Annotated in this window: 60 protein-coding genes and 8 pseudogenes (2 of these 68 cut by a window edge); 29 read left to right on the forward strand and 39 right to left on the reverse strand. The window is 68.7% G+C overall.

Annotated elements, in window-relative coordinates; genetic code table 11:
* Positions 1-118: pseudogene (locus OG509_RS33155) on the forward strand (pirin family protein) (its annotated part extends 47 nt beyond the left edge of the window); the annotation flags it as partial.
* Positions 119-320: 202 nt separating this feature from the next.
* Here OG509_RS33155 and OG509_RS33160 read toward each other — a convergent pair.
* The 3 genes from OG509_RS33160 to OG509_RS33170 all read right to left on the reverse strand — a co-directional run bounded on the left by OG509_RS33160 (position 321) and on the right by OG509_RS33170 (position 3,241).
* Positions 321-1,175, reverse strand: a complete 855-nt coding sequence (locus OG509_RS33160) for a hypothetical protein (RefSeq protein ID WP_406186296.1) — start codon at positions 1,173-1,175, stop codon at positions 321-323.
* A complete protein-coding gene (locus OG509_RS33165) occupies positions 1,169-1,672 on the reverse strand; it encodes a hypothetical protein (RefSeq protein ID WP_406186297.1) in 504 nt (167 codons plus the stop codon). Before OG509_RS33165 ends, OG509_RS33160 begins: the two co-directional genes overlap by 7 nt.
* A 1,206-nt stretch (positions 1,673-2,878) precedes the next feature.
* Positions 2,879-3,241, reverse strand: coding sequence for a hypothetical protein (locus OG509_RS33170; protein ID WP_266847453.1), 363 nt, complete (start codon positions 3,239-3,241; stop codon positions 2,879-2,881).
* Between the two features lie 374 nt (positions 3,242-3,615).
* On the opposite strand from OG509_RS33170, the gene OG509_RS33175 reads away from it, so the two are divergent.
* From OG509_RS33175 to OG509_RS33205, 7 genes are all read left to right on the forward strand, one after another.
* Positions 3,616-3,957, forward strand: a complete 342-nt coding sequence (locus OG509_RS33175) for an ArsR/SmtB family transcription factor (RefSeq protein WP_406186298.1) — start codon at positions 3,616-3,618, stop codon at positions 3,955-3,957.
* 74 nt (positions 3,958-4,031) lie between these two features.
* Positions 4,032-5,687, forward strand: a complete 1,656-nt coding sequence (locus tag OG509_RS33180) for a SulP family inorganic anion transporter (RefSeq protein ID WP_406187750.1) — start codon at positions 4,032-4,034, stop codon at positions 5,685-5,687.
* Complete coding sequence (locus tag OG509_RS33185) at positions 5,684-6,106, forward strand: pyridoxamine 5'-phosphate oxidase family protein (RefSeq protein ID WP_266847436.1); 423 nt, start codon at positions 5,684-5,686, stop codon at positions 6,104-6,106. Before OG509_RS33180 ends, OG509_RS33185 begins: the two co-directional genes overlap by 4 nt.
* A gap of 17 nt (positions 6,107-6,123) precedes the next feature.
* A complete protein-coding gene (locus OG509_RS33190; protein WP_405759336.1) occupies positions 6,124-6,528 on the forward strand; it encodes an ATP-binding protein in 405 nt (134 codons plus the stop codon).
* Positions 6,529-6,544: 16 nt separating this feature from the next.
* Positions 6,545-6,955 carry an STAS domain-containing protein gene (locus OG509_RS33195; protein ID WP_266847432.1) on the forward strand — a complete coding sequence of 137 codons (411 nt, stop codon included), beginning with the start codon at positions 6,545-6,547 and terminating at the stop codon, positions 6,953-6,955.
* A 46-nt stretch (positions 6,956-7,001) separates the two neighbouring features.
* Positions 7,002-7,223, forward strand: coding sequence for an alkylphosphonate utilization protein (locus tag OG509_RS33200; RefSeq protein WP_053788096.1), 222 nt, complete (start codon positions 7,002-7,004; stop codon positions 7,221-7,223).
* A 175-nt stretch (positions 7,224-7,398) separates the two neighbouring features.
* Positions 7,399-7,734: an ArsR/SmtB family transcription factor gene (locus tag OG509_RS33205; RefSeq protein ID WP_406186299.1), complete on the forward strand. Its 336-nt coding sequence runs from the start codon at positions 7,399-7,401 to the stop codon at positions 7,732-7,734.
* A gap of 160 nt (positions 7,735-7,894) precedes the next feature.
* On the opposite strand, the gene OG509_RS33210 is transcribed toward OG509_RS33205, so the two are convergent.
* The 5 genes and pseudogenes from OG509_RS33210 to OG509_RS33230 all read right to left on the reverse strand — a co-directional run.
* Positions 7,895-8,053 carry a DUF6126 family protein gene (locus OG509_RS33210; RefSeq protein ID WP_168714664.1) on the reverse strand — a complete coding sequence of 53 codons (159 nt, stop codon included), beginning with the start codon at positions 8,051-8,053 and terminating at the stop codon, positions 7,895-7,897.
* Positions 8,050-8,253, reverse strand: a complete 204-nt coding sequence (locus tag OG509_RS33215; protein WP_266847427.1) for a hypothetical protein — start codon at positions 8,251-8,253, stop codon at positions 8,050-8,052. Before OG509_RS33215 ends, OG509_RS33210 begins: the two co-directional genes overlap by 4 nt.
* Entirely contained in the window at positions 8,250-8,714 is a 465-nt protein-coding gene (locus OG509_RS33220) for an ATP-binding protein (RefSeq protein ID WP_406186300.1), read from the reverse strand. Before OG509_RS33220 ends, OG509_RS33215 begins: the two co-directional genes overlap by 4 nt.
* A gap of 19 nt (positions 8,715-8,733) precedes the next feature.
* The gene (locus tag OG509_RS33225) at positions 8,734-8,910 is read right to left on the reverse strand and encodes a hypothetical protein (RefSeq protein ID WP_266847425.1); all 177 of its coding nucleotides are present in this window, start codon (positions 8,908-8,910) and stop codon (positions 8,734-8,736) included.
* 98 nt (positions 8,911-9,008) lie between these two features.
* Positions 9,009-9,125 (reverse strand): annotated as a pseudogene (locus tag OG509_RS33230) (carbonic anhydrase); the annotation flags it as partial.
* A gap of 233 nt (positions 9,126-9,358) precedes the next feature.
* On the opposite strand from OG509_RS33230, the gene OG509_RS33235 reads away from it, so the two are divergent.
* The 3 genes and pseudogenes from OG509_RS33235 to OG509_RS33245 all read left to right on the forward strand — a co-directional run.
* Complete coding sequence (locus tag OG509_RS33235) at positions 9,359-9,667, forward strand: transposase (protein ID WP_331741676.1); 309 nt, start codon at positions 9,359-9,361, stop codon at positions 9,665-9,667.
* Complete coding sequence (locus OG509_RS33240; RefSeq protein ID WP_406186301.1) at positions 9,664-10,536, forward strand: IS3 family transposase; 873 nt, start codon at positions 9,664-9,666, stop codon at positions 10,534-10,536. Before OG509_RS33235 ends, OG509_RS33240 begins: the two co-directional genes overlap by 4 nt.
* 1,036 nt (positions 10,537-11,572) lie before the next feature.
* Positions 11,573-11,908: pseudogene (locus OG509_RS33245) on the forward strand (helix-turn-helix domain-containing protein); the annotation flags it as partial.
* Positions 11,909-12,152: 244 nt separating this feature from the next.
* Here OG509_RS33245 and OG509_RS33250 read toward each other — a convergent pair.
* Positions 12,153-12,302 (reverse strand): hypothetical protein, encoded by a 150-nt coding sequence (locus OG509_RS33250; protein WP_406187855.1) that lies wholly within the window; start codon positions 12,300-12,302, stop codon positions 12,153-12,155.
* Here OG509_RS33250 and OG509_RS33255 point away from each other — a divergent pair.
* Positions 12,246-12,380: pseudogene (locus OG509_RS33255) on the forward strand (IS5/IS1182 family transposase); the annotation flags it as partial. The gene OG509_RS33250 and the pseudogene OG509_RS33255 overlap by 57 nt on opposite strands.
* A 264-nt stretch (positions 12,381-12,644) precedes the next feature.
* On the opposite strand, the gene OG509_RS33260 reads toward OG509_RS33255, so the two are convergent.
* Complete coding sequence (locus tag OG509_RS33260; RefSeq protein WP_406186302.1) at positions 12,645-12,941, reverse strand: hypothetical protein; 297 nt, start codon at positions 12,939-12,941, stop codon at positions 12,645-12,647.
* Between the two features lie 407 nt (positions 12,942-13,348).
* Here OG509_RS33260 and OG509_RS33265 point away from each other — a divergent pair.
* From OG509_RS33265 to OG509_RS33275, 3 genes and pseudogenes are all read left to right on the forward strand, one after another.
* Positions 13,349-13,893 (forward strand): annotated as a pseudogene (locus OG509_RS33265) (winged helix-turn-helix domain-containing protein); the annotation flags it as partial.
* A gap of 5 nt (positions 13,894-13,898) precedes the next feature.
* Complete coding sequence (locus OG509_RS33270) at positions 13,899-16,451, forward strand: DUF4118 domain-containing protein (protein ID WP_406186303.1); 2,553 nt, start codon at positions 13,899-13,901, stop codon at positions 16,449-16,451.
* A gap of 169 nt (positions 16,452-16,620) precedes the next feature.
* Positions 16,621-16,755, forward strand: coding sequence for a TrkA C-terminal domain-containing protein (locus OG509_RS33275; RefSeq protein ID WP_406186304.1), 135 nt, complete (start codon positions 16,621-16,623; stop codon positions 16,753-16,755).
* A 66-nt stretch (positions 16,756-16,821) separates the two neighbouring features.
* Here OG509_RS33275 and OG509_RS33280 read toward each other — a convergent pair whose 3' ends face one another.
* The 6 genes from OG509_RS33280 to OG509_RS33305 form a co-directional block, all read right to left on the reverse strand.
* Positions 16,822-17,409 carry a TetR/AcrR family transcriptional regulator gene (locus tag OG509_RS33280; RefSeq protein ID WP_406186305.1) on the reverse strand — a complete coding sequence of 196 codons (588 nt, stop codon included), beginning with the start codon at positions 17,407-17,409 and terminating at the stop codon, positions 16,822-16,824.
* Between the two features lie 30 nt (positions 17,410-17,439).
* Positions 17,440-18,942 (reverse strand): FAD-dependent monooxygenase, encoded by a 1,503-nt coding sequence (locus tag OG509_RS33285; protein ID WP_406186306.1) that lies wholly within the window; start codon positions 18,940-18,942, stop codon positions 17,440-17,442.
* Positions 18,943-20,087: 1,145 nt separating this feature from the next.
* Positions 20,088-22,004: an NAD-binding protein gene (locus OG509_RS33290; RefSeq protein ID WP_406187752.1), complete on the reverse strand. Its 1,917-nt coding sequence runs from the start codon at positions 22,002-22,004 to the stop codon at positions 20,088-20,090.
* A gap of 135 nt (positions 22,005-22,139) precedes the next feature.
* Complete coding sequence (locus OG509_RS33295; RefSeq protein ID WP_406186307.1) at positions 22,140-22,430, reverse strand: hypothetical protein; 291 nt, start codon at positions 22,428-22,430, stop codon at positions 22,140-22,142.
* A gap of 94 nt (positions 22,431-22,524) precedes the next feature.
* Complete coding sequence (locus tag OG509_RS33300) at positions 22,525-24,048, reverse strand: flotillin family protein (protein ID WP_406186308.1); 1,524 nt, start codon at positions 24,046-24,048, stop codon at positions 22,525-22,527.
* Between the two features lie 75 nt (positions 24,049-24,123).
* A complete protein-coding gene (locus OG509_RS33305) occupies positions 24,124-24,633 on the reverse strand; it encodes a hypothetical protein (RefSeq protein ID WP_406186309.1) in 510 nt (169 codons plus the stop codon).
* A gap of 619 nt (positions 24,634-25,252) precedes the next feature.
* On the opposite strand from OG509_RS33305, the gene OG509_RS33310 reads away from it, so the two are divergent.
* Both OG509_RS33310 and OG509_RS33315 read left to right on the forward strand, forming a co-directional pair.
* On the forward strand, positions 25,253-26,032 hold the full coding sequence (locus OG509_RS33310; protein ID WP_406186310.1) for an STAS/SEC14 domain-containing protein: 780 nt from the start codon (positions 25,253-25,255) through the stop codon (positions 26,030-26,032).
* A 453-nt stretch (positions 26,033-26,485) separates the two neighbouring features.
* Entirely contained in the window at positions 26,486-26,758 is a 273-nt protein-coding gene (locus OG509_RS33315; RefSeq protein WP_406186311.1) for a PRC-barrel domain-containing protein, read from the forward strand.
* A gap of 272 nt (positions 26,759-27,030) precedes the next feature.
* Here the strand turns inward: OG509_RS33315 and OG509_RS33320 are convergent, their stop codons facing one another.
* Positions 27,031-27,231: a hypothetical protein gene (locus tag OG509_RS33320; protein WP_406187856.1), complete on the reverse strand. Its 201-nt coding sequence runs from the start codon at positions 27,229-27,231 to the stop codon at positions 27,031-27,033.
* Here OG509_RS33320 and OG509_RS33325 point away from each other — a divergent pair.
* Positions 27,181-27,647 (forward strand): annotated as a pseudogene (locus OG509_RS33325) (hypothetical protein). The gene OG509_RS33320 and the pseudogene OG509_RS33325 overlap by 51 nt on opposite strands.
* A gap of 227 nt (positions 27,648-27,874) precedes the next feature.
* Here the strand turns inward: OG509_RS33325 and OG509_RS33330 are convergent.
* The gene (locus tag OG509_RS33330) at positions 27,875-28,078 is read right to left on the reverse strand and encodes a hypothetical protein (protein WP_406186312.1); all 204 of its coding nucleotides are present in this window, start codon (positions 28,076-28,078) and stop codon (positions 27,875-27,877) included.
* A gap of 30 nt (positions 28,079-28,108) precedes the next feature.
* The gene (locus tag OG509_RS33335) at positions 28,109-28,429 is read right to left on the reverse strand and encodes a hypothetical protein (protein WP_363127194.1); all 321 of its coding nucleotides are present in this window, start codon (positions 28,427-28,429) and stop codon (positions 28,109-28,111) included.
* A 203-nt stretch (positions 28,430-28,632) separates the two neighbouring features.
* Here OG509_RS33335 and OG509_RS33340 point away from each other — a divergent pair, with 203 nt between their 5' ends.
* The 4 genes from OG509_RS33340 to OG509_RS33355 are packed head-to-tail and all read left to right on the forward strand — an operon-like array spanning position 28,633 to position 31,926.
* On the forward strand, positions 28,633-29,910 hold the full coding sequence (locus OG509_RS33340) for a cation:proton antiporter (RefSeq protein ID WP_406186313.1): 1,278 nt from the start codon (positions 28,633-28,635) through the stop codon (positions 29,908-29,910).
* Entirely contained in the window at positions 29,897-30,364 is a 468-nt protein-coding gene (locus OG509_RS33345; protein ID WP_406186314.1) for a CBS domain-containing protein, read from the forward strand. The genes OG509_RS33340 and OG509_RS33345 overlap by 14 nt, the downstream gene beginning before the upstream one ends.
* Positions 30,361-31,659 carry an SLC13 family permease gene (locus OG509_RS33350; protein ID WP_406186315.1) on the forward strand — a complete coding sequence of 433 codons (1,299 nt, stop codon included), beginning with the start codon at positions 30,361-30,363 and terminating at the stop codon, positions 31,657-31,659. Before OG509_RS33345 ends, OG509_RS33350 begins: the two co-directional genes overlap by 4 nt.
* Positions 31,660-31,707: 48 nt before the next feature.
* Positions 31,708-31,926 carry a hypothetical protein gene (locus tag OG509_RS33355; RefSeq protein ID WP_406186316.1) on the forward strand — a complete coding sequence of 73 codons (219 nt, stop codon included), beginning with the start codon at positions 31,708-31,710 and terminating at the stop codon, positions 31,924-31,926.
* Between the two features lie 133 nt (positions 31,927-32,059).
* Here OG509_RS33355 and OG509_RS33360 read toward each other — a convergent pair whose 3' ends face one another.
* Complete coding sequence (locus OG509_RS33360) at positions 32,060-33,568, reverse strand: SulP family inorganic anion transporter (protein ID WP_406186317.1); 1,509 nt, start codon at positions 33,566-33,568, stop codon at positions 32,060-32,062.
* Between the two features lie 395 nt (positions 33,569-33,963).
* Between OG509_RS33360 and OG509_RS33365 the strand changes: the two genes are divergently transcribed.
* Positions 33,964-34,377, forward strand: coding sequence for a MerR family transcriptional regulator (locus OG509_RS33365; protein WP_406186318.1), 414 nt, complete (start codon positions 33,964-33,966; stop codon positions 34,375-34,377).
* Positions 34,378-34,770: 393 nt separating this feature from the next.
* On the opposite strand, the gene OG509_RS33370 is transcribed toward OG509_RS33365, so the two are convergent.
* Complete coding sequence (locus OG509_RS33370) at positions 34,771-35,265, reverse strand: hypothetical protein (RefSeq protein WP_406186319.1); 495 nt, start codon at positions 35,263-35,265, stop codon at positions 34,771-34,773.
* 289 nt (positions 35,266-35,554) lie between these two features.
* Here OG509_RS33370 and OG509_RS33375 point away from each other — a divergent pair, with 289 nt between their 5' ends.
* The gene (locus OG509_RS33375; RefSeq protein WP_406186320.1) at positions 35,555-36,226 is read left to right on the forward strand and encodes a hypothetical protein; all 672 of its coding nucleotides are present in this window, start codon (positions 35,555-35,557) and stop codon (positions 36,224-36,226) included.
* Between the two features lie 75 nt (positions 36,227-36,301).
* Here the strand turns inward: OG509_RS33375 and ehuA are convergent, their stop codons facing one another.
* The 8 genes from ehuA to ectA form a co-directional block, all read right to left on the reverse strand.
* A complete protein-coding gene (ehuA, locus tag OG509_RS33380; protein ID WP_123075415.1) occupies positions 36,302-37,063 on the reverse strand; it encodes an ectoine/hydroxyectoine ABC transporter ATP-binding protein EhuA in 762 nt (253 codons plus the stop codon).
* A 22-nt stretch (positions 37,064-37,085) separates the two neighbouring features.
* The gene (gene ehuD / locus OG509_RS33385; protein ID WP_406186321.1) at positions 37,086-37,721 is read right to left on the reverse strand and encodes an ectoine/hydroxyectoine ABC transporter permease subunit EhuD; all 636 of its coding nucleotides are present in this window, start codon (positions 37,719-37,721) and stop codon (positions 37,086-37,088) included.
* A complete protein-coding gene (gene ehuC, locus OG509_RS33390; RefSeq protein ID WP_406186322.1) occupies positions 37,721-38,398 on the reverse strand; it encodes an ectoine/hydroxyectoine ABC transporter permease subunit EhuC in 678 nt (225 codons plus the stop codon). Before ehuC ends, ehuD begins: the two co-directional genes overlap by 1 nt.
* 12 nt (positions 38,399-38,410) lie before the next feature.
* Positions 38,411-39,328, reverse strand: a complete 918-nt coding sequence (ehuB, locus tag OG509_RS33395; RefSeq protein WP_406186323.1) for an ectoine/hydroxyectoine ABC transporter substrate-binding protein EhuB — start codon at positions 39,326-39,328, stop codon at positions 38,411-38,413.
* A 60-nt stretch (positions 39,329-39,388) separates the two neighbouring features.
* A complete protein-coding gene (gene thpD / locus OG509_RS33400; RefSeq protein ID WP_406186324.1) occupies positions 39,389-40,291 on the reverse strand; it encodes an ectoine hydroxylase in 903 nt (300 codons plus the stop codon).
* 34 nt (positions 40,292-40,325) lie between these two features.
* Complete coding sequence (locus OG509_RS33405; RefSeq protein ID WP_123075405.1) at positions 40,326-40,730, reverse strand: ectoine synthase; 405 nt, start codon at positions 40,728-40,730, stop codon at positions 40,326-40,328.
* 35 nt (positions 40,731-40,765) lie between these two features.
* Positions 40,766-42,034: a diaminobutyrate--2-oxoglutarate transaminase gene (gene ectB, locus OG509_RS33410; protein ID WP_406186325.1), complete on the reverse strand. Its 1,269-nt coding sequence runs from the start codon at positions 42,032-42,034 to the stop codon at positions 40,766-40,768.
* An 88-nt stretch (positions 42,035-42,122) separates the two neighbouring features.
* Positions 42,123-42,608: a diaminobutyrate acetyltransferase gene (gene ectA, locus OG509_RS33415; RefSeq protein ID WP_406187754.1), complete on the reverse strand. Its 486-nt coding sequence runs from the start codon at positions 42,606-42,608 to the stop codon at positions 42,123-42,125.
* Positions 42,609-43,009: 401 nt separating this feature from the next.
* Here ectA and OG509_RS33420 point away from each other — a divergent pair, with 401 nt between their 5' ends.
* Complete coding sequence (locus tag OG509_RS33420) at positions 43,010-44,875, forward strand: chloride channel protein (RefSeq protein WP_406186326.1); 1,866 nt, start codon at positions 43,010-43,012, stop codon at positions 44,873-44,875.
* Between the two features lie 8 nt (positions 44,876-44,883).
* Entirely contained in the window at positions 44,884-45,435 is a 552-nt protein-coding gene (locus OG509_RS33425; protein ID WP_406186327.1) for a MarR family winged helix-turn-helix transcriptional regulator, read from the forward strand.
* 32 nt (positions 45,436-45,467) lie between these two features.
* Here the strand turns inward: OG509_RS33425 and OG509_RS33430 are convergent, their stop codons facing one another.
* Positions 45,468-45,731 carry a hypothetical protein gene (locus OG509_RS33430; RefSeq protein WP_363127208.1) on the reverse strand — a complete coding sequence of 88 codons (264 nt, stop codon included), beginning with the start codon at positions 45,729-45,731 and terminating at the stop codon, positions 45,468-45,470.
* Between the two features lie 235 nt (positions 45,732-45,966).
* Here OG509_RS33430 and OG509_RS33435 point away from each other — a divergent pair, with 235 nt between their 5' ends.
* Positions 45,967-46,089, forward strand: coding sequence for a hypothetical protein (locus OG509_RS33435; RefSeq protein WP_406186328.1), 123 nt, complete (start codon positions 45,967-45,969; stop codon positions 46,087-46,089).
* Here the strand turns inward: OG509_RS33435 and OG509_RS33440 are convergent.
* A pseudogene (locus tag OG509_RS33440) lies at positions 46,072-47,124 on the reverse strand (PP2C family protein-serine/threonine phosphatase). The gene OG509_RS33435 and the pseudogene OG509_RS33440 sit on opposite strands and share 18 nt — an antisense overlap.
* A 264-nt stretch (positions 47,125-47,388) precedes the next feature.
* Here OG509_RS33440 and OG509_RS33445 point away from each other — a divergent pair.
* The gene (locus tag OG509_RS33445; RefSeq protein WP_406186329.1) at positions 47,389-47,892 is read left to right on the forward strand and encodes a nitroreductase family deazaflavin-dependent oxidoreductase; all 504 of its coding nucleotides are present in this window, start codon (positions 47,389-47,391) and stop codon (positions 47,890-47,892) included.
* Positions 47,893-47,896: 4 nt separating this feature from the next.
* On the opposite strand, the gene OG509_RS33450 is transcribed toward OG509_RS33445, so the two are convergent.
* Both OG509_RS33450 and OG509_RS33455 read right to left on the reverse strand, forming a co-directional pair.
* Positions 47,897-48,106 (reverse strand): hypothetical protein, encoded by a 210-nt coding sequence (locus OG509_RS33450; RefSeq protein WP_406186330.1) that lies wholly within the window; start codon positions 48,104-48,106, stop codon positions 47,897-47,899.
* 484 nt (positions 48,107-48,590) lie between these two features.
* Positions 48,591-49,673: a PucR family transcriptional regulator gene (locus tag OG509_RS33455; RefSeq protein WP_406186331.1), complete on the reverse strand. Its 1,083-nt coding sequence runs from the start codon at positions 49,671-49,673 to the stop codon at positions 48,591-48,593.
* A 375-nt stretch (positions 49,674-50,048) separates the two neighbouring features.
* Between OG509_RS33455 and OG509_RS33460 the strand changes: the two genes are divergently transcribed.
* A complete protein-coding gene (locus OG509_RS33460; RefSeq protein ID WP_406187756.1) occupies positions 50,049-50,459 on the forward strand; it encodes an ATP-binding protein in 411 nt (136 codons plus the stop codon).
* Positions 50,460-50,662: 203 nt separating this feature from the next.
* Here OG509_RS33460 and OG509_RS33465 read toward each other — a convergent pair whose 3' ends face one another.
* The 6 genes and pseudogenes from OG509_RS33465 to OG509_RS33490 form a co-directional block, all read right to left on the reverse strand.
* Positions 50,663-50,842 carry a hypothetical protein gene (locus OG509_RS33465; protein ID WP_406186332.1) on the reverse strand — a complete coding sequence of 60 codons (180 nt, stop codon included), beginning with the start codon at positions 50,840-50,842 and terminating at the stop codon, positions 50,663-50,665.
* Positions 50,843-50,932: 90 nt separating this feature from the next.
* On the reverse strand, positions 50,933-52,381 hold the full coding sequence (locus tag OG509_RS33470; RefSeq protein ID WP_406186333.1) for a vanadium-dependent haloperoxidase: 1,449 nt from the start codon (positions 52,379-52,381) through the stop codon (positions 50,933-50,935).
* 166 nt (positions 52,382-52,547) lie between these two features.
* A complete protein-coding gene (locus OG509_RS33475) occupies positions 52,548-52,907 on the reverse strand; it encodes an MBL fold metallo-hydrolase (protein WP_406187758.1) in 360 nt (119 codons plus the stop codon).
* The gene (locus OG509_RS33480; RefSeq protein ID WP_406186334.1) at positions 52,904-53,260 is read right to left on the reverse strand and encodes an MBL fold metallo-hydrolase; all 357 of its coding nucleotides are present in this window, start codon (positions 53,258-53,260) and stop codon (positions 52,904-52,906) included. Before OG509_RS33480 ends, OG509_RS33475 begins: the two co-directional genes overlap by 4 nt.
* A gap of 115 nt (positions 53,261-53,375) precedes the next feature.
* Positions 53,376-53,576: pseudogene (locus OG509_RS33485) on the reverse strand (AraC family transcriptional regulator); the annotation flags it as partial.
* Positions 53,577-53,889: 313 nt separating this feature from the next.
* Positions 53,890-54,334, reverse strand: partial view of a DUF4142 domain-containing protein gene (locus OG509_RS33490; protein WP_406186335.1) — the 3' portion only. It continues 305 nt past the right edge of the window; the window shows 445 of its 750 coding nt (coding positions 306-750); its start codon lies beyond the right edge, outside the window — the gene reads right to left on this strand; its stop codon occupies positions 53,890-53,892.

Consider the following 54,334-nt stretch of genomic DNA (forward strand, 5'->3'; position numbering starts at 1 on the left):
CCGCGAAGACTGGATGAACGGGACGAGGTTCGGTGAAGTGAAGGGCTACGACGGCCCTCCGATTCCGGCTCCTGAACTCCCGCCGACGCACCTGAAAGCCAGAGGAAGGGTGCGTTGACCTGCCATTTCATTCCGCCCCCGGCCGGGCGCAGCGCGCGCGGCACCCTTTCCGCTTCTTGTTGCCGAAGGGGGGTCGTCGGACATTGTCCGACGGCCTTCGGGGTGCGCGATCGAGTCTCAGGTGTTGCAGGCTGTAGTCAGCTCTGGTTGGACGAATGCTGACCTTTTGCTGACTTTACTGACTAGTAGTTAGATCGGCTCTAGGTTTGCGCCGGATTGCCTTGCCTGCAAAGGACGGCGGCTGCTGCCCTTGCCTCGTCGGCTCCGACGGCCTTGTCGGCGGAGCTGGCCAAGGTGTTCGATCTGTCGCCGGAGTGGGCGCGTGGGCATGTGGTGGACCTTGTGGTCAAGTGACAACAGCCTCGCTGCTCCGGTCCCGCCCGCCAGCCACTGGCGGGAGACTGTGCGGGTGCTGGAGGTTGCGCCTCCGGGCAGACCACGCGAATCATCGTCAGCAGGACAATCGCATGCCCCGAGCTGAGACTGGAAAAGATCTCCAAAGCAGTGTCACGGTCGCTCGTACGGCCGAACACGCCTCGGTCCAGGAGAGCCTGCGCGAAGGAGCGGACCGGAGATTCGAAGAAGTACGGGTCGCTACCCAACGCCTCTAGCGCCTTGATCCAACTGTGGACTCGGCCGGCGGCGACAACCTCCTCCACGCTCTTGGCGAACTCCTTGCTTAGGTCAAGGCGCGTCTTGCGCTCCCGAGTCGGGCGCCCCAGCTCATCCACCTTGGCAAGGCCCACATACCTGTAGGAGACACCCGCAACGTTGTCCTCGGCCGCGGGAGGTGGTTGGCCGTCGGCAACGTCCAGCGCACCGTCCCAGCCTTCCAGCTCACCCTGTTCAGCAGCGCCCTGTTCCGACTCGAACTGCTCCTGAGCCGGGTCGAAGGCGCTGAAGGTCACGCAGACCACGTTAACGAAGGAGCCGGGTCCATCCTCGCTCCAGATGAGACGCCCGACGGCATCGCTGTCCTCTTCCGGATGTACGACGGCCCTGGTGATGTCGCCGAGCACCGTGGTCTTTCCGACCCCGTTCCGACCGATCAGCACGTGAATGTTAGTGGGGGCTGTGCATGCGGCTCGACTGAAAAGGAGAGGTGCCAGGGTTTCGTGGTACTGCCGTCCAAGCTGCCGTGCCCCGCGGGGCCCAGGTAGTCGAAGCGGTACTCCGTGAGCCGGGGGCCGCCCTGCGCGATGCGCCGGAACTGGGCTGCCACCGTCCGTGACTCGAGGCTGCGCAGCAGCGATGTGTGTGTGACGTCCCATTGCATGGCGGTCGCGAAGAGCGAGGGGTCGAGCGCCATATCGCACAGACCGCTCAAGACCGCGTGCCGCGTCTCACTACCAAGCTTGCGGATGTTCTCGTAATAAAGGTCGCTCTGCCCCACGGAAAACCAGTACAGGCGCTGATCAAGTCCTGTGAGCGTGGAGAACGATCCTGCCTCGAGAGGTCTCTCGCCCCGAATGAGGTCGGCATACCCGATTTTTACCGCACCCAACTCGATGAGCGATCCGTGGTTACGGAACCACAGTTGGTAGAGGGTCATGTACTCATCGTCCGCTGCATAGCTGTCAGGCCCTGGATCGCCGCGTGGCGCCAGCAAGCAGGCGCGAGGACCGTCGTCCGTGGGACCGTCTCGATCGAGCACGATGAAGCGCAGTTTGTCCTCCTGGGCAACGTAAACGTGGAGCGGGTCACCGGCCCAGGCCGTGGTCCGTTGTCTCGCCTGAACCAAGCAGTCACCGGGACTCACGGCACAACTCGGCGGTCAGAACTTGGGACCGTCTCATCGCCAGCGACTCATGGTAGGCCGCACAACACTGCTGCCTCTTGCGATTCAAAAACTCTTACACCTTCGCAGTTGGCGATGTGCGCGTTGCTGTACCTCCATGAGATGGAGCTGGCTGGCACCCTCAGCCTGCGACTACACGCGACCACCATGGCCTGGCGGACAGTGACCGGCGGCTTTCCCTTGTCAGCGCGCCAAGGGCGGCGCCTCGGACAAGTCCTGCAGACGACCAGCAGGTTCTTCGTCTGCTTGTGGTACAGCAGCTGCACCCACGCTGACCAGGGCAAACGGCAGTTGGTATGGCTCCTTGGAGGAGGCTGGTCCGGAAATGGTCCGGATCGCGGTGCGTGCGGTCCTGGGGCGGCAGGGATGGGGTGGGACGGGAAGTTCTGGTAGCGATCGGGAGCGGGGAGCCCGGCGCAGTCAGGCGAGCTGGGGTCCTGCCCTCCACGATGGCCCCGGCGACAAGCGTGCCCCGCTGGCCCGAGTTCGCGGCCGCCGTTATAGCGGGCCCACGCCCACGAGCAAGGCGATGTCCGCGTCTATCGAGTCGAGGGCTGTGCGGTGCACGTCACGGATTCCCGGGCTCAGTTCGTACGCGGCGATGCGATGAGGCTGCCGTTCCCGGACGGCCGGGCGTCGGTGGCGATCGGCGGCCTGGTCCTCCGGGCCCCGTTCCTGGGCGGGCAAGGGCACATGCCCCGTCTTACCTCGCTTCACTGTCGCAGAAGGGGGGCAGGTCCTCTGTCTGGTGGGCCCCGCTCCGGTTACGGGCCTCACGTCCCCTCCGGGGAGGGGGGGCAGAAAGGCCGGGACAGACGATTCGGCCTGCCGTACCTAGGGCGGAGCGGGCTGGGGTGTAACTCGACCCGCTCCGTATGCGCCGTGCCAGCCGGTCGGGAGGGGATGCCAACCGACGTCCCTGGACCGTACGGGGCAGGCGCGGAGCATGCGCGGGTCAGGTCAGCCCTGTGCCTTGATGTGGTCGATGACGGTGGTGAACGCTTCGGTGGGTGAGAAGTCCACGTATTCGCAGTCCTCGAGCGCCACGGGGGCGTGCCCGGGCGGCCAGTAGAAGGCCTGGCCCGCTTCGTAGATGTCCTCCCCGTCCTTCGTCACCATCTTCAGCCGCCCTTTGAGCATGTAGCCCCAGTGAGGGCAGGCGCAGAGGCCGTCGGGCAGGCCGGTCAGGGCCGGCCTCATATCGGTGCCCTGCGGAAACCGGACGAAGGCCACGGACAGGTCTTTTCCGATCGCCTGCGTACGGAGTTCGACGCCTCCGCCTTCGATCACGACCGGTGTGTCTTCCCGCGTCGTCGCCGTCATGGCCGTCTCCATTCGGGCTCCAGGGAGTGTCCTGCTTTCAGGCTGGCCCCGGTGGCCGGATCGTGCCACGTCGGAGTGGTGGGATCTCCTGGCCGTCCGTCTGCCGGGCGTCCAGAACGCCCGCTCGTCGGGCCGCCGCGTCCCTGGCCTGAATCTCACGGGCGTGTCTCCCGGTGCCGGAAGGGACCTCGCCGCCGGGCGGTGAGGCGAGGTCCCTTCCGTGCAGTGCGCCCGCGGCAGGCAGCGGATCGCAGAATCTGCAAATTGCAGAAATCTGCAATTTCATAGATGCTGTGGGTGCTGTGTCCGTAGGTAGCCGCGGACACAGCACCAGGCATTTGCCCCGTTCGGGGTGGTGAGAAGGGTGCGAGACCGTGCCGGTTCCGCTGTACCAGGCCAAGGCCGAGTTCTTCCGGATGCTCGGGCACCCGGTGCGGATGAGGGTTCTGGAGCTGCTGCAGGACGGGCCGATGCCGGTGCGGGACCTGCTGGCCGCGATCGAGGTCGAGCCCTCCGCCTTGTCCCAGCAGCTCGCGGTCCTGCGCCGCTCGGGGATCGTCACCTCGACCCGCAACGGCGCTACCGTCGTCTACGCACTGGCCGGCGGGGACGTCGCGCAGCTGATGCTGGCCGCGCGGCGGATCCTGACCGAGGTCCTGACCGGGCAGAGCGAGCTGCTCGAGGAGCTGCGCACGTCCAAGGTTGCGGCCTCGTGAGCGTGAACACCGCCCTGACGGCCGTGCTCGGCCGGGTACGTTCCGTCCTGCCCGCCCGGGCCGACTATGCGGTCATGGCCCGCAACCCCCGCCGGGACCTCCTGGCCGGCCTCACGGTGGCGATCGTCGCCCTTCCCCTCGCCCTCGGGTTCGGGGTCTCCTCCGGGCTGGGCGCGGAGGCGGGGCTGGCCACTGCCGTGGTCGCGGGCGCGCTCGCCGCCCTCTTCGGCGGCTCGAACCTCCAGGTGTCCGGCCCGACCGGCGCGATGACCGTCGTCCTGGTGCCGATCGTCGCCCGGTACGGGCCCGGCGGCGTCCTGACCGTCGGGCTGATGGCCGGTGTCCTCCTGATCGCTCTCGCCCTGCTGCGGGCCGGGCAGTACATGCGGTACGTGCCGGCACCGGTGGTGGAGGGCTTCACCCTGGGGATCGCGTGCGTGATCGGCCTCCAGCAGATACCCAATGCCCTCGGGGTCGCCGAGCCGGAGGGCGAGAAGGTCCTGCTCGTGGCCTGGCGTGCGCTCACGGAGTTCGTTGACTTCCCGAACTGGACGGCGATCGGCCTCTCGGTGGGTGTCGCGGCGCTGATGCTGTCCGGGGCCCGGTGGAAGCCGACCATCCCGTTCTCGATCGTCGCGGTCATCGTCGCAACCGTGATCGCGCAGGTCTTCCGTCTTGACGAGGCGGCCCCGATCGGTGACCTTCCCTCCGGGCTCCCCGCTCCGTCCCTGGCCTTCCTCAACGCTTCCGCGTTCGGCTCGCTGCTGGCCCCGGCGGTCGCGGTCGCGGCGCTCGCCGCGCTGGAGTCCCTGCTGTCGGCGACCGTGGCGGACGGGATGACGGTGGGGCAGAAGCACGATCCGGACAAGGAGCTGTTCGGGCAGGGCATCGCCAACCTCGCGGCTCCGCTGTTCGGCGGTGTGCCGGCCACCGCCGCGATCGCCCGCACGGCGGTCAACGTCCGCACCGGCGCCTCCTCCCGGCTGGCCGCGCTCACCCACGCCGCGGTACTCGCGGTGATCGTGTTCGCCGCAGCCCCCCTCGTCTCGAAGATCCCCCTCGCCGCACTGGCCGGCGTTCTGCTGGCGACCGCGATCCGCATGGTCGAGGTCGGCTCACTAAAAGCGATGGCCAAGGCAACCCGATCGGACGCCGTCGTGCTCGTCCTGACCGCCGCGGCCACCCTGGTTCTCGACCTCGTGTACGCGGTGATCATCGGCCTCGTCGTCGCGGGAGCCCTCGCCTTGAAGGCGGTGGCGGGTCAGGCGCGGATGGAGCAGGTCGACTTCCGCCCGGACCTGCCCGGAGAGCACAGCGAGGAGGAGCACGCGCTGCTGGCCGAGCACATCGTGGCCTACCGCATCGACGGCCCCCTCTTCTTCGCCGGCGCCCACCGCTTCCTCCTCGAACTCTCCGAGGTCGCCGACGTGAAGGTGGTGATCCTGCGCATGGCGAGGGTGACCACCCTGGACGCCACCGGCGCCCTCGTCCTCAAGGACGCCGTTCAGAAGCTGAACCGGCGCGGCATCGCCGTCATGACCTCCGGCATCCGGCCCGGCCAGCGCCAGGCCCTGGACGCCGTCGGCGCCCTGGACCTGCTGCGCCTGGAAGGCCGCGAGTACGCCACCACCCCCGAGGCGATCGTCGGCGCCCGCAAACACCTGGAGCAGGCGGGCCTGCTGCCCCGTACGCATCACCGACCGCACCGCATCCGGAAGGCCGCACGATGACCGCCCCCGCCGACCGCCGCATGATCGAGGTCTCCGGCACCGAAGTCCTGTGGCTCCTCGAAGGCTCCACCCAAGGCCGACTCGTCTACATCCAGCGGAAGGTGGCCGTCGTCCGCCCCGCCGCACACGTGATGGAGTACGGACGCCTCGTCGTCCGCGCCCCCGTACAAGCCGCCACCATCCGCGGCCGGGCGCTGTTGACCTACCAGGTCGATGAGATCCGGAGCCCGGCCGGGGCCGGCTGGACGGTCAGCGCCCACGGCCCGGCCGATGTCATCGCCGACGCCGACGAGGCCGCCCACTACCGGCGCACCCTGCCCGGCTGGGCCCACGGCCCCCATGACACACTGCTGCGCCTGCACCCGCAGCAGGTGTCCGGGTTCCGCCTGGCCCGCACCGTGAACGGGGCGGGCCGGTGAGCGGCCAGGTCGAGGCGATGCCCTACCGGCACGTGTTGGACGTGCCGGCCATAGGGGCCGCCGTCCGCATCGCCCGCGAGACCACCGAGCTGGTTCTCGTCGAATGCGGGGTGGGCCTTCGCCACCCGAGCGTCGGCCCGGCGCTGCTGATCCTGGCCGAACTGGTCACCAACGCCGTCCGCCACGCCGCCGTGACGTCCCCGATCATCACGGTGACCTACGCGCACGGGCCGGGGGCGTTCGCGTTCGCCGTCCACGACCGCCACCCCTACCAGCCCGCCCTGTTCGGGGCGCTCGCCACCGCCCCGGGCAGCGGCCTGGCCATGGTGGTCGAAATGACGATGGCACTCGGCGGCACCGCCGTCGTACGGGCGGACGCGGACGGGCGTGGCAAGGCCATCTGGATCACCCTTCCCCTGTGAAGCCGAGGAGCTGACGATGACGATCGAATGGCGCTACACCACCCGCCAGGACCTGGGCGTGCTGTCCCTGGCCGGGTATCTCGGCGCGGACGCCACCGACCGGTTCACCGGCGCCATCGGCTGGGCGCTCGCGAGGGGCACCGGCCCGGTCATCCTGGACCTGACCGGTCTACTGGGCTGGTCGGCCGGCGGGCAGATCGCCGTTGCCCAGGCCGCGCGCCGCCTCGCCGAGAGCGGGCGCCGACTCGAGCTCGCCGCGATACCGGCGGACGGCTCCCTCGTCCCGGACGCGACCTGTCCGCCCGTCCCGGTCCACTGCGACCTCGCCGCCGCGCTGGCCGCTCACGGAGCCCACGGGACGGTCAAGCAGTGGACCACCGATGACTGGCCCACTCCGCAGTCCCCTGAGGCACCCGCCCTCACCTGAACCCAGCACACCATCCGCAAGATCAGCGACGAAGGACATCGGCACCATGAGCGACATCATCTTCAAGGACTCCAACGGCACCGTCCTGGAGGACGGGGACTCGGTCACCCTGACCAAGGACCTGAAAGTCAAGGGGACCTCCGAGACCCTCAAGCGCGGCACCCTGGTCAAGAACATCCGCCTCACCTCCCGCCCGGGCGAGGTCGAGTGCAACACGAGGAAGGTCAAGGGTTTGGTCCTGAAGGCCGAGTTCCTCAAGAAGGCCTGACCGGCGAAGGTCCCACTGCGGGAGGCGAACGTCACGAAGGTGCCCCGCCGGGTCCCGCGAGTTGCAAGGATCTGCAATTGTGGAGGTCGCAAGGTGTGAGGAGGGGCTAACGGATGCCTCTACGAAGGAACGGTTCTGGGTGGATGAGATGGGCAGTCACGACAGAGGTACCCAGGTGAGCACACCGCTGTACCAGCTGAAGGCGGAGTTCTTCAAAACGCTGGGGCACCCGGTCCGCATCCGCGTGCTGGAACTCCTGTCCGAGCGCGAGCGCGCGGTCGCCGAGATGCTGCCCGAGGTCGGGGTGGAGGCCGCGAGCCTCTCCCAGCAGCTCGCCGTCCTGCGCAAGGCCAACCTGGTGATCACCCGCCGGGAGGGCTCGAACGTGTACTACAGCCTCACCCACCCCCAGATCGCCGAGCTCCTGCGGGTCGCTCGCGGCATCCTCTCCGGCGTCCTGGAAGGCCAGGTCGAACTCCTGGCCGACCTCAAGGCCAGCCGCCACGCCTGAACGGTGCCCCACGGTGCCGGTCCTGCGAGCCCCGCACCCCCCATACGGCGGCCGTCTTCCGTTAGTGCGGGTTCAACGCGCTTCTGACACCGGAAGGCGGCCGCTCCCTCATATGCCGAACCTGCTCCGCAGGCGTGCGGGCCCCATTTCGGTCCCGGCCTCACTTCTGGGCGTGCTGCCCCAGATAGAACAGCAACCAGATGAACCCGGCGAACACGTGCGTGCCGAAGATGTAGAAGAAGGCCCGCATCGCAACCCCCTTCTCTTTCCACTTCTCATGCTCCGCCGCCGTGTCCCTCTCGGGCAGGTTGTCCGTCATGACGCGTCTTCCTTCCTGGTGCTCGGCTCCTCGACCGGGCGGCGGCACGGGCGGACGCGGACCTGCATGCCGTGTTCGCCGGCGTACTCGATGACGGCCGCGACTTCGCCGGCCTCTACCGTGCGGACCTCCGGCTCATGGCCGGTTCCGAGGTAGGTGATCTCGTACAGCTGTACGTCCCTTTGGTTCCTGCTGGTCACGGTGTGCCTTCCGGCAGGATGAAGCGGACGACCACCGTTTTGCCGTGCCCGCCGGAGGAAGGCTCGATACGGACGTCGCCGCCGAACGTGCGCGCCAGGTCAGCCACCGTGCGCAGCCCCTGCCCGGAGGTCCGACCAGCATCGGCCAGCGTGATCGGGCGCGGGTCCAGGTCCTCGACCGAGACCACGAGCAGGTGCTCGGCCATGTGGAGAGTCACCTCCGCATCCGGGGAGTCCTGAGCGTGCCGGACGGCGTTGGCCACCAGCTCGCTGACCACCAGGAGCACGGCGCCGAAGAGCGCGCTGGAGCTCTCCAGGCCGAAGAGGGCCAGGGACCGTTCGCTGCGTTCGCGCGCGGCCCGCACGGAACCCGGCACCAGCGGCACCGTCCACACGTGCTTGAGCACCTCGGCGGCCGACTGCCCGCTGGGGTGCCGGGCCATCACCGACGCCTCGGACACGCCAGTGACACTGTCTGGTTCACCGGCCGTCTCCTGCGTCGGTGGCCACGCCGTGATCGTGGGCCACGCGCAATGCGTCCTCCAGCTCCTCCGCGGCCTGCGCCTCCTCGAAGGCATCGTCAACTTCCTGTGCAGCCTGGAGGCGAGCCCGCGCCACGCGGACCCGTTCCAGCGCCGCTTCCTCGAACCCGGCCACACCGCGACCCCGTCCGCCATATCCATATCTAGTGAATTGCATAACTCTGCAAGTCTAGCGGGTGCGGGACCGTTGGGAGGTTCACCGGCCGTGGATGATCAGGGCACCTTGCGTACCATCTGGCTGGTCAGCTCGTAGCGGGCGCCGACGACGGCCAGGCGGCCATCGTCGACCCAGGCGGCGAGGTCCGGCTCGGCAGCGAGGCGTGCCCGGACCCGGGATGTGTCCGGCGTGGGTTTCGGCGTCGTCGACGGGGGTGTAGTCCAACTCCGCTTCCGTCGGCAGCTGCCAGAAGCGGCGAGCATTGACAGAGACGGCGTACACCGTGGCGAACTGCGGGGAAGTCGGCGCCGTGAGCGCGGCTTTGACGTAGCCGACGGTTGGGCTTGATTCGCTTTGACGGACATCGGAGATCAGGGGCTTTGGCCTCGGAAGGATGATGTTCATCATGGAGAGCATGGGGAAGAAGAAGGCGCGTCCTCGGCGCTCGTTCACGTCGGAGTTCAAGGCCGAGATCGTTGAGCTGTGCCGGCGCGGTGACCGCTCGGTCGGTCAGGTCGCCAAGGACTTCGACCTGACCGAGACCGCGGTCCGGGGCTGGGTCAAGCAGGCCGAGGTCGACGGGGGTGAGCGGGATGGTCTGACCAGCAGCGAACGTGAGGAGCTGGCCGTGCTGCGGCGGGAGAATCGCAGGCTGCGGGAGGACGTGGAGGTCCTCAAGCGTGCGACGGCTTTCTTCGCGAAGGAGACCCGGTGACGGTGCACCCGTTCATCGAGGCGGAGAAAACCGCAGGTCACAACGTCAAGCGGGCGTGTGAACTGCTCCAGGTCTCCCGGACCGCCTATTACGCCCGCCGCAACGGCGTCCCCGGTCCCCGCCAGGTGCGGGACGCCGAGCTGACCGAAAAGATCACCATCGTGCACCAGCGCTCTCGCGGCACCTACGGTGCCCCGCGCGTCCATGCCGTCCTGAAGCGCGAGGGCACCGGTTGCGGACGCCGTCGGATCGCACGTCTGATGCGGCAGGCCGGACTCGCCGGCCGAACCCGGAAGCGACGACACCGCACCACGGTCCCGGATCCGCATGCAAGCACCCGTCCTGACCTGGTCCTTCGCAATTTTCAACCCGACCCCGCCGCCCTCGACACCCGCTGGTGCGGCGACATCACCTACGTCGCCACCGAAGAGGGCTGGCTCTACCTGGCGACCGTCATCGACATCGCCTCCCGCCGCGTGGTCGGCTGGGCCACCGCTGACCATCTGCGAACCGAACTCGTCGCCGATGCCCTCACGGCCGCCTGCCGAACCCGCCGCCCGGCCAGCTCGGTGATCTTCCATTCCGACCGCGGATGTCAATACACGAGCCGCGAACTCGCCGTTATGGCAGGGCAGTTCAACATCCAGCTGTCCGTCGGTCGCACCGGCCAGTGCTGGGACAATGCTCTCGCGGAGTCGTTCTTCTCCACCCTGAAGAACGAGCTGGGCGATACCCATCCCTGGCCTACCCGGGCCGCCGCCCACACCGCGATATTCGAGTGGATCGAGAGCTGGTACAACTTGCACCGGCTCCACAGCAGCCTCGGCTACCGCAGTCCCGCAGAATACGAGACCGCCCTGGCGGCCTGACCAACACACCAAAGGTGTCCGTCAAAGCGGAGCAAGTTCAACCGGCAGTTCGCGCAGAGCCGCTCGACGGCTTCCCCGAATGGGATGTCGATTTGGTTCACAGAGGCGGCTGACCGCAGTGTGCGGCACTCGGGGCTTCCGTGGAGCTTGCCTTTACCTGTTGCCGAGGCGTGGCAGGTGATGAGGATGTCCCGGGTCGGTCCCAGGGGAGCCTCGGGCTTGAAGATCGAACCACGTGGCGGAGCTCACCGCGAGTCGAGGGCATGTCGGCAGGATATGTGCAGCCACTGACAGTCCGCCGGGTAGTCGGTCCCCTCCACTCTGGGGTGAGTTGACGTACCAGGCCAGGCGCACGGCGGCCAGCACGATCGTCGCACGGACCATGTGATGAACGCGGTGGGGCACGAAGCGTGTGCCCACGCCCGCGGAGCGCGTTGCAGAGCCTGAGCCGTCCTGCTACGCCGTGCCACCACGCGTGTCAGAGGGTTGTCGCCTGCCTCGCCCCCGGGCGGGAGTCTGGTCCGTGACTGGTCCGGGAGGCGTGACTGAGCGGCTCCTTTCCGCACTTAACGTGATGGTCCTGTGTCGATGGGTGACGCTTCGGAACTGCCTTCGGGAGGGTAATTTCCCTTCCGGGAGCTCGACTTGGCGCTCTAGAAGAACCCAACTGCTTTCGGGGAATAGCTGCAATAAAGGTTCTTCGTCTGCTGGCGGTACAGCAGCTGCGCCCATGCTGACCAGGGCAAACGGCAGTTGGTAGGGCTCCCTGGAGGGGGCTGGTCCGGAACTGGTCCGGATCTTGGTTCGCGGGTTCCTGGGGCGGCGGGGTGGGGTGTGATGGGAGGTTCTCAGAGCGAACGGGAGGGGGGAGGGCCATCGGGCAGGGCCACCGCGCCGCGCACGAGCGGCGCGAGACCGTCTCCGCCCAAGGGGAGGTGTTCGGGGCACTGGCTGTCGGCCAGGACGTGCCACGTCCTAGGTATAAAACTGCCGGACGTTGGTTACACATGGGTCTCCGAATAGACGGAGATCTGCCATGCCTCCTTCGCTGCAGCAACAGCGGGACCGTCAGGCCCAGCATCGCCTGGCGGTCCTGCGCCACACCGAGGAAGTTACCGGGAACGTCGCGCTGACCTGCCGCTATTACGGCATCAGCCGCCCGTGCTTCTACAAATGGCTGCGCCGCTACCAGGACGAGGGCCTCGAAGGCCTGCGGGATCGCTCCAGCAAGCCCCACCACTGCCCCCACGCCACTGAGGCCGACGTCGTCAACAAGATCGTCTACCTGCGGCAGCATTACCACTTCGGCCCGATGAAGATCAAGATGTACCTCAAGCGGTACCACGACATCGACATCGCCTGCTCCGCCGTCTACCGCATCCTCAAGAAGCTCGGGATGAACCGGCTGCCGGCCTCCCAGCGCTACCAGCGGCACGACAAGCGCTACACCCGCTCAAGTCGCCCGAAAGCTACCTCGCCGGCGTCCACCTTCGCGCCGCAATGATCTGGATCGACGACCTCCTGGAGACCGCCGACTGATCACGACATCACACAGGCCCTAGCGGTGTCCTGAAGCGCAGCTTCTCGACGCTCGTTAAGGCGAGGTCTGAACGGTGTCAGTCGTGTCGGGCGAGCTTGACGCCGGAGACGAGGAGGATCACGGCCATCAGGGGGATGAGGGCGATGTCCGGGAACACTCCCAGCAGCAGTCCGCCCAGTACCGCGCCGATGATCGAGCCCGCGGGATCAGGGCTGTGATCCCACAACCCGCCGACCAGATCGCCAACCGCAAGCGCAAAGGCAGCCGAGGCGGCCGCCCTCCTGGCTTCGACCGCGATGCGTACGGCGACGGGCGCCGCTTCGGCGGCGGCTCGTGGGCAGCCCGGCGGAGCGATAGGCGCCGTAGGAGGGCTCGAGGTGGAGCTGCTCGATCGCCTCGATCAGAAACCAGGCGAGGTGGTCTTCGGGCAGTCAGTCGGTTAGGTCAGGGGGCTGCAGGGGTTCAGCAGCGGTTGGTCTCGATCGCATGTTGAGGATGTTCTGTGGCATGCCCCGATGGTCCCAAACGGCCTGGACAGCAAAGGTTTGTGCGACAGCCTCCTTGAGAATCAGGTGCCGGAGTTGTCGACGAACCCCACGACATCGAGGTATTCGATTTTGGGCGGGACGCCATAAATCCCCGTCACCTTGTTGACGATTTCCTCCGTGAAGAAGGCGCGGCCTTTCTCCTCGTCATCCCACATGTAGAAGTTCCTTGCCCGAACGCCGTCTTCGTCGAGCATGAAGCTCTTGAAGCGAAGGCCGGGCATGCCTTCGAACGGTCCTCGGAGCTCGCCGGCAATGTTTGCGAGAGTTGCACGATCGAACTTGTCGGTCTGTGTGAAAGTCACGAGCACGCCGAGCATCGGGCCTCCTATCGATCGAGTGATGCTAGCGGCGGATCCTAGTACACGCGGCCGGAAATTCTGGTCGTCAGGCCGCGAGTCGGCGGCGCGGCTCGTGGCCGGCGATACGGGCTAGGAGCGCATCGAGCTTTGCGTGCGTGAACGCCTGTTTGAACGGGCGGGTGATTCGGCGGCGCCAGGGCGCCGCCGGCCAGGGCGCCGGAGAGCGCCAGGTAGCCCTTGAAGAGGGCCGGACTGTTGGCCATCACGTCGGTCATGTTCGGGGTGAGGCCGAGGGTCTCGCCCAGCACAAGGACCTGGTGGCGTTCAAAGCGCTGCTGGAGCAGTGGGTACGGCTCTCACTCGGACGGCAGCATGTCGGCGAAGGTCCCTGCCATCATGATCCAGTGGTCCAGCACGGCATCCTCCGCCAGGCGGACGTCATACTGTTGGACCTCGGTCTGCCCGATCGGCATCGAGGTGATCAAGGGCGTACGGGACTGGAGCCGCGTCCCGATCCGCGTCCTGTCCGCCCGCCTCACTTCGGAGGAAAAGATCAGGGCACTGGACGCAGGGGCCGACGACCACGTCACGAAACCCTTCAGCATGGACGAGCTGCTGGCTCGACTGCGTGCGGCCGTCCGCCGCCGGGAGGCTGTTGAGCCCTCGGAGAAGACGGTCCTGGTCGCGACGGACGACTTCACGGTGGACCTGGTGGCCAAAAGGGCCCGGCGGGATGGCCGCGATGTCCGGCCACTCCCACCGAGTGGGACCTGCTTGAAATCCTCATCACCCACCCCGGTCGGTTGATCAGGCAGAGCCAGCTCCTCCTGGAGGTGTGGGGCCCTACGGGGACAGGACGAACTACCCTGCACGTCTACATGGCCCAGCTCCGGCGCAAACTGGAGCTGACACCGCACACCCCAGCTAACTGATCACCGAGCCCGGGACGGGCGACCGCTTCGAAGGCTGATGGACATGAGACGCGGCACATTCCGTATCTACCTTGGCGCGGCCCCCGGCGTCGGCAAGACCTACGCGATGCTCTCGGAGGGGCACCGCAGGATCGAGCGCGGCACCGACACCGTCGTCGCCTTCGTTGAGCACCATGGACGACCGCGCACCGAGGTCATGCTGCACGGGCTGGAGGAGATCCCGCGGGCCCAACTGCACTACCGTGGCGGCGTCTGGACCGAGATGGACGTGGACGCCGTCCTGGCGCGCCGCCCTGCCGTCGCGCTCGTGGACGAGCTCGCCCACACCAACGTGCCCGGCTCCCGCAACGCCAAGCGCTGGCAGGACGTCGAGGAACTACTCCAGGCCGGCATTGATGTCGTCTCCACCGTGAACATCCAGCACTTGGAGTCCCTCGGCGACGTGGTCGAGGCCATAACCGGGGTCAGGCAGCAGGAGACCGTGCCCGACGAGGTGGTCCGCAGGGCCGACCAGATCGAACTGGTCGACATGTCCCCGCAGGCCCTCCGCCGACGGATGGCCCACGGCAACATCTACAAGCCCGACAAGGTCGACGCGGCCCTGTCGAACTACTTCCGGCCCGGCAACCTCACCGCCCTGCGCGAGCTCGCCCTGTTGTGGGTCGCGGACCGGGTCGACGAGTACCTCCAGGAGTACCGCGGCGAGCACAACATCCGCTCCACCTGGCAAGCCCGTGAGCGCATCGTCGTCGGTCTGACCGGTGGTCCCGAAGGCCGGCAGCTCATCCGCCGGGCCGCACGCCTCGCAGAGAAGGGCGCCGGCGGCGAAGTCCTCGCCGTCTACATCGCACGCAGCGACGGCCTCACCTCCGCCTCGCCCAAGGAACTCGCCGTGCAGCGGACCCTGGTCGAGGATCTCGGCGGCACCTTCCACCACGTCATCGGCGACGACATCCCCGACGCTCTGCTGGAATTCGCCCGCGGCGTCAACGCCACACAGATCGTCCTCGGCGTGAGCCGCCGCCGCCCCTGGCAGTACGTATTCGGGCCCGGCGTCAGCGCCACTGTGGCCCGCGAGTCCGGACCTGACCTCGACGTCCACATCGTCACCCACGACGCCGCGGCCAAGGGCCGCGGCCTGCCCGCGGCACGCGGCGCCCGCCTGGGCCGCTCCCGCATCATCTGGGGTTGGTTGGTCGGCATCGCCGGGCCGGTGCTGCTGACCGTACTGCTGCGCAATGTCGTTCCCGACCTCGGGCTCACCAACGACATGCTGCTCTTCCTCACGCTGACCGTGGCTGCCGCGCTGCTCGGCGGACTGCTGCCCGCGCTGGCCTCGGCGGCCTTCGGGTCCGTGCTGCTGAACTACTTCTTCACACCGCCCCTGCACCTGTGGACCATCGCCGACCCCAAGAACATCGTCGCCATCGCGGTCTTCTTCGCGGTCGCAGTTTCGGTCGCCTCCGTGGTGGACCTCGCCGCCAGGCGCACCCACCAGGCCGCCCGGCTGCGCGCCGAAGCCGAGATCCTCTCCTTCCTCGCCGGCAGCGTCCTGCGCGGCGAGACGGCCCTGCCCGCCCTGCTGGAACGGGTCCGCGAGACCTTCGCCATGGAATCGGTGGCCCTACTAGAACGCGACAACGAGGTCGAACCGTGGACCCTCGCGGCCGGCACCGGGCCCGCCCCGGCCGCCCGACCCGAGGACGCCGACGTCGACATGCCCATCGGCGAGAACATGGCCCTCGCCCTCACCGGCCGCGTCCTCCCGGCCGAGGACCGCCGGGTCCTCGGCGCCTTCGCCGCCCAGGCGGCCGTCGTACTCGACCGCCAGCGCCTGGTCGGCCAGGCAGAGGAGGCCCAGCGCCTTGCCGAGGGCAACCGCATCCGTACGGCGCTCCTGGCCGCCGTCAGCCACGACCTGCGCACGCCCCTTGCCGGGATCAAGGCATCCGTGACCTCCCTGCGCGCCGATGACGTGGAGTGGTCGGAGGAGGACCGGGCGGACCTCCTCGAAGGAATAGAAGAGGGAGCGGACCGGCTCGACGCCCTGGTCGGGAACCTCCTCGACATGTCGCGCCTCCAGACCGGCACCGTCACCCCGCTGATCCGTGAGACCGACCTCGACGAAGTGGTCCCGATGGCCCTGGCCGGCGTCCCCGACGACAGCGTCGAACTCGACATCCCCGAGACCCTCCCCATGGTCGCGGTCGACCGAGGGCTCCTGGAACGCGCCGTGGCCAACATCGTCGAGAACGCCGTCAAGTACAGCCCCGACGGCCAGCGCGTTCTCGTCTCGGCCAGTGCGCTCGCCGCCCGCGTGGAACTACGCGTCGTCGACCGCGGACCGGGCATCCCGGACGAGGCCAAAATCCGTGTCTTCGAACCTTTCCAGCGTTACGGAGACGCCCCTGCCGGAGCCGGAGTGGGACTCGGGCTCGCGGTCGCCCGTGGTTTCACCGAAGCCGTCGGCGGCATCCTGACGGCGGAGGACACCCCGGGAGGCGGCCTCACCATGGTCCTCACCCTGCCCATCGCGGAACCAGCCCCGAGGCCCGTCCCCGATTTTTCGTGGTCGTCGGCATCGGCACCGACATAGAGGCCGGCATCCTCATCGCGTCCACCTCCTGGAAGAAGACGTCCCCAACATCTGGGCCCAGGCCATCAGCCGCCAGCACGGCCCTCACTACGCCCGGGTCAAGACCATCGCCCCGGGCCTCGCCTCGGGCATCGCCCTCGGCGAGAGCGCCGTCCGCAGTCGAAACGGGGTGACGGTCGCCAGAATCAAGGGTTCCGATCAGGACTTCATTCACGCCACCGCCGAAACCGTCGTGGAGAAGGGCGACGTCATCATGGTCACCGGCAAGACCCGCGATGTGGAAGCCTTCGCCGAGCTCAGCTGAGCCTGGGCCCAGATGCCATCGACAGCTCGCGGAACGGGGCATGAAGCCGTGACCCGGTCTGAAGGACTACGGGCGCAGTGCGTGGAACGCCTCGTCGGCGAGGGCGGGCAGGTCGAGGGTTCCGTCGCTTTCCACCCAGGACGCCAGGGCCGTGGTCACTGCCGCGAGAGCGGCAGCCGCCGTGACGCGGGTGGTGAGGTCGCTCTCGCCGGGGTCGCGTGCTCTGAGGGCCTCGGCGAACAGCCTCTGGGTTTCGTACTGGTTGTCCCAGGTGCGGGCGCGCAGGGCCGGTGTCTCAAGGATCAGCCTGGTGCGGACGAGCAGGGCCTCCTTGTCTGTCGCGTACACCGCCTTCAGGCCCTGGACGAGGGCGTGGCGGAGGGCCGTGAGACTGTCCTCCTGCGGCGGCCGCTCCTCGATGAGGCGGCCGATCAGCGGATCGTACTGGTCGGACTCGACGACGGCTTCCTTGGTGGGGAAGTGGCGGAAGAACGTCATATGGGAGACGTCGGCAGCAGCTGCGATCTCTTCGACAGTGGTGTTCTGGTACCCCTGGGCCAGGAACAGGCGCAGGGCCTGTTCCTGGATCGTCCGTCGGGTCTGCGCCTTCTTCCGGTCGCGCAGTCCCGGGGGCCGTGCTGGGGTCGAGCTCATGGACCTACTGCCTCCGGACGTTCGTTCCATTCAGTGCGTGCTTCCGCTTCCGAGTATGCGTGTGAGCGTCTCGCCCAGGGCGGCGGGGGAGGTCCCGCGCCATGCCAGGTGGGCGTCGGGGCGCACCAGCATCGCCTGGTGTCGGAGGCCGGCGACACTCAGCACGGCCACGCCGGGGCTGAGGTGCCGACGGGCGACAGCCTCGTGTTTCCCGGCGGTATCTGCGGAATTGAGCAGAGCCCAGTGGGGGCTCAGTTCCCGGTGCAGGCGGGTTGGAGTCCCGTCCTGGCGGACGCATGCGAGATCGGGCAAGCGGTCGCCTGCTTGGGGGCCGGGGCCGGAAAGGGCCCTCGCGCCGAGCGGCCCCCGGCGGTAGGTGATCTTCAGCTGGGACGACTTCTCCCAGATCAGGCGCTGGACAAGAGAGCGGTTCAGCAGGGGAACGAACACCTGATCGCGCAGTGCCCGTGCCCATGGGGTCTGTCCGACCACCATGCGGGTCATGGCACTGGTGGATTCAAGCACTTCGCGGGCGATGGGGCGACGCTCGGTCTCATAGGTGTCGAGCAGGGCGTCATTCGCCCCGCCCATGGCGACCAGAGCGAGCTTCCATGCCAGGTTCTCGGCATCACCCAGGCCGGTGTTCATCCCCTGGCCTCCAAAGGGGCTGTGAATGTGCGCGGCGTCGCCGGCGAGCAGGATCCGGCCCTGGCGGTAGGCCGACGCTAGGCGGCGATGAATCCGGAACGCCGAGGTCCAAAGGACGTCGCGTACGGTGTCGCGCGGGACGCCTGCCTCCCTCAGGAGCATCTCCCGGAGAACCTCCATCAACGCGTGGGAAGTGAGGTCTTCGGCGGCACCGGCCGGTGCGGGGGCCATCAGCCGCCACACGTCCTCGCCCGGAAGCGGAAACACGCCGATCATCCGGTCTCCACGCAGCCAGACGGAGACGGTGTCCCGAGGAACCGGCAGGCGGGCCTTCACATCGGCGAGCAAGAAGCGCTCGATGACCGGTACGCCAGGGAAGTCGATACCGGCGGCCTTGCGGACGCGACTGTGCGCTCCGTCGCACCCCACCAGCCAGCCTGCCCGCTCCTCTCCGTCCGCGAAGCGCAGACCGACCCCATCGACGCCCCGGCGGACGTCCAGCAGTTCACGGTCCCACTCCACCTCGACCCCGAGTCCGGCCAGACAGTGCCGGAGTCGGACCTCCACTTCAGCCTGGGACATCAGCAGTCCCGGCCTGGTCACCAGCTTCGTGGGCTGCCCCACCCTGAGCCGCGCCATCGGCTCGCCGTCCACGTACGTGACCACCTGCGCGATCGGCACGGACAGCTCGGGAAGATCACCGAGCGCACCGAGGCGGCCGAGTACCTCTGCACCGCGGGGCTGCAACCCCAGCGCCCGCGAGGTCACCGCCGGCCCGGCCGCTTTGTCCAGCACGCGGACGGGGACCCCCGCCGCGCTGAGCCCGCAGGCCACTGCCAATCCGGTCGGCCCGGCGCCGACCACCACGACCATCGGGAAGGCCATGACCACCCGCTCCATGTTAGTGGATAACTAATGTAAGAGACTAACGCCAAAGGGTGGTTGCCGTAGTGCCTCCGGTCGGCGACAAAGCCGCATGCAGACTGCCGACCTTCGGCAAAGTCGTCGACTGCTGGCCTACCTTCCACGCGGCCGTTTGCGGCAAGGGTTCCCACGAGCACAGCCGCACACCCTTTGCGTCCTGTGCCTTCGGGCAACGGCGCCGAGGGATCAGGGCTTCATTTCCCAGTAGGCGCTGAGGGAGCTCCTTTCCACCTTGGCGAGGAGACCCTGCCGGGTCCTGCTCGTCGACGCCGCGTGTCTGCGTCCAGGTGCGGGCCGTGTCGAGGCCCTGGGTGCGCAGGCGCTCCGCACGGTCCCTTTGAGGCGTTTTCCTCAACTCTTGGAGCCAAGCGGTGATGAGGTAGTCGGCCGGTTCGTCCTGGTAGGCGGGTGGTGTGGCCTGTGCCTCCAGCAGGCGTGCGAACACGATGCCGTGCCATATCCGGACCTGTTGGGCGTCCTGGTTCGTGATCGTGTCGGCTATGCCGTCCAGGGACCGAGAGCGCGGGAGTTCGCCGTCGGCCGCGTGGAGAGTGCCGTACCGATCGCGTCCGCAGGGACGGCGGCGAGCTGCCGGGCTGTGTTTTTCTTATCCGCTGCAGGGCCACGTACTCGCTGTCCAGGCCGGCGAGCATCTCGTACAGGTCAGGCGCGTAGCCGGCCAGCTCGGTGGCGGCGGAAAGACGCAGCGCAGGGTCGAGGTCGACCTCCTTTGGCGGCCCGAACCCGAGCGCGAAGCGGCAGACCTCTTCTGCGTCGGCTCGACGCGAAAGTCCCCCCGCCCCCGCCATCGGCAGCCGGAACGCCGTTGAGCCGCATCGCTGCCTGATGCGTGAACTCCCCCGACACGACGGCCCCGTTCGACTCAAGATCTTCATCTTGCCGAGAGGCAAAGTGACCGAACACGCCCGGGTGTTATCGCGGGACGGGCGTCACTTCCGTCGGTGTGTGCTGGCCCTCGGTTGCCTGGAGTACGCCTGATGAGGTCCACGGCGGGGGTCCGCGGTGCCGTCGACGCGCCACTGCCTCTCACCGCAGGAGACCACCCGTCCAGACAGCAGTCGCAGTGGACCGTGCTCATGGAGTCCTCAGCGGTGGCCACCACCCGGGTGGTCTGTGGTGTGGGGGTCTCGGCGGCCGAGGAGTTCGGCGAGACCGCGGCGGGTGGCGGCCAGGACTACGCGGTCCTGCGGCCTGAGGACATAGCCTGGGTGGAGCTCCCAGATCAACCCGGGGTGTCGGCCGTCCCCTTCACGTGCGGAGGAGGCCAGGTCGGCCCGACGTTCCTCGGGTGCGGCGGTGTCGATGGCGATCACCCGCCAGGCTCCAGGACGGAAGGATTCGGTGATGGTGCGGCCTTCGAGTTGTGGGTGGCCTGCTACATCGACGGCGGCGAAGAGCAGGACGCGGCGCTCGACGGGGATGGCGCCCAGTATCTGTCGTCCCATCATCGCTCCGGCGAAGGCGGGGGCGGCGAGGTGAGTGACGCTGCGGCTGCGGGTCAGGGCGGTGGGGTGTGCGGCTCGCAGGGTGCGGTAGACGGCTGTGGCGAAGCCGTCGTCGTACAGGCGCAGGGCCACGCGTACCTCGGCGTTGATCGAGCGGGCGTAGAGCGCCGCTTCGAGGTTGGTGGTGTCGGAACTGGTCAGAGCCAGCAGGGCGTGGGCCCGGTGGATGCCAGCGGTCTCCAGTATTCCTTCTTCGGTGACGTCGCCCAGGACGACCGGGATCCGCAGGCGGCGGGCGAGGGCCAGTCCGCGGGCCTCGGGGTCGTTCTCGACGCACACCACAGGGATCTGCAGCTCGTGGAGGCGTACCAGCACGCGTGTCCCGATCTTGCCGAGGCCAAGCAGCACCACCTGTCCGGAAAGGCGGCGCGGGGGCCGCCGAAGTGCCGTCGCCGTGCGGAAGGCTCCCAGGGCCTCCAATGCGGCCGCCACCAGGACGGGCAGCAGGAGCAGGCCGACGAAGCCGGAGAGGATCTGCAGAACCTGGCGCTGTGGTGGCTCATCCACCGCTGGGTCGTTGATCGCGAAGATGTCCAGGAGGGTGATGTACGCAGCGTGCAGAGGGTGGTCCCCCGTCGTCTGCCACGAGGCCACGGCGATGGCAGCAACAGCCGCCACGATGCCGGCCAGCGACCAGCGCAGCCGCCTTGAGAAGAGCGAGTCGAACGGGAGCGCAGTGGGGCCCAGCCGGGGTGCGGCCTGTGCGGGTCCCGTGTGGGACACCGCTTCCAGGGCCACGATGCCCCGCCCTGTCGCGGCGCCCACCGTGCGGTCGTCCGGCAGCAGTTGCGGGCCTTGGTCCCCGCTGAGCTCGGACCCCTCGTTACCTGCTGGATCGTTGGTCGTCGCCGAGAGCAATGCCAACGTGCACAGGCCGGGGTCGGCCGTCTGTCCACGCTGCGGGGGTGTGCGTTCCACCGCTCGCAGCAGCAGGCCGTCCGCCTGCACGATCTTGTTGGTGCCTGCTACTGCCGTCGCGGCGAGGGCGGGCGCGGCGGTGTCGGCGTCCGACAGCACGGTCGTCGAGGAGTCGAGTTCTCGCAGGTCGATGCCTGGTTCCGCGACGATCGCGGCTTGGTCCAGGAGTTCTTCCAGGTGTTGGCCGAGTTTGCGGTTGTAGAGCCGGATGACCAGTCTCAGTCGTGGGTTGAGCCGTCGAGCGATCAGGGCGGCGCGCAGGTTGGTGGCGTCGTCCTCGTACACAAGCGCCAGGGCAGCGGCTCGGGTCACTCCTGCACTGGCGAGTACCTCCTCTGTCGGCTCTCCCGTCTCGAGTACGCGTTCACGTACTGCTGCCGCCTGCCCGTCGGCCACGGACGCCCGCGCGGCCGGAATCCGCCCCAGCAGCCCGAACCGCCCTCCGCCGGCCCGTCTGTGGGCAGGGCCGGACCCAGCCTCCCCGGTGGTGGGTACGACGAGGGTCACGTGCTCCCGGTACACGTCACGTAGCTCGGCAGCGAGTCGGCGAGCGAGCCCGTCGTCGCCGCAGACGACCATCCCGACTTGCTGGTCTGCCTGTTGCTGCTGCCCGTAGGTTGAGGTCACGCCCAAAGGATGCACTCTCGCTCCTCGCGGACGATCAAGGGGCGTGGTCGTGGCGGCCGTCGGCCGCACGAGCGGTGCCGGCCCTGCTCAACGCTCGGGGGTGCTGGTGGGCGACAGAAGCGACCCGGGTGTGGGGGTACTCGAGGGTGGCGGCCAGGAGTGTTCGTAGCGTGACCGTGACGGGCTCCATGTGGGGGCGGGCTCCGGCAGATCCGGTGCGAAGGGGCCTGCCCGGTTCGCCATGAGGAGCATCACCGTCCCGGTGAAGAGGAGGGTGATGATGATCAGGGCGAGCCCGATCGGGTTACGCGGGTTGTAGTAGTACTTCTGCGTGCCCCACTTGCTTCGTTTGAAGACGGGCTCAGGGTCGAAGTTCACCTGGTGTCCCCTCGTTTCGTGCCGAGTCTTCTGTTTGCTCACGCCTTGGGGGGGCCTGCTACCCAGCAGGCCCCCCCAAGGGACGTGATCGCAGTCAGCCGACTATTTCGATCTTGCCGTTGGATGAGTTCGACTCGGGCATGGCGGATGTTTTGGCGGGGGTGAGGCTTCCCAGGAGTTGTGCGAGGTCGACGCCGGTGGTGGAGGAGAGGAGTTCCATGCCCTGGGCGACGTTGTCGGTGACGGTGCGGGAGAGCTTGCTCGCGCCGTCGGTGGAGATGACGGTCATCTTGTCGATGGCGGCCAGCGGTTCGGCGGCCTTGGCCACGACCTGGGGCAGTGCCTCGACCATCATCTGGATCATCGCGGCGTCGCCGTAGCTTTCGAAGGCCTCCGCCTTCTTCTGCATCGCTTCGGCCTCGGCAGTGCCCTTGGCCAGGATGGCGGCGGCCTCGGCGTCGCCCTCCAGGCGTACCGCTTCGGCGATGGCGGCGCGGCGGGCGCGTTCGGCCTCGCCTCGCTTGGCGCCCTCGATGGCTTCGGCCTCGGCGAGTGCGGAGCGGCGCTGCTTCTCGCCCTCGCCGGTCAGGCGGGCTCGTTCGGCCTCGGCCTGGGCGGCGGCGATGGCCGCCAGGCGCTCGGCTTCGGCCTGCTTGACGCGGGCGACGCGGAGGGCTTCGGCTTCCTGTTCGGCCTGGTAGCGGCGGGCGTCGGCGGGCTTGCGGACCTGGGTGTCGAGCTGGCGGTCGGTGAGCGCCGCCTGGCGTTCGGCGACCTTCTCCTGTTCGGCGAGGATCTGCTGCTGCCGGTCGGCGTCGGCCAGGGGACCTGCTGCGTTGGCCTGGGCGGTCGCCGCGTCGGTCTCGGCCTTGATCTCGGCCTGGCGCAGGTACAGGGTGCGCTGCGCGACGGCGATTTCCTCCTCGGCTTTCAAGCGGGCCTGTTCGGCGGCCTGGCGGGAGTTGGCCTCGGCGATGTCCGCTTCCTGCTTGGCGCGGGCGGCTTCGGGCCGGCCGAGGTCTTCGAGGTAGGAGCCTTCGGTGGTGATGTCCTGGATCTGGAAGGCGTCCAGGACCAGGCCCTGCCCGGACAGGCTGGCCTCGGCCTCCTCGGCGACCTGTCCGGCGAACGCGGCACGGTCGCGGATGATGTCCTCGACCGACATGCGGCCGACAATGGCGCGCAGGGCGCCGGAGAGCACTTCCTGGGTGAAGCCGACGATGCCGTCCTGCTGCTGCAGGAAGCGCTGCGCGGCGGCGCGGATGGCGTCCTCGTTGCCGCCGACCTTGACGATCGCCACGCCTTCGAGGTTGGCCTTGATGCCGCGCAGGGTGACCGCGCCGCGCACGGCGATCGGGATGTGCCGGCTGGACAGGTCGAGGGTGTAGCGCTGCTGGACGAACGGGACGACGAACACCCCGCCGCCGACCACGACTTTCTGGCCGGTGTTGTCGGTCGATATCCGTCCCGTCTCGGGATCGGTGGAGCTTTTGCCGCGGCGTCCGGTGATGATGAACGCCTCGCTGGGGCCCGCGACCTTGTACCGGGTGACCACCACGAGGGCGAGCAGGACGAGGAGTACGACCACTCCGACGACCGCTGTGACGACTGGACTCATGAGGGATCCCCTCCTGCCCCCGAAGCGGCAGATCGATGACGGTTGAGCTCGGTTGTGCTGAAGGAACGGGTCCGGTCAGTGCTCTACGGCGCGGACTGTGACCGAGGTGGAGGACGGTGCGGCCGTCACCCACACCTCGGCGCCCCGGGTCAGTGGGGTGTCTGCCTGCGCGGCGTACTTCACGGGCTGGCCGGCCAGGCGGAGCAGGACCTCGCCGTACCCGTCGGCGGGGATGGCGGTGACGACCGTTCCCGTGGATCCGAGGAGGTCGTTCTGGTGCGGGGCGACTGCGCTGCGATCTCGCAGCAAGGCCCGGCTCAGTTGCCAGGCCAGCCAGCTCGCTCCTGCACCAGCCAGCGTCCCCGCGGCTGCTGCCGCTCCCGGCCCGAGTCCCGTGGACCCGAGCACGATCGCCCCCGTGAAACCGAGCATCGAAACGAAGCCCGCGACCACTGGGAGCGACAGCCAGCCATCGAACAGGCCGTCCAGAACACCATCGAAAGCACCCTCGACGACCCCGTCGAGCACCAGCGAGACGGCCAGCAGCACGATCCCCCCGATGCCGAGACCCAGAAACAAGCCCATGGGCACCTCCGCTGTCGTACTGCTGTCCTGGCTGGACAACGGCATCGTTTCAGCGGGAGGGCCTGAACACATTGCCAGCCTCCGGCAATCTTTACGGCATTTTGACGCACATCCGGGCAGCGGTCGCCGCAGCCGACCGCGACGGCTCCGGCTGACGGGCCGGCCCGCGGGGGCCGCAGACCGGCGAGCGCGAGCGGGTGGCTGCCCGGAGGGCCAGGAGTACGGGCCGAAGGGCGCGGCCCGGCGCGGGACCTCCCCGGCGAGGTTCCGCCCAGCCCCGAACGGGGAACGCCGCATTGTGCCGGACCGGCGGCACCGTCCGGGCAGTCCTGGAAGACAATAGGACCGAGGGGAACGGAGGTGATCGCCGTGACCCGGCCTTCTCCCCTCGGACGGCTCGCCGGACTGCGGGTCACGGTGTGCTGGAGCAACGGTGCGCCTGCTGCCGGGATCTGTGAGCCGGCAGTGCGCGCTGCACGCCCCCCGCCCCGTGGTGATCGTCCGTGAGGGTACGGGCACGGAGGGCTGGACGCCAGTGGCCGGGGCGGGGGTGGCGAGACGGCCGCCTCGGCGCAGGCCTTCTTTCACAGGCATCCTTCACGGACAGGAGGGAAGCGACATGCTGGAGAGAAGCGAGCACGCGACCCTGGGTATCGACGTGCTCAAGGCGGCCGGGACCGTTTCGAAGAACGACTACCGGCAGGTGGTGGAGCCACTCATCGAGGACGCGCGGAGAGAGGGCCGCCGGATCCGGATCCTCTGTGAGTTCGGTCCGGAGTTCCGGCGCTTCACCCCAGGAGCCGCCTGGGAGGACCTGAAGGTCGGCTTGGGATCGATCAAACTGTTCGAGGGTTGTGCCGTCGTCACCGATACGGGCTGGATCCGTGAGCCCACCCGGCTGATGAGCTTCCTGATGCCCTGTCCCGTTCGGCTGTTCGGCGCTCACCAGCGGGAGGGGGCCTTCCGCTGGCTGGCGTCACTCCCGGAGGGAGCCGGGATCTCCCACCGCCTGACCGATTCCGGCGTTCTCGTGGTCGAGGTCTCGCAGCCGCTGCGCGCGGCGGACTTCGACACCCTGGGGTCGACCATGGACAGCCGGCTGGGGACACCCGGCGGACGGACAGGCGTCGTGCTTCATGCCGCCGGGTTCCCCGGATGGGAGAACGTCAGCAGCTTGGTCCGGCACGTGCGGTTCGTGCGTGATCACCGCCGGGTGATCGGGAAGGTGGCCCTGGCCGCCGACGGCAAGGTGGCCTCCCTGCTGCCCCGGCTCGCGAACCGCTTCGTCCGGGCCGAGGTTCGGAGGTTCGGACACGAGGAGCTCGACAGTGCCGTCGCGTGGGCGGCCGCACCTTCCACAGCGCCGAAGGGAGTCGGAGCGTCCCCCGGCCAGGTGTAGAGCGGTGCGGCCCGGGCAGGCGGGAGGGTCGGATCATGGAATGGCGGTTCTGGCTGATCGCGGTGCTTGGGATCCTCGCGGTGATCGCCGTCTCGGCGCTCGTGACGCAGGCACGCCGCCGCCGGGGAGGGGCCATGGCCGAGCGGCGCACTCCACCCCCGGACGGTGGAGGTGAGCGGCGATGGCGTTCCCTGGTGCGCGTGGGAGACGTGGTGGGTCGGCCGGTGGTGATCCTGCATGGAGATGCGGCCAGGTCAAGGACGTTGTATCGGATGCGGCCGACGGCAGGGTGACGATGTTCACCCTGAGTGGTCGGGGTGTGCTCTCGGGGCCTTGCACGAGGTCCTGCCCTGGCGCAGTCCATGTCTTCGGCCCGGACGCGGTCATGGTCGTCGACCGTTCGGCTCTGGCCGACAAGGTGGGGCCGAACGGGCTGATGACCCCGGCACCGGCATGAGCGGCACCGCGGTCCTCACGTCGGACGATGAGCACATGGGCCGCGTCACCGACGTGGTCCTCGACGTCACGGACGACGCCGGGCGGGCGGTGGGGTACGAGGTCCGCCTGGGTCACCACGGCGCCGGCCGGGCCACGGTCCTGCTGCCCGTCCGACGCCCATCGCCGCCTCTCGCGAGAACGTGGTGGTGCCCACGATGTCTTTCGAGTTCACCGCGGGGGACCTCACCGGTTTCCGCGAGGCGGCGCGGGGCTTGGAGCTGGCGCTGAGGGAGCCATCGTGAAGCGCTTCGACGACGTGCTCCGGATGCCCGTCGTGGCGGCCGACACCGCTGAGACGGTGGGCGAGGTGACCGGCCTGGTGCTGGCCCCCGCACCGGCACGGGTGACATCCGTGCGGATTCGCTGGTCGCGCGGCGAGCTGCTCGTCCCGGACGCAGGCGCGCGCCGTCGGCCCGGATGCCGTCATGATCAAGCATGCGGTGGGCGCCGCCCATGCCGAGGCACGCGAGGAGGACCCCAACGCGGACCCGATGGGGAAGTCACTGATGACGGATCGAGGCCGGCGGCTCGGCGAGGTCCAGGGGTGCTCGTTCGGCGAGCAGAACGGCAGGGTCCTCAGCCTGACGACGGCGGCCGATGTCATCGACGGCGCCCGCCTGCTCGGCGTAGGTGACGGCCTGGCCCGGGCCTTGGTCGGCGGCCCCGACGAAGCGCCGCCCGGACAGCTGAACCTCGCGCACCACGTGTTCCTCGACGCCTCCGCTCGGGAGCTGTATCCGCGGTGGGCGGAGGTGGCCCGCCAGACAGTGGGATTCCTGCGCTTCTGTGCCGGGCGCAGACCCGCGGACGCGCCACTGGCCGCGGTGGTGGCGGAACCGAGCCGCCGCAGCCCGGAGTTCCGGGAGATGTGGGCCACGCAGGACGTGCGGGAGAAGACGCACGGCACGAAGGCTTTTGCCATCCGGTGGTCGGCGGTTTCGACCTCGCCTACGAGACCCTCGCGCTGCCCGGTGACGAGGGCAGTGTGCTGGTCGTCTTCACGGCCCCCGACGCCGGGGCCGAGGCCGCGTTGCGTCTGATGGGCGGTTGGGCGGCGTCGCCCGGTGCGCCGGCCGCGCCGGACCCCGGGCGCCTCCTCGCCGGATCCGGTTCCTGACCCCGCCGCACGGATCCGCCCGTGCCCGGGGCCTCGCCGGCGCCCGCAGCCCGCACCGAGTTCACGTCAGGTCGGGCGGTGAATCCGTGGGGCGTCGGGGGATCCGGCCCCAGCACGGGGCCGTGTACCGCCTTAGCGCACCGCGGGAGCCCGGCTCGTCCCGGAACCCGAAGGCGCGACGGGTGAACCGGCTCCACCTGAACGGTGCTGGTGCCGGATGCGGCGGGTCAGGGACGCTCGCCGGATCCCAGCATCACAAGCCCGGTGACCAGCAGGGAGAGCCCGATGACCAGGAGGGGGAAGCCGGGACCCGGAAGGACGTAGACGGCGACACCGGCCAAGGTGGTGGGAACACCTACCGCTACCAGGGTGACAGCCAGGCGGCGCTCGGTGACGTTGCGGCGCACCCATGCAGCGATGCTGCGGCGCACCCATCCGGTGATACTACGACTGCCCACTGTTCAGGACACCCGCTTCGAGTCGGCTCGGCGGGCGGCGCGCTCGGCCTGGATGAAGCACACGAGAGCAGCCGTGACGGGGATGAAGCCGAGGCCCGTGCAAACGGTCACGACATCGGAGGCGGCGTCCAGCATGCGGGGGACGGCGTTGAGGGGCATGAGGGTGTACAGAAAGAGGATGGCCCAGGCGTAGGGGCGGGCTGCCGGCCGTCGCCCGCGGAGGCCGCGTGGCGTCCAGCCGGTGAGGATCGCCACGAAAACGGGCAGCACGAGCAGCGTGCCGGCCGCGAGGGCAATCGCGTGAAACGTGGGGTTGCCGTTCATCGGTACCTCTCGGGATCGGGCGCCCACGATAGACGAGGTTTGCGTGACGCGTTCATGCCGGAGTTCGGCAAAGCAGGGTCCGTCGGACTGCCGTTAGAGAACCGTCAATGCAGCGTAAGGGACGTGTAAAGTCCGCCGTGGTGTGCCGGGAAGCCTGGTCGGCGATAGGGGATAGCTCTCTTCGCGGATCGGGGTCTGACGTCATGGTGCTCGTCGCTGTATTCGGTGTGGCGCTGCTGGTCGCCGTGCTGCTGTCCGGGCTTGCCGCCCGCACGGTCCTCTCCACCTCGCTGCTCTTCCTGCTGGGCGGGGCGCTGGTCAGTGACGGGTTTCTCGGGCTGATCCACATCACGGCCGACAGCGAGATCGTCTCGGTCACTGCCGATCTGGCCCTGTTCGCGGTGCTGTTCACGGACGGCATGCATGTCTCGTTCCCGAAGCTGCGGCAGAACTGGAAGAACCCGGCCCGTGCGCTGGGGCTGGGCATGCCGCTGGCCATGGCCGGCATGGCGCTGATCACCCACTACCTGGTCGGGTTGGACTGGACGACGTCGTTCCTCGTCGGCGCCGTGCTCGCGCCGACCGATCCGGTCTTCGCCTCGGCGATCGTGGGCCGCAAGGAAGTTCCGGCGAAGCTGCGGCAGTTGCTGAACGTGGAGAGCGGCATCAACGACGGGCTCGCGCTGCCCGTCGTCCTGCTCCTGATCGCCGCGGCCGGCCCCACTTTCGGCCAGGCGGACGCCTCCGTCGGCGAGATCGCCTTGGAGCTCGGTCTCGGCCTGGTCTTCGGCGCCGTCCTGCCGTTGGCGGTGGCGGCGCTGGTACGGCTGAGGCTGTTGGGCGCCGAGCCGAAGCTGCAGCCGTTGCTGCCGCTGGCCACCGGGATCATCCTGTACGGGCTGTGCCACCTCACCCACGCCAACCCCTACCTGGCGGCGTTCTCCGCCGGGGCCGTCCTGGCCTCCGTCTCGCCCGTGGCGAAGACCGTGTTCGAGCCGCTGGGCGAGATGCTCGCGGAGCTGGCGAAGTTCGCAGCCCTCCTCGTCTTCGGCGCGCTGCTGACCCCCGCCCTGTTCGGGGACCTGTCGGTGGGCGGGTACGTGGCCGTGGTCTTGGCGATCGTCCTGATCCGCCCCGCCTCCCTGCTGGTTTCTCTGCTGGGGGCACGGATCGAGCGGCGGGAGAAGCTGGTGGCCGCCTGGTTCGGGCCCAAGGGCTTCGCATCCGTCGTCTACGGCCTGCTCGTGCTCCAGGCCGGGATCCCGCAGGGCGAACAGGCGTACACGCTGATCGCCGTCTGTATCGCCTTCTCGATCATCGCCCACTCCAGCACCGACGTACCGATCGCCCGCCTCTTCGACGTGGAAGACCTCGCGGGCATCCCGAACGACGACGACCACGACCACGCCCCGAAGACGACCGACACCGTTCCCGCCCCGAGCAGTGCCCCCGACCAGGAGAAGCGCCATGATCGCCCGTGATCTCGCCGAGCCCTACCCACACGTGACCAGCAACGATCGGGCCGTGGACGCGGTCCGCCTGGTGGCCGAGCACAACCTCGCCGCGCTCCTGGTCCTGGACTCCGACGGGACCCCGTACGCGGTGGTGCCCGGGTCCCAGCTGGTGCGGCAGCTGGTGCCCGAGTACGTCATGGAGGACCCGCTGCTCGCAGCCGTCATCGACGACCGGCACGCCGACACCCTCACCGAGGACTTGGCCGGCAAGACCGTCGCCCAGTGGATCCCGGGGCGTTCCTTCAAGCCGGCGTTCGTCGGACCGGAGGCCGGGGTCCTGCAGATCGCCGCGCTCATGGCACGTACCCATGTCCCGCTGGTGGCCGTCATCGACCGGGACGACGACGGGCGCCGATTGGTGGGGGTGGTTTCGGCCGCCTCTCTGATGCGTCACCTGCTCGACGTGGGAGGCGGGGCGTGAGCGGCTGGCAGAGCTGGGCAGCGGTCGCCGTCTTCGCGGGCGTCTACATCCTGATCATCACCGAGTGGATCCACCGCGTCGCAGCAGCCCTCGGCGGCGCCGCCCTGATGCTGGCGATCGGGGCCACCGACGACGCGTCGGCCTTCTACTCGGATGAGACCGGTATCGACTGGAACGTCATCTTCCTGCTCCTCGGCATGATGATGATCGTCGGCGTCCTCAAACGGACCGGGCTCTTCGAATACCTGGCGATCTGGTCGGTGAAGAAGGCCAGGTCGAAACCGTTCCGGGTGATGGCCATGCTGATCGTCATCACGGCGGTGGCCTCCGCGCTGCTGGACAACGTCACCACCGTGCTGCTGGTCGCCCCCGTGACCCTGCTGGTCTGCGACCGGCTGAAGCTCTCGCCGATTCCGTTCCTGCTCGCCGAGGTGTTCGCCTCCAACATCGGCGGTACCGCCACCCTCGTCGGTGACCCGCCCAACATCATCATCGCCAGCCGGGCCGGCCTGACCTTCAACGACTTCCTGGTCCACCTCGCGCCACTGGCCGCGGTCCTTACCCTCGTCCTGGTAGCGCTGTGCCGACTGATGTTCGCCAAGCACTTCGTCTACGACGAGAAGCGTGCCGCGGAGATCATGGAGCTGCGCGAACGCGAGGCGATCAAAGAGCCCCGGCTGCTCATTCAGGGTCTGAGCGTTCTGACCCTGGTCGTGGCAGGTTTCGTCCTGCATCCCGTGCTGCACTACGCGCCCAGCGTCGTCGCCCTCCTGGGCGCCGGCCTGCTGATCGCGATCTCCAAGGCCGAGACCGGTGAGGTGCTCGGCGAGGTCGAATGGCCGACCCTCGCCTTCTTCGCCGGCCTGTTCGTCATGGTCGGCGCGCTCATCGAGACCGGCATCATCGCAGAGCTCGCGAACTCCCTCGCGGACATCATCGGCGGAGCCCAACTGGGCGGCACGATGCTCCTGCTGGGCGGCTCGGCCGTGCTGTCGGGGATCGTCGACAACATTCCCTACGTCGCCACCATGGCCCCCATCACCAGCGAACTCGTCACCGACATGGGCGGCGACCCCGATCACGTCATGTGGTGGGCCCTCGCCCTCGGCGCCGACCTCGGCGGCAATGCCACCGCCATCGGCGCCTCCGCCAACGTCGTCGTCCTCGGCATCGCCGAACGCAACCGCCACCCCATCACCTTCTGGCAGTTCACCAAGTACGGGCTCGTCGTCACCGCCGTCACGATCGCCATCTCGGCCCTCTACCTGTGGCTACGCTACTTCGCCCTGGCGTGACGAACGGCCGGCCCTGACCCGCCGGCGAGGGAAGAACGGAGCCCGTACATGAATCACAGCCGGCGTGCGGAAGCCGTGTCCATGGCCCTGTGGTGGGCGGCGCTCACCCTCCTCTTCTGGGCTGGAGGACGCGTCCAAGACGTGCCCGCCTCCCTGGTGGGGTGTGCAGCGAGCGCCGCCTTCCTGATCGGCCTCGGCGAAACGGCCCACTGGCTGCGGCGCCGCATTCAGAAGCACCGTGCGATCCGGAGGAGCCGCACCCCCTGAGGGACGCGCCCACACCTCGGACCGGGTGGCTTCTCGCAACCTGGCTGACCTGCTGATCTTTCTCCGGCCATGAGAATGCGGGAGGAGGACCCTGGCCGATGGCCGGGGTCCTGCGCTCTGGCCCGTGTGTGCCTCAGTGGCTGGTGAGTTCGCCCGTGAGCTTGCCGTGGAGATCGGCACTCGGGTCATTGAGGCCGATGATCTCCACCGTCTTGCCGCGCTGCCCGTATTTGCTCTCGATGGCGTCGAGGGCGGCCACCGAGGAGGCGTCCCAGATGTGGGCGGCCGTCAGGTCGATGACGACCCTCTCGGGATCGGTGGCGTAGTTGAACTGGCCCACGAGGTCGTTGGACGAGGCGAAGAACAGCTCACCGGTCACCGCGTAGACCACGGTGCTGCCGTCGGGGTCGGTGACGGCGGTTACTTCTGTCAGGTGGGCGACGCGCTTGGCGAAGATGACCATCGCCGTGATGGAGCCTGCGACCACGCCGATGGCGAGGTTGTGCGTGGCGACCACCACCGCGACGGTGACCGCCATGACGGCTATCTCACCGGCGGGCATCCGCTTGAGCGTCTTGGGGGCGATCGAGTGCCAGTCGAAGGTCGCGAAGCAGACCATCACCATGACGGCGACCAGGGCGGCCATGGGGATGTCGGAGACGACCGGGCCGAAGACGATGCACAGCACCATGAGGAACACGCCCGCGAGGAACGTGGACAGGCGGGTGCGGGCGCCGGAGACCTTCACGTTGATCATGGTCTGGCCGATCATCGCGCAACCGCCCATGCCACCGAAGAAGCCGGTGACGATGTTCGCGATGCCCTGCCCGACGGACTCGCGGGTCTTGTTCGACTGGGTATCGGTGATCTCGTCGACCAGCTTCGCCGTCATGAGCGACTCCATCAGGCCGACCAGGGCCATGGCGAAGGCGTACGGAGCGATGGTGGTCAGGGTGTCCATCGTGAACGGCACATCGGGCAGTCCGGGCACGGGCAGGGAGGACGGCAGCGCGCCCTTGTCGCCGACGGTCGGGACGGCGATCCCGGCAGCGACCGTGATGACCGTCAGGATGACGATCGAGACCAGCGGGGCCGGGATCACGGTGGTGATCTTGGGGAAGAAGACCATCAGCACCAGGCCGCCCACCACCAGCGGGTAGACCGCCCACGGCACGCCGTGCATCTCGGGAACCTGGGCCATGAAGATCAGGATGGCGAGGGAGTTGACGAAGCCGACCATCACCGAGCGGGGGACGAACCGCATCAACTTCGCGACGCCGAGCGCGCCGAGCGCGATCTGGAACACACCGGCCAGGATGACCGCGGCGACGAGGTAGCCGAATCCGTGCTCACGGTTCAGCGGAGCGATCACGAGCGCGACCGCACCCGTCGCGGCCGAGATCATCGCACGGCGCCCGCCGACGACTGAGATGACCACGGCCATCGTGAACGAGGCGAACAGGCCGATCGCAGGGTCTACACCGGCGATGATCGAGAACGAGATCGCCTCGGGGATCAGCGCGAGTGCGACGACCAGGCCGGCCAGCACCTCGGTACGCCACACCTTCGGGTCGGACAGCCAGTCGGGACGCAGGGCGCGCAGTCTCGCGGCGGGAGACGCAACGGAGGCAGTAGAGGACAAGAGAACGGGAACCTGTCGCACTCGGGCACGCCCCACTCGGCAGGCCGGGGCGTACGGGAGGACGCGGAAGAGCCGGGTCGGCACCCCGCGGACGGCTCGCACGGGCGGGCCTGAAGTCGAGAAGAGGACGGAGCGCGGGCCCACGCGGGCGCGACGAGGTCACGTCCAGGGGCGAAGCGTCACGGCGGGCAGGCGGCGGCAACGGGCGTCATGGGCTCGTGCACGCTCTCTCCTGCAAGGATCAGATCTTCGCCGGGGGCGCCATCGGCCCCGACACGGCAAGAACGGGGCAGCCGAAAGGCCATCCACAGCTGCAACTCTACCCTAACGTTAGAGTAGGGATGGAGGCTGCACGGAAGGTGGCCCTCCGGACATGAAGGGCCAGGAACACGCGCGTGGACGACAAACACATGCAGATCGGTGAAGTCGCTCAGCGGACCGAGCTGTCCCTGCGCACCATCCGGCATTACGAGGAGACCGGCCTGGTGGCCCCCTCCGCCCGCTCCCAGGGCGGCTTCCGCCTCTACACGGAGACTGACGTGGCCCGCCTGATGGTCATCCGCCGTATGAAGCCGCTGGGCTTCACTCTCGACCAGATGCGGGACCTGCTCGACGCCACCGACCGTCTCGACGCCGGAGGCGACCTGGACGCGGGCGAGCGGAAGGCCCTGCTGGACCGCGTGCGCGAGTACGAGCGGGCCGCCACCGAGCAGGTGGACAAGCTCCGCATCCAACTGGCACGCGCCGAGGACTTCGCCGCCGCCCTCGGTGCTCGCCTGGAGCAGGAAGCCCCCATCGCCCGTCCCTGAAGCGGATGCGTACTACTGCGCGGCCGGCTTGTACCGGCCCCCGATCCTGAGGCGGGCAGTGAAGGGCGCTGCCACTGGCATCAAAGGAGCGCAAAGACTGCCGGTCAACGGCAATGCGCTCTCTTCCGGAGGGCGGAGAGGATCAAGGCACGGGGGTCAGACCCGCCCGAACCTCGACGCGCAAGACGGCGACTGCGTTCGGGTGGTGCCTGGCGCACTCAGCCGCTGGGGCCCCGCGTGTCGAAGGAGAGATGAAACGTGAATGCGGCCGCGATACCCGTCCCTGCGTGGTGGCTCATCGCCACATTGGCCACAGCGGTCTCTCTGATGACCCTCGAATAGATCCTGTCCATTGGGTTCGGCGCTTGCCGACGCACGGCATCAGGAGAGTGATCACACCAGGTCTGTACGTCCCAGCCACGCGGGCTTCACCGGTACGCCGTCCTCGTCGCGCTCCACAGTCACGGTCGGCAGAGTCGGCGGAACGGGTTCCGGCTCCCGCTCCGGCTCCGGCTCCGGTTTCCGGCCCGGCGCCGCAGGCCTGTCGCCGACCGCCTCCGACGGTGGGGCGTGGTCGGTGTCGTCCATGAGCTCGGCGACGGAGAAGCGCGTGGCGTGGGACTGCCATGCGCCGTCGATCACGAGTAGGAATCCGTCACCGCCACGGAACAGACGGCGGCGCTTGGGGCTCCTGGGGTGCTCCGGACTGTAAGCACGCGCCCGTCTCTCCAACTCTGCCAGAGCCGTCTCACGCGGACCTTCCACGTGCGCCATTACGTACGCTTCGGTGTGCTTGCGCTCGCCCGAGCCCACCGTGGTCTCCAGAACGAGTCCCCACGTCGTCATGGTTTTTCCCCCTTCGATCGAGCCGTAGCTGAGCAGCTGCATCCTCACCCTTCCCCTGCAAGCGGCCTCGGCGCATCGCAGCCCATCCCGGGTCCCGCTCACCGTACGGTAGGCGCCTTCGCGCTCAGCCGTGCAGCCCTGCTGTAGGCCCCTTCTGGTTCCGGCACTTCGGGGCGGTCTTCTCTGCCGGGGGACGGCAATGACGCCGCAGGCGCACCATGCAAGGCTGTGGACCCACGGCGATGGAGGTCACTGGCGGCTCTGGAACGCTGGGTGCCCATTTGCGACTCCGGTCACGACTGACCCGAAAGAGACTGTCCCACCTATGCACATGAAGAATTCCACCGTCTGGTCCCTCTTCCTGTCAGCTGTGCTCACCGCAACCCTGGCGGGCTGCGGGGACGGAAGCGGGGCGAAGCCCGACGCCGACGCCGTGGCGGCGGCCAAAGCCGCGAACACGAAGATGCAGACCGAGTCGTTCCATTCGTCGGGGACCACCACCGCCTTCGCCGGCGGGAAGCAGGAAATGTGGTCCGACCCTGCCCAGGGTCTCCATGTGGAGGTCACCGGCGCCACCTTGGGCGACATCTACTGCAAGGACGGAACCGCCTACACCAGCGCCGACCTCTTCGCCGCAGCCCTGCGTCAGCGGGGCCAGCAGATCACCGTTCCCGCGGAGCTGAGATCGGCCTACGTGACCACGAAAGCGGAAGGCGGTTGCGCGATGTATTTCAAGATCGCCGAAACCGGACGCCGGGCCAAGGGGAAGGACCGGACCGTCGCAGGCAGGCAGGCCGGAGCGGTACAAGCCGGCGACGGAAAGACCGAAGACGTCTACTTCATCGACGATGCAGAGCAGCGGCTGCTCCTGCTGGAATCGAAGCGTGACGGCAGGACGAGTACCACCACCTACGACTCGTTCGGTGAGAAGTTCACGATCTCCATGCCCGCTGCCGAGAAGACTCTGACCATGGACGCCTTCCGCTACCGCGTCACGAAGTGAGCCCGGGCCCCACGGGGCGTCGGTGCCGTGAGACCCGTCCAGGTCTCCATGAAGCGCGCCGCCGGGCAGCCCGGTTCACCGCACCGCTCCCAGGAATGCCCGGGTCCGCGCGTGTGCCGGTGCTTCGAAGAGCTGCTCCGGAGGGCCGGCTTCCAGGACGCGGCCGTGGTCGAACATGAGGACCCGGTCGGAGACGTCCCGGGCGAAGCCCATCTCGTGGGTCACGCACAGCATGGTGATGTCGGTGGTCCGCGCGATGTCCCGCAGGACGTCGAGGACGCCCGCGACCAGTTCCGGGTCCAGCGCCGACGTGACCTCGTCGAGGAGCAGGACGTCCGGCCGCATGGCCAGGGCGCGGGCGATGGCGACCCGCTGCTGCTGGCCTCCGGAGAGCCGGGTCGGGTGCGCGCCGCGCTTGTCGTAGAGCCCGACCAGATCAAGGAGTTCCCGCGCCCGCTCGGCCGCCTCCTCCCGGTTCAGGCCGAGGACGTGGACAGGCGCTTCCATCACGTTCTCCAGCACCTTCATGTGCGGGAAGAGGTTGAACTGCTGGAAGACCATGCCGATCCGGCGTCGCGGCCCGGCGAGGTACTTCTCGTCGGCGGGGACCAGGGAGCCACCCGCGCCCGCGGGCATGTGGGAGAAGGGTTTCCCGTTCACGTGGATGGTGCCTTCTGTGACCCGTTCCAGGGTCATCAGCAGGCGCAGGATGGTGGTCTTGCCCGAGCCGCTGGGCCCGATCAGGGTGACCTTCTCGCCCCGGGCGACCCGTAGGTCGAGCCCGTCCAGGACGGTCTGGACGCCGAACCGCTTGATGACGCCCGCGAAGCGGACCATGTCCACGTCCGAGGCTTGTGTTTCACCGGGCAAGGCGCTTCTCCAGTCGTCTCATCAGCACGGAGGTGGGATAGCTGGCCAGAAGGAAGACCGTGGCGGCCAGGGTGAAGGCCTCGAGATAGGCGAAGTGCACGCTGCCGTACTCGTTCGCCCGGTGGACCATCTCCTGGACGGCGATCACCGAAAGGAACGGCGTCTCCTTGAAAATGGAGATCACGTAGTTGCCCAGGGCGGGGAGGACGTTGCGCACCGCCTGCGGGAGAACCACGGCCCGCCACACCCGTCGCCGGGGGAACGACAGCGCGGTGCAGGCCTCCCACTGGCCCCGGGGCACGGCGTCGATCCCCGCGCGGTACACCTCGCAGGTGTACGTCGCGTAGTGGATGCCGAGCACGGCGATGCCCAGGGTCAGCGCGTTCAGCCCGGGGACGAGGACCCAGGCGGCGAACAGCTGGATCATCAGCGGAGTGGACCGGACGAAGTCGGTCAGGAACCGCAGGGGCAGAGTGACCCAGCGCGTCGGCGTGCGCAGTGCCACGGCGATCACGAGGCCCAGCAGCATCGCGACGGCCGAGCCGAGGACGGTCGCGAGCAGTGTGATCCCGAAGCCGCTCAGGACCACCGGCAGACCCTCGCGGGCTGTTTCCCAGGACCACATCAGGAACCCCCCGGATCTTGGCCGAGCCGGGTCTTCGCCGCTGATTCGGCCGCCTTCATGAACGAGTTGAGTACGGCGGCGATGGTGTAGTAGATCACCAGGACGGCGAGGTAGGCCTGGGCGGTGCTGCCCGTGAGGGACCTCAGCTGGTCCATCTCGAAGGTGAGGTCGGCGATGGTGATCAGGGACAGCAGGGGAGTGGCCTTGAGCAGCTGGATGAGCAGGTTCCCGAACGGCGGGATCATCTGCACCCAGGCCTGGGGCATCACGACCCTGATCATGCGTTGCCGCGGGCTCATCCCGAGGGCCACGGCAGCCTCCCACTGGGTCCGGGGGACGGCTTCCAGCGCGCCGCGGACCACTTCGGATCCGTAGGCGCCGAAGTTCAGCCCGAAGGCGACGACGGCGCAGGCCATGGGCTCCAGACGGAAGCCGAGCACGGGCAGGGCGAAGAACAGCCAGAACAGCTGTACGTACAGGGACGTGCCGCGGAAGAACTCGACGGTGAACCGGGACGGCCCCCGCACGAGCAGCCGGGTCGAGCGCGTCAGGAGTCCGAAGGCGAAGGCCACGCTCAGCGCCACGGCGGCGCTGAGCGTGGTGGCGAGGAGGGTGACCGCCACGCCTTCGCCGACACTGGGCAGGGCGTGGACGAATTCGTCGAAGAAACCGGTCATGTGTGGTGCTCGTCAGACGGCGCAGAGGTCGATGGTGCGCAGGGTGGGTGGCGGTACCTCTCGCGCGGTGAACCCGTACTGGCCGATCAGAGCGACGTAGCGGTCCGGATCGCCGGTGATCTTCGCCAGCTCGCCGTTGAACGCGTCGCGCAGTGCCGTGGAGCCGGGCCGGAAGACCGCACCGCCGGGGCTGTACTGGGGTGTGCCGTTCAGTTCCGGCACGAACGGCTCCAGGACCTCGACCGGTGCTTCCGCGTTGGTCTTGGCGAGCCAGCGCAGCGAGATGCCCGTCAGCGCGAAGGCGTCGATCCGCCCGGCCACCAGCGCGTCGAGCCCGTCCTGCTGCTTCGCGAGGGACTTGACCGAGGATCCGCCGACACCGGCTCCCTTGGCGTAGGTCGCCTCGACGGCGGCGGTCAGCACCCCCACGGTGACCCCGGTGGAAGCCACCGACTTCAGGTCGCTCAGGCCCTTGGGGTTGCCCTTGGGCACCATCAGGGCTGTCGGGGAGACGAACTCGGGCTCGGAGAAAGCGACTTTGGCGCAGCGTTCCGGGGTGATCGCCATGCCGGCGCTGACGACGTCGAAACGGTCGGCCAGCAGTCCGGGGATCAGCGCGCCGAAGTCGGTGAGTGTGGGGCGCATTTCGGCGACCCCCAGGGCGGAGAAGATCTCCCGGTGCAGGGTGGGGGCCTCGCCGGCCAGCCGGTTGCCGTCCTTGAAGCCGTACGGGGCCTCGCCCGCGAATCCGATGCGGACGTACCCCTGTGCGTGGAGCTTGTCCAGCAGCTTCCCGTCGTCGGAGGGAGCTCCGGTGCCGACCTGGGTGCGGCTGCACGCGGCGACCAGACCCGGAGCCAGGACGGCGCCCCCGAGCAGCGTCGTTCGGGAGAAGAACCCTCTTCGGGACAGGGCCTTGCGCTGGGGCATCTCGTTCCTTTCGGTGGCCGGTCGAGCGGGAGCGGGGCCGGCCGGATCTGGTCGGATCGGTCAGCCCACGGGGGTGAAGTCCTGCGAAGCGATGTACGCGGGGCGGCGCACCGGGGCCGCGAAGGGCTTGACGGGCCGGTTCTCGACGCTGTTGAACACCAGGAAGACGTTGCTGCGCGGGTAGGGCGTGATGTTGTCACCGGACCCGTGCATCGCGTTGCAGTCGAACCAGGTGGCGGATCCGGCCTTGCCGGTGAAGAGCTTGATTCCGCAGGCCGAGGCGAACTTGGTCAGCGCCTCGTCCGACGGGGTGCCGGCGTCCTGCATCTGGAGGGACTTCTTGTAGTTGTCCCTCGGCGTCGCCCCGGCGCAGCCCAGGAAGCTCCGGTGGGAGCCGGGCATGATCATCAGCCCGCCGTTGGTCGAGTGGTTCGGTGTCAGGGCGATGGACACCGACACGGTGCGCATGTTCGGGAGGCCGTCCTCGGCGTGCCAGGTCTCGAAGTCGGAGTGCCAGTAGAAGCCGCTGGCGCCGAAACCGGGCTTCACGTTGATCCGGGACTGGTGCACGTACACCTCGGAGCCCAGGATCTGCCGCGCGCGCCCCACGATGCGCGGATCGGCAGCGAGGGCCGCGAACACCTCGCTGATCCGGTGCACCTCGAAGACGGAGCGGACCTCGCGGGACTTCGGCTCCACGATCGACCTGTCATCGGCGAGCGTCGAGGGGTCGCGGAGCAGCCGGTCCATCTCGGCCCGGTAGAGGTCCACTTCGTCGGGCGTGATGAGCTGGTCGACGGGCAGGAAGCCGTCGCGCTCGTAGCTCTCCAGCTCGTGGGCCCACATCGGGCCGGGAGTGCCGGGCTCGGACCACACGACGGGGTCCTTGCGGCCGATGAGCACCTCCTCGGCGCCTCGGGTCGGATACAGGTCGGTGACGGTGCGGGTGGATGCGTTGGTCATGCTGGTGCCTGCCTCTCCTCTCTTCTCTTCGCTCTCAGCTGTCGTCGGATTCGGTGAGCAGCGGGTACACGCCGTTCTCGTCGTGGTCCTCCCGGCCGGTCACGGGCGGGTTGAAGACGCACAGGCAGCGGAATTCGTGCTTGACGCGCAGGGTGTGCCGCTCGTGACCGTCGAGGAGGTACATGGTTCCCGGTGTGATCGTGTAGGTCAGGCCCGTCTCCTCGTCCGTGAGTTCGGCCTCGCCCTCCGTGCAGACCACGGCCTCCACGTGGTTCGCGTACCACATGGACGTCTCGGTCCCGGCGTACAGGACGGTCTCGTGCAGCGAGAAGCCGACGCGTTCCTTGGCCAGGACGATGCGCTTGCTCTCCCAGGTGCCGGATGCCGCCCTGACGTGGCGGTCGGTTCCCTCGATGTCCCGGAACGAGCGGACGATCATGGTGGTGCCCTTCGTGGTCTGTTCGGGGGTGCTGGTCAGGCGGTTTCGTGGACGGAGCGGGCCAAGATGTCGAGGCCCTCGTCGAGTTCGTCGGTGGCGATGGTGAGGGGCGGGAGCAGCTTCACCACCTCGCCCTCGGGGCCCGAGGTCTCGATGAGGAGACCGTGCTCGAAGGCCCTGCGGCACACCGCCGCGGCGCGTTCCTTGTGGGTGAACTCGATGCCCCACACCATTCCGCGACCGCGGTAGGCCGCCCCCAGCCGACCGTGTTCGGCACACAACTCGCGCAGCGCGCTTTCGACGCGGCCGCCTTGGACGAGGGTCCGCTCGCGCAGGACTCCGTCGCCCCAGTACGTCTCCAGGGCCGCGGTCGCGGTGACGAAGGCCGGGTTGTTGCCGCGGAAGGTGCCGTTGTGCTCGCCGGGCTCCCACAGGTCGAGCTCGGGCTTGAACAGGCACAGCGCCATGGGCAGTCCGTACCCGCTGATCGACTTGGACAGCGTGACGATGTCGGGCGTGATGCCCGCCTCCTCGAAGGAGAAGAAGTCGCCGGTCCGGCCGCAGCCCATCTGGACGTCGTCGACGATCAGGAGCATGTCGCGGCGCCGGCACAGCTCCGCGAGGGCGCGGAGCCATTCCGCCCGGGCCACGTTGATGCCGCCCTCGCCCTGGATCGTCTCGACGATGACCGCCGCCGGGTGGTTGAGGCCGGAGCCCTGGTCCTCCAGCAGGCGCTCGAACCAGAGGAAATCGGGGGTCCGGCCGCCGAGGTAGTGGTCGAAGGGCATGGGAGTGCTGTGGACCAGGGGGATACCGGCGCCGGCCCGTTTGAAGGCGTTGCCCGTGACGGCGAGAGAGCCGAGCGACATGCCGTGGAAGGCGTTGGTGAAGGACACGACGGCCTCGCGGCCCTTGGCCTTGCGGGCCAGCTTCAGAGCGGCCTCGACGGCGTCGGTGCCGGTGGGCCCCGGGAACATGACCTTGTAGGGGAGGGCACGCGGGGCCAGGACGGTGGACCGGAAGGTCTCCAGGAAGGTTCGCTTGGCGGTCGTCGACATGTCCAGGGCGTGGGTGATTCCGTCCCGTTCGAGGTAGTCGAGGAGGGCCCGCTTGAGGACGGGGTTGTTGTGGCCGTAGTTCAGGGATCCGGCACCTGCGAAGAAGTCCAGGTAGCTGCGGCCGTGTTCGTCGTACAACCGGCTTCCCGAGGCGCGCTCGAAGACGACGGGCCAGGCACGGCAGTAGCTGCGCACCTCGGACTCCACGGTCTCGAAGACGGACAGGACCGGCTCGGTCATGGTCAAGGCGACTCTCCAGTGAGTGTTCGGTGTTCTTTTGGCGGCCGGCGGCCGGCGACATCGGCCCCGGCGCACTCTGTGGCGGGGAGCGGTGTCAGAAGTGGAGCGGCCCGATGCGGTGGAGGACCTCGGCGTCGTGCCCGCTCTCGGGGAACTCGTCCGACCTGAAGAGCAGTTCGCGCGTGAGCGTGGCACCGTGCCGTTCGGCGTACGAGGCGAACAGCCGCTCCGACGCGCGGTTCCCGGGCGAGACGGTGGCTTCCAGGTGGTCCAGTCCGTGTTCCGCCGCCACGCGGGAGGAGAGGCCGTCGAGCAGCGCCCCCGCGACTCCCAGGCCGCGGATGGATTCGTCGACGGCGATCTGCCAGACGAGCAGTGTTCCGGGAGCCTCGGGCCGGAGGTACCCGCTGACGAACCCGACGGCTCGCCCGGCGGGGTCACGGGCCACGGCGGACGTGCCGGCGAAGTCACGGCACCAGAGGAGATAGCTGTACGCCGAGTTGAGGTCGAGCGTCCTGGAATCGCGCGCGAGGCGCCAGAGCAGTGGGCCGTCCCCGGGGCGGGGGCGGTCGATGCGCATCGTCGAGGAGGTCGGAGCGGTCGGGAGGTGCTTTCTGTAACGGGCCAGTTCTGCATGAGCAGTCATGCGGGCCGAAGTTACCCAGGGATGGCGTAAATCGCATGGGCCTAGGGGGTTACGGCAGATGTCTGGATTATGATATCAGGGCGCACCCTTCGGGGAGTTCGGAGGGTGCGCCGCGAGGTCGTATCCTCACGAGAAATGCGTATATTTCCACCCGACCCTCGGTTTTATAACGACAGTATAACGTCTTTGCTCTGTGCCACATTTTCCACTTGAACGTTATGTGTTTGTCGGCGACCTGGGGGTTTCGCCGCCGACTGGATGGTTACGGGCGGCCTGCTCTGTCCGGATGTTGAGCTCGAGTGCGGCGTGCTTGACATCATTTGCATAATGCAAAAATGATCGGACGACGGATGCTGACGAGCAGCGCAGCGGAACACGAGGGTGACGGCCCCTCCCCTCAAGGCCCGGCTCCCGGAGGAGTCGGGCGGCCCGGTTTCGCCGCGGCGCGCGAGGCGCAGTGGGGCCTCGCCGTGCTGGCGGTTCTGGTGGGTGTGGGGGCAGGTCTGGGCTCCATCGTCTTCCGCTGGCTGATCAAGTCGTTCACATGGCTGTTCACCGGCCAGGAGGACTATGCGGGCGCAGGGCACGCGGCGAACCCGTACCTGCCGTGGCTCGGCCCCTATTTCGTCCTGCTCACCCCAATCGTCGGCGGGCTCCTGTACGGGCCTCTGGTCGACCGGTTCGCCAAGGAGGCCCGGGGGCACGGGGTGCCCGAGGTCATGCTCGCGGTCGCCCGGCGCGGCGGACGGATCAATCCCAACGTCTCCGTGGTCAAGGCCCTGGCCTCCGCGCTGACCATCGGTTCAGGCGGGTCGGTCGGCCGCGAGGGACCCATCGTCCAGATCGGCTCGGCCCTCGGCTCCACGCTCGGGCGTCTGGTCAGGGTGGGCGAGGGGCGGATGAAGCTCTTGGTCGCCTGCGGAGCCGCAGGGGGTATCGCGGCGACCTTCAACGCCCCGCTGGCCGGCGTCTTCTTCGCCATGGAGCTGATCCTGCGGGACTTCGCCATCGAGGCGTTCGGCGCGCTGGTCCTGTCCAGCGTCTCGGCGAGCATCATCGGACGGGCGGCCTTCGGGGACGTGGCCTTCCTCAGCCTGCCGTCCTTCCACGTCGAGCACTTGGCGCAGTACGGGCTGTTCGCCGCCCTCGGAGTCGTGGCGGGCGCGGTCGGCGTGGGGTTCACCCGGATCCTGTACGCCATCGAGGACGCCTGCGGCTGGGCCTGGCGCGGGCCGGAATGGCTGCGTCCGGCAGTCGGCGGGGTGCTACTGGGCGTGCTGCTGCTGGCACTCCCGGAAATGTACGGCGTCGGGTATCCCGTACTGGAGAACGCGGCGGAGGGCGAGTACACCGCGGTCTTCCTCCTGCTCCTCCTCGCCGGCAAGATCCTCGCCACCAGCCTGACGATCGGCATCGGCGGCTCGGGTGGGGTCTTCGCGCCCAGCTTGTTCATGGGGGCCATGCTGGGTGCGGCCTACGGCGAGGGTCTGCAGCAGCTGGTCCCGGGGACCGTGGGGAACGCCGGGGCCTACGCGCTGGTGGGGATGGGGGCCGTGTTCGCGGGCGCTTCCCGCGCCCCCATCACGGCCGTGGTGATCCTCTTCGAGCTCACGGGTGAGTACTCGATCATCCTGCCGCTGATGCTCGCCATCGTCCTCGCGACGCTGACCAGCAAGCTGCTGTCGCGCGACACGATCTACACCCTCAAGCTCCGGCGTCGGGGTATCGACCTGGACGCCCCCGCCCCGGGCGCGCCGCTCGGCGGCCAGCGGCTCGAAGAGGTGATGGAGAAGGCCCCGGAACCGCTCCTGGCGGCGTGTGGCCTCGCCGACGCGGCAGAGTTCCTGTCCCGGTCACCGCACGGGGTCCTTCCAGTGGTGGATTCCGAAGGCGGATTCCGCGGGACCTTGACGGCACGGGCCGTTGCCGAGCTGCTCGCCGAAGCCCCCGACGACGCGAAGGGCGCACCGAAGACCGCCGCGGACCTGGCGGAGCGACCCCACCCCCTCACATCGGACATGAGCCTGGGGACCGCCCTCCACCTCCTCGTCTCTTCTCCGGGGACGGGTCTTCCGGTCCTCGACCCCGAAGACGGGCACCTGGTCGGGTGGCTCACCCATCAGAGCGCCCTGCTGGCCCTCCACCCCGATCCGCCGAGCGCGGCGGGGCCGGGTGGGCACGGGGGAGAGCCCAAGCGGTAGAAAGAGGTATGACCGAACTACCGCACGCCGATGCGTCCCCACCACGTGTGGATGACGCGGCCGACGTCGACGACGTGACCCGCGCCCTCCTGACGGCCTCCCGGCTCCTCGTGGCAGTCTCCGCCCGCTCGCTCGCGGCGGCCGAGGACAAGGTCACGCTCGCGCAGTTCCGGATGCTGGTGGTGCTGGCCACCCGGGGCGCGGCGAAGCTGGTGGTGCTCGCCGAAGCCCTGGGGGTCAACCCCTCGACGGCGATGCGCATGGTCGACCGCCTGATCGCGGTTGGACTGGCCGACAGGCGGCCCAACCCGGAGAACCGCCGCGAGACGATACTGACGGTGACGCCGGCGGGGCTGCGGCTCGTGGAAGAGGTCACGGCCCGGCGGAGGGGCGAGATCGCGGCCATCGCCGCGCGCATCGATCCCGGCCAGCGGGCCGCTCTGGTCGACGCGCTCACCGCGTTCAACGCCGCCGGCGGGGAGCCCACCGTACGCGACGGGGATGGCTCGCTCTTTCCCCTGGGATGGAGCGAACCTGTGCAGCGCCGGAGCGGCGAGTAGGCGGCTCCTGCGCCGGGGTGCTGCCTGCTGCGTCAACGGCGGCGGATCATTCCCCCGGCCAGACCTGCCGTCACGGCGAAGCCGAGCAGGATCCACACGGACCACAGCCCCAAGCCCGCCAGCCGGCCCAGGAGGGCGAGCATTATGGCGGTGACGGCCACGGCCGTGGTCGTGGGACGGAGCGCGAGTCGTGGCGCCTGTGAACGCCTGCGGCCGCCGCTCCTGAGGTCGGTGACGGCGCCGCGGAGCGCCAGCGCGGCAACCGCGACGGCGGCGCACAGAAGAGCCGTTCCCACAGCCGTTCGCCTCCCATGTTCCCGGAACCGCTCACCGACCCGGCCGAGCGACCAAGAACCAGGTGGGGCACCGACGTTAACAGGTTGGTCCAGGGCCCGGTCACGGGTGTCTCGGCCGGTTCGAGACGGTCGTCCTGCCGAGGTTTGGAATGGCTGGACGCCGGCAAGCCGAGAGATGAAGGGAGGCGCTTCGAGCCGCGTGGAGGGGGATGCGGCAATCAGGAGGTGAGTGTTCGTGCACGGATGGTTCTGGCTCGCGCTCGTCCTGATCGTCCTGGCCTTCATCGCGGTGACCGCGTTGCTCGGGGAGGCCCGCCGACGCCGGATCGGGCGCGGACCCTCAGACCGGCACCGGTGAAACGCTCACCCGGCGCGTCGGGTCGTTCAGCCGGCGGCGCAGCAGCAGCATGGCCGCGTCGTCGTGCAGGGGTCCACCGACGTACGCCACCACATCCTCGCGCAGCGCATCGAGCGCGAGCTGCGGGTCGGAGTCCGACAGCAGGCCACTCCGCTCGCCCAGGGGGTAGAAAACGCCTAGGGAATTCCTGGCCTCCGAGACGCCGTCGGTGTACAGGAGCAGTTGGTCTCCGGGGCCGAAATCGACGCTGTAAGGTTCGGGCGAGTCGGAGTCGGTCCACGCCAGCCCGAGTGGGGGAGCAGGCTGCGGGGGCTCCGGAAAGACTGGGGGGCGCCCCGGCCGGACGAGCATGGCGGGCGCGTGACCATAGTTGAGGAACACGACGTCACCCACCTCCGTGATCTCGGCCAGCAAGGCCGTGACGAACTTCTCGCCATCCCCCTCGCCCTCCAGGGAGCGCTGGACGGCACGCTCCACTCTGGCGCCGACGCCGCTCAGCCGGGGGTTCGTCATGTGCGGCCTCCCGGAAAGCACCGAGCACGGTGGCGGCCGCCTCGACTGCCTCCAGACCCTTGCCCTGGACATCCCCGATGATCACCCGCACGCCTCCGGGCACCGGCACGACCTCGTAGAGGTCCCCGCCGATCCGTGCCTCGGCGACGGCCGAGGTGTAGGAGACCGCGGCGCGCAGGTGCCCGGCGCTGCGCGGCACCGGTCTCAGCAAGACCCGCTGTGCCGCCTCCGCGATCGTACGGACGCTTGCCAGCTCCCGTTCCTGGCGTGTGCGCACCACCGCGGCGGCGACTCCGGCAACGGTCACCCCCGCCACCGCGGCCAGGGCGGTGTAACCGCGGCGGTTCTGGAACAGACCGTCGTAGAGCCCGAGCGCGCAGCACAGGGCCATCGCCGCAGCCCCCAGGGCGGCCGTCCGGCGCCAACTGCCCGCCAGGCCGGCGAAGGCGGGCCCAGCGAGACGAGGGGCAGCAGGCCGACGCCCGGTCCTGCGGTGACGTCGGCTGCCGCGACGAGTGCCATCACCACGAAGGGGAGCGCGAGCAGTGCGGGTTTCACCGACGCTCCCGGAACGATGGAGATCCACGTCGTACTCCCGGCTCCTCGTCGGCGCGGCGAACGCGGCCATCCGTCCATTTCGATCGACACAGGCGGGGCTGTTGAACCGTGCTCCGTCACGTGCCACGTTTAGACTATGCAAAAGTTTGCCCGGCGAACCACCCGGCTATGCCACCGATACCCCTCCACCGTGCTGCTCTGGTTGACGCGGAACCCGGGGAGCGGGCGGTGACGGCGCGACGTCGCGCCCGCCCCGGGCCACCCACCGGCTGGCGGCGCGTCGTCGCCCGGCTCCCGATCACCTTGTACCGGATCGGCCTCGGCCCGGTCTTCGGCAAAAGGATGCTCCTCCTCCAGCACACGGGACGGCTGTCCGGTCAGACCCGCGAGGTGTGCCTGGAAGTGGTGGCCCATGATCCGCTCCGGGGAAGCTGGACGGTGGCCTCGGGGTTCGGGACCGCCGCACAGTGGTACCGGAACCTGCGCCACATCCCCAAGGTCACCATCCAGGTCGGGCAGACGTTCTGCCCCGTCAATGCCCACTTCCTCACCGCGGAGGAAGGTGCTGAGGTGATGGCCGCATACGCCTCCCGGCACCCGCGGGCCGCACGCGCCCTCTGCCGCTACCTCGGCCTGGACACCCAGACGGACGGAACGGACCCCTTCCGGGAAGCCGGACGCAGGATCCCCTTCGTGCGTCTGGACGAGGTGCCGCCCCGCCATTGGGGCTGAGAGCTCAGTGCTTCAGCGAGCCCGAGCCCGGCATGACCAGGCCGGTCGTGAGGAAGGACAAGCCGATCGCCAGCTCCGGGAAGCCGCGAGCCGGGAGGGCGTACAGGACGACGGCGGTCACGGTGAACACGAAACCGATACCGACAGCTGCGACAGCCATGCGGAACTCGGTGACGTTCCTGCGGAACCAGGCGAGGACGCTCGCATCGGGCATGGGCGATCAGCTTTCGGTCCGGGAAGACGTGGCGCGCCGTGCATGCACACCTGTACGACCACATGAGACAGGCTACGGCCGCGAGGCTGAACAGCGGCCCGCCTCCGGTGCACCACATCACGACCGTTGCCGACGCGTCCATCATGCGGGGGAGCGCGTTGAGTGGCACCAGGGCGTACAGGAAGAGTGCTGCCCACGCATACGGCAGAGCGGTCGAGCGGTCGCCGAGACGGGGAGGGACCCAGCCGGCGAAGATCGCCACCGGAAGCGGGAGCAGGAGCAGGGTCGAGGCGACCAGTGCGAGGGCTTGGTACGCCGGGTTTCCGTTCACTGGCGCCTCTCTGGATACCCGCCCAGACTAGATGGCGACGCGCCACGTTGTGAATGCCGGACACCGGCAGGGAACCGGACGGGTACGCACTCGCAGTGATCGCCGTATCCGTCGCCGTATCCGCCCTCCACGCTGGCTGCGCTACGTCGCAGCTCAGCCCGCGTCTGTGGGCCAGCCGAGCAGGCGGGCGCCGATGACCGCGGTCTGGAGGGCATAGCGGTTGGTCGGATCGGCGGGATCGGCCCCGGTGAGACTCCGGATGCGCTCCAGCCGGTAGGTCAGCGCCCGCACGCTCAGCGACAGGCGGCGCGCGGCCTCGGTGGCCACGCATCCGCTGTCGAAGTAGGTGGTGAGCGTATCGATGAGGGGTTGGGCGCCGCCCCGCGCCGTTCGCAGCGGACCGAGCGTGGTCTCCACCAGGTCGGCCATGGCTTGCCGGTCGCGGGTCAGGACGGGGTAGACGAGCAGGTCGACGGCGTGCAGTACGGGCCCGTCGAAGCCCATCCGCTCGGCGAGGTCGAGGGCGCCGAGGGCTTCCTCGTAGGAGTGGACGACTCCTCCGGCGCCGGGGTGGGAGCGGCCGATGGCGACCTTGCCGCCGTCGGTGGCCGCGTACGCCTGCTTGGCGAAGAAGGCCAGTACGTCGGGCTGGTCCCCGGGGGCCACGCAGATCAGCCGGCCCTCCTTGGTGGCCAGCAGGATCCGTCGGCCCGGGAAGCGGGCCAGGACCGCCGCCTCGATGCCCCGGGCCACCCGGAATCCGTCGCCGTACGGCTCGGGGCCGGCAGCTACGGCCACCGCATGGGCCTGAGAAAGACGAAGGCCGAAGCGCTCGGCCCGTTCCGCGAGGCGGCCGAGATCACTCCGTCCGTACAGGAGGTCGTCGACGAACTCGCGGCGCGCGGCCTCTTCTTGGCGGATGGCCTGCTGCTGGGCGCGCTCGTAGCCCTCGACGAAGGCGTCCACGGCCTGTTCCACCACCGCAAGCAGTCCACCGGGCGACGAGGGAACGGGCTGTACTGTCTGCGCCGCCGCCAAGTGGTTGCGTATCAGGCCGCGCAGCGGGAGGCCGGCCTCCGCGGCACGCTCCCCTTCCGCGCGACGGGAGTCCAGCTCGTCACGGTTGAGTCGCCGCCCGGTGGTGCAGGCGGCCGCGACGATGTCGGCGTAGCCCGTCAGATGATCCGGTGCTGCCGTTCGGTCCGTCACGCTCTTCCCCCAGTCTGACGCGCCCATGACGCTTCCTTGACGCGGGCACCAGGGTGTCACGTTCCGCGAGTGCTTCCGTCATCGGCATCAGGAGCGCGTAAAGACTGCCGGTCACCGGCAGTGTGTGCTGGGCGCGGGACGCGGCAGGATCAGGGCACGGGGGAACGCGCCACCGCCCGGATGCCGAACCATTGAAATGGGGGGGGCGGTATCGGGGCGGTGGTGCGTGGGCCTTCTGCGAGGCCGGTGCTGAACCGATGGCCTGCCTCGTATATGGCGCCGTTTTGGGGGTATCCGGCTGGCAGCAGCCGTGTGGCTTGCCCAGGACGAGGGTGACGGTGTGACTCTGTGGTGCCCCAAGACGAAAATGAGTCGCTGGTCAGCCGCCCGATCCTGTCGGCCATGGCCTTGGACGGCAGTGAACCGATCGCTGGCGCCAGGCGTGCCGCCCGCAGATACATGACCGAGGTGCAGGCCGTTCACGGGCTTCCGGTCTCGGACCGTGTGATGGGCATGGTGGAGCTGGTCGTCAGCGAGTTGGTGACCAATGCCTATAAATATGTGCCCGGGCCGTGTCTGCTGGAGCTGGAGATCGGCGACGGTGTCGTGGAGGTCAGCGTCTGGGATACCGACCCGACGCTGCCCGCGGCCTGCCCGACTGATCCGAGCCGGCCGGGGCAGCATGGTCTGGAGATCGCGATGGCGGTGTGCCGCAGTTTCGAGTTACGGCGCGAGCCGGTGGGCAAGCGGGTGAAGGTCACGATGGGGTTGGCCGACGACCCTGGCGGAGATCCGGCCGGCCGCATGTTGTGAGCGTGCTGGACGTGGGCCTTCTCGTCGCCGCGGTAGCGGCACTGGCGCATGCCGTGGCCGTTGACGAACTCGCTGATCGTGCTCTCGATGGCGGCCGCAGCGAGTAGCACGAGAGCCATTCCTGGGTCTGCGCCCGTTGTTTCATCCCAGGATGAAACAACGGGCGAAAAAGACCTCTTACGTCCCCAGAGGGCCCGAGGAGGTCAGTGCTGCCGGGAGAAGAGCCAGACCGAGACCGAGACCGCCAGGACGAGTGCGCCCAGGGCGAGCGGCAGCAGGCCGGGACCGGGGTGCAAGTACAGGAACGTCCCCGCTGCGGTCAGGATCGCGCCGAACGCACCCAGAGGCGACACCGCCGGCCCGGTGGGGGAGAGTCGGGGCATGGCGCGTCTCCTGGCAGGGAGGAACAGGTGTTGGCCCCAGGCTCCCATACGGTGGGGCGGGGGTACAGAACCTCCGCCCCACCGTTCACGTCACAGGGCGCGGAGTTTGGTGGTGAAGACCTGGTTCGCGACCTTGTCGCCGAGGGCGAGGCCGTCGGTGGCGTCCCACGGGAAGTGGACGCCGAGCCAGATGCGGCTGTCGGCGTCCACCTTGGCGGCGGCGCTGAAGCTGGTGAAGAGGCGGGTCTTGATCGTTGCGCGGGGTTCGTCGGTGGTGAGGTCGAAGGAGATGTCGTCGCTGCCGAAGTACCGCTTCATGACTCCGGCCCAGGCGGCGCCGAAGGAGGCGTGGCCGGAGACGTATGCGGGGAAGCACGGGTTGACGTTCACGCCGTCGTTGTTCTTCAGAAGCGGTTTCCACTGCGGGTCCAGCCCGCCCTCGCGGATGGCGGACGTCGGACGCCACAGGTCGATGGGGGTGGCGAACTTCGCGTCTCGGACGGCGATGCCGGTGTCGGCGAGTGCGAGGGAGACGAGCGCGAATAGGCGGGCGTTGGCGTAGACGCCGAGGCCGCGGGCTTTGGACACCTCGCGGGTGGCCTGGAGCATCTGGCCCGGGGGCTTGTAGGTGTCGTTGTTGTCGTTGGCCCAGAACCAGGCGGCGGCCAGTTGGTCCGGGGTCCGGTTGATCATGGGGGTGGCGGCCGTCGGCCTGTCGGCACCGGCCGTGCGTACGGCGTCGACCTGGCGCTTGTACTCGTCGCTCGCGAGGAGGTTCTCGTAGGTGCCGTACTGGGTCAGGGTGGTCGGGCGGAACTGAGAGCCGGAGGTCAGCGCGAACGGCTTGACCTGCCCCCAGAACGGGTTCACCGCCTCGCTGTCCTCGTCGCACGAGGAGTCGACCACGTCGGGGTAGCTGGTCGCACGCCAGGCCCCTGGCTTGTTGTCGGCCGTGTAGACCTGGGGGTTGGCGGAGCCGTCGCCGTTACGGGCGTCGGTCATCTGCTTGACCATCGTGCCGACGACGGAGACGTCGACGAAGTCGCCGGCGGTGGGCTCGGTTCCGAAGCGCTCCCGGAACCGGGCGTCGAGGTAGGAGGTCTGGTCGGAGTACTGCGTCTGCTTGTTGCCGTACAGGTTGAGCAGGATGTTGTAGGCGGTGCGCCCGATGACCCGCTCCTCCTCGTCGGGCCCCTCCAGCCAGCCGGCGTAGTTCTCGGCGTGGATGTAGGGCTCCGAGGTCATCTTCCCCTTCCACTTGAGCTGGTAGGAGGACTCGGCGTCGTAGATGGCGGCGTTCATCATCGCCGCGGCCCGTGCCATGGGGACGGGGCCGCCGCCGACCCGGCGGAAGACGTTCTGGAGGACGTCGTTCCAGTAGTGGACCGGGTCGGAGATCGACTGGGCCGGGATCGCGGCATGGGCGGGCTGAGGGGCGGCGGCGAGGACGGATCCCGTCGCCGCGAGGACGACGGCGGCGGCCAGTGCGCGGTGCCGGATGGTGGTGCGGGCTCTGCTGCGGCGGGTGTGCGCGGGCATGGCTGATTCCCCCTGGTCACAGACGTGTTGACCACCACGAGCGGGTGGCGGCGTGATCATGACTCGTGTCAGGGGTTCCGCTCTTGCAAAAAACGGCAGTCACTGCGGAATGGCCGGTCCCGCACTTCATGACGACGAGAAGCGCACCGTACGCGAACCGTCCATGTCACCTCATGGCGCGGCTTTGGAGGCGGCCACGAGCTGCCCGGCCGGACAGGCGTCGTTGCTCCCGTTCCGTCCAGCGCCGTACGCGCTCCGGGTCGAGCGGGACGCCGTGGCCGACGTGGAGCTTCGCGGGGTTCAGGGCGAGCATGGCGCGCAGGCTGGCCAGGTTGTGCAGGGGGTTGTCGTGGAAGGGCGGGTTCGCCGGTTTGCCCGGGATGAGGCTCATGAAGGGTTTGCCCACGAGGTCGCCCGCCACGAGGTCTCCGTCGTCGGTGAGGACGGAGACGGAGCCCGCGGTGTGACCCGGGGTGGGCATGATGCGGGCGTCGAGCCCGAAGTCGGCCAGGTCACCGGTGATCAGGGTCTCGGTTCGAAGGGATCGACTGGGACATGCAGCTTCCCGTTCCGGTTCATCACGCGGCCCATAGGACCGGTCGGCAGGTAGGGCATGTGGGCCCGCCCGGTACGGAACGGTTCGAGGTCGGCGACGTGGCCGGCGATCGGCGCGCCGGTCAGGCGGTGCAGCTCCGCCGCGGAGCCGAAGTGGTCGATGTGTCCATGGGTGATGACGATCAGTGCAAGGTCGGAGGGGTCCAGACCATGGCCGGCGATCCGCTCCCGGATGCTCTGGCCGCTGCCGGGTGTTCCGGCGTCGACGAGGACAGGCCGTCGACCGAGCAGCAGATAGGCGTTGACCGCGTGCTTGCCGAGCACCGGTATCGGGATGATCTTCGTGCGTGACATGTCGGCCTTTCGGGAAGGGGAGGACTGCGCCCGGGGCATGCCGGTGCAACCGCCGCGCGGTGGTGGGGATGGGGAATCCGGGGCGTCAGCGGAAGCGACGGCGGTACTCGGCCGGAGTGGTTCCCAGATGGCGCTGGAAGGCCCGGTGGAGGGTGCCGGCGCGCTGCGTGAAGAGCCGGGAGAAGTGGCGTGTGCTGAGACCGACGCGCCGGGCGAGTGCGTCGGCGGAGAGGTCCGCGTCGGGGTGCTCGCTGATCCACCGGCGCAGTTCGCCGATGCGGTCACGGCCTGATCGAGGAATTCCTCCAAGCGCCGGCCGAGCTCGCGGTCGTAGGAGCAGCGGCTCCTACGCGCGGGCGCTCCAGACTCCGCAGCGATCCCTGTCCCTGTGCGACGCGGAGGGCTGGTGCCTCTCACTGGACCTGGAGCGGAGATGACTACTCACGTGTGCACTGCTGCCCGTGGATGCTGCCACGTACGCGGCGGGTTTGAGGCCGACCCCGTCGACTTGGGAGTATTGATCGATAGCTGATGCACCCGCACGTCGCTCGGAGGCGCGAAGGGAAGTTCGAGAGGCCTCTCGGCGCGGGAGGTGGTCGTTACTTGGGAATGGTGGAGGCGACGTCGTCCAAGGTGGCGTCAGTGACGAGGCCGGTGTCCTCCAGCACATCCATGTGGTCCTGGACGGTGGTGTTGGCTTGGGTCGCAAGCCGTCTCACCAAGGAGTTCTTGGTGGATGCGCGGACCTCGCCGATGGTAATGAACACCTTGCCGTGGGAAGCCCGGAGCAGGTCCACGAAGAGTTGGTCGAAGGCGCTGCCTCGGGCGTTCCTCAACTGGTCAACCCAAGCTTGCTGCTCGGCTGTCGCCTGGTCGGGGATGGGCACGTGGAGCGCCTCGGAGTCCTCGCGAACCAGTTGGTCGAGCTTGCTGTGTCCATCGAGCAAATGCAGGCCGGCCCGTTTGATCGCTTCGCTCGATGCGTTTGTCTGGGCGAGGCGGCCCGCCGGTATCTCCCACAGTCCGGCCTGTCGGACTTTGGTG

The sequence above is a fragment of the Streptomyces sp. NBC_01006 genome, from assembly GCF_045162725.1.
GTDB lineage: Bacteria > Actinomycetota > Actinomycetes > Streptomycetales > Streptomycetaceae > Streptomyces.

Coding starts and splice junctions, on each gene's coding strand:
- OG509_RS33300 (WP_406186308.1), bottom strand. CDS start 24,048: ATGAGTCCAGTCGTCACAGCGGTCGTCGGAGTGGTCGTACTCCTCGTC.
- ehuD (WP_406186321.1), bottom strand. CDS start 37,721: ATGTGGTCCTGGGAAACAGCCCGCGAGGGTCTGCCGGTGGTCCTGAGC.
- OG509_RS33405 (WP_123075405.1), bottom strand. CDS start 40,730: ATGATCGTCCGCTCGTTCCGGGACATCGAGGGAACCGACCGCCACGTC.
- OG509_RS33260 (WP_406186302.1), bottom strand. CDS start 12,941: ATGCTCGGCGTGCTCGTGACTTTCACACAGACCGACAAGTTCGATCGT.
- OG509_RS33345 (WP_406186314.1), top strand. CDS start 29,897: ATGATCGCCCGTGATCTCGCCGAGCCCTACCCACACGTGACCAGCAAC.
- ehuA (WP_123075415.1), bottom strand. CDS start 37,063: ATGGTCCGCTTCGCGGGCGTCATCAAGCGGTTCGGCGTCCAGACCGTC.
- OG509_RS33170 (WP_266847453.1), bottom strand. CDS start 3,241: ATGACGGCGACGACGCGGGAAGACACACCGGTCGTGATCGAAGGCGGA.
- OG509_RS33210 (WP_168714664.1), bottom strand. CDS start 8,053: ATGACGGACAACCTGCCCGAGAGGGACACGGCGGCGGAGCATGAGAAG.
- OG509_RS33355 (WP_406186316.1), top strand. CDS start 31,708: ATGAATCACAGCCGGCGTGCGGAAGCCGTGTCCATGGCCCTGTGGTGG.
- OG509_RS33420 (WP_406186326.1), top strand. CDS start 43,010: ATGATCGGACGACGGATGCTGACGAGCAGCGCAGCGGAACACGAGGGT.
- OG509_RS33235 (WP_331741676.1), top strand. CDS start 9,359: ATGGAGAGCATGGGGAAGAAGAAGGCGCGTCCTCGGCGCTCGTTCACG.
- OG509_RS33190 (WP_405759336.1), top strand. CDS start 6,124: ATGCCCTACCGGCACGTGTTGGACGTGCCGGCCATAGGGGCCGCCGTC.
- OG509_RS33195 (WP_266847432.1), top strand. CDS start 6,545: ATGACGATCGAATGGCGCTACACCACCCGCCAGGACCTGGGCGTGCTG.
- OG509_RS33450 (WP_406186330.1), bottom strand. CDS start 48,106: ATGCCCGATGCGAGCGTCCTCGCCTGGTTCCGCAGGAACGTCACCGAG.
- OG509_RS33185 (WP_266847436.1), top strand. CDS start 5,684: ATGACCGCCCCCGCCGACCGCCGCATGATCGAGGTCTCCGGCACCGAA.
- OG509_RS33305 (WP_406186309.1), bottom strand. CDS start 24,633: ATGGGCTTGTTTCTGGGTCTCGGCATCGGGGGGATCGTGCTGCTGGCC.
- OG509_RS33455 (WP_406186331.1), bottom strand. CDS start 49,673: ATGGGCGCGTCAGACTGGGGGAAGAGCGTGACGGACCGAACGGCAGCA.
- OG509_RS33470 (WP_406186333.1), bottom strand. CDS start 52,381: ATGCCCGCGCACACCCGCCGCAGCAGAGCCCGCACCACCATCCGGCAC.
- OG509_RS33165 (WP_406186297.1), bottom strand. CDS start 1,672: ATGACCCTCTACCAACTGTGGTTCCGTAACCACGGATCGCTCATCGAG.
- OG509_RS33460 (WP_406187756.1), top strand. CDS start 50,049: ATGGCCTTGGACGGCAGTGAACCGATCGCTGGCGCCAGGCGTGCCGCC.
- OG509_RS33340 (WP_406186313.1), top strand. CDS start 28,633: ATGGTGCTCGTCGCTGTATTCGGTGTGGCGCTGCTGGTCGCCGTGCTG.
- OG509_RS33335 (WP_363127194.1), bottom strand. CDS start 28,429: ATGAACGGCAACCCCACGTTTCACGCGATTGCCCTCGCGGCCGGCACG.
- ehuC (WP_406186322.1), bottom strand. CDS start 38,398: ATGACCGGTTTCTTCGACGAATTCGTCCACGCCCTGCCCAGTGTCGGC.
- ehuB (WP_406186323.1), bottom strand. CDS start 39,328: ATGCCCCAGCGCAAGGCCCTGTCCCGAAGAGGGTTCTTCTCCCGAACG.
- OG509_RS33315 (WP_406186311.1), top strand. CDS start 26,486: ATGAGCGGCACCGCGGTCCTCACGTCGGACGATGAGCACATGGGCCGC.
- OG509_RS33310 (WP_406186310.1), top strand. CDS start 25,253: ATGCTGGAGAGAAGCGAGCACGCGACCCTGGGTATCGACGTGCTCAAG.
- OG509_RS33280 (WP_406186305.1), bottom strand. CDS start 17,409: ATGAGCTCGACCCCAGCACGGCCCCCGGGACTGCGCGACCGGAAGAAG.
- thpD (WP_406186324.1), bottom strand. CDS start 40,291: ATGACCAACGCATCCACCCGCACCGTCACCGACCTGTATCCGACCCGA.
- OG509_RS33465 (WP_406186332.1), bottom strand. CDS start 50,842: ATGCCCCGACTCTCCCCCACCGGGCCGGCGGTGTCGCCTCTGGGTGCG.
- OG509_RS33270 (WP_406186303.1), top strand. CDS start 13,899: ATGAGACGCGGCACATTCCGTATCTACCTTGGCGCGGCCCCCGGCGTC.
- OG509_RS33200 (WP_053788096.1), top strand. CDS start 7,002: ATGAGCGACATCATCTTCAAGGACTCCAACGGCACCGTCCTGGAGGAC.
- OG509_RS33180 (WP_406187750.1), top strand. CDS start 4,032: ATGGCCCGCAACCCCCGCCGGGACCTCCTGGCCGGCCTCACGGTGGCG.
- OG509_RS33370 (WP_406186319.1), bottom strand. CDS start 35,265: ATGCAGCTGCTCAGCTACGGCTCGATCGAAGGGGGAAAAACCATGACG.
- OG509_RS33285 (WP_406186306.1), bottom strand. CDS start 18,942: ATGGCCTTCCCGATGGTCGTGGTGGTCGGCGCCGGGCCGACCGGATTG.
- OG509_RS33375 (WP_406186320.1), top strand. CDS start 35,555: ATGAAGAATTCCACCGTCTGGTCCCTCTTCCTGTCAGCTGTGCTCACC.
- ectA (WP_406187754.1), bottom strand. CDS start 42,608: ATGCGCATCGACCGCCCCCGCCCCGGGGACGGCCCACTGCTCTGGCGC.
- OG509_RS33290 (WP_406187752.1), bottom strand. CDS start 22,004: ATGGTCGTCTGCGGCGACGACGGGCTCGCTCGCCGACTCGCTGCCGAG.
- OG509_RS33425 (WP_406186327.1), top strand. CDS start 44,884: ATGACCGAACTACCGCACGCCGATGCGTCCCCACCACGTGTGGATGAC.